A 57038-nucleotide genomic window follows, 5' to 3' on the forward strand; every position below is an offset into this window, starting at 1 on the left:
CCGCCGGCACGCCGGTCGGCCGTGGGCCTCGTGGCGCAGGCGGGCATCGCCTCGTTCATCCAGTGGTACGAGGATCCGGGCTCCACGCCCTGGATCGCCGCCGACATCTTCGCCGCAGCCCCCCGTGAACTGCTGCGCAGCGTCAGCCTGACGCAGACGCTGCAGCTCATCCGGGTGACCGTCGCCGTCACCGAGGAGCGCGTCGCGGGCCGGGCGGAGGACCTGCGCGAGAGCATCCTGCTGTTCTCCCGCGAGGTCGCGTTCGCGTCGGCCGACGTCTACGCGCGGGCCGCAGAGGCCCGCGGGCTCTGGGACGCGCGACTCGAAGCGCTCGTCGTCGACTCGATCCTCACGGGCGAGGCCGACGAGGAGCTGCCGAGCCGTATCGCCGCGCTCGGCTGGCACGGCCACGGAGAGGTCGCCGTGCTCGTGGGTACGACGCCCCCGCAGCTGGATGTCGATCATCTGCGGCGGCTCGCGCGCAAGCTCGGCGTCGACGTGCTCATCGGCGTGCAGGGGTCGCGCCTCGTGCTGGTGATCGGGCGTGCGGTACTGCCCGGACGCGAGCCGGTGAGCGACGAGCTGCCGTTCCCCGAGATCGCACGACGGCTGGAGCCCGGCTTCGGTCCCGGCCACCTCGTCCTCGGTCCCACGGTGCCCGCGCTGGTGGATGCCGGGCTGAGTGCGCGCGCGGCGCTGGCGGGGTTCGCCGTCGCCGGGGCGTGGCGTCACGCCCCGCGACCGGTCGAGGCCGACGATCTGCTGCCCGAGCGTGCGCTGGCCGGCGACGCCATGGCGAAGGCGACCCTGGTCGAGCGCATCTACCGTCCGCTGCAGGCGCACTCCGCCGATCTCGTCACGACGCTCTGGAGCTACCTCGACAACGGGCGCTCCCTCGAGGCGACGGCGCGCGAGCTGTTCGTCCACCCGAACACCGTGCGGTACCGCCTCAAGCGCGTCTCGGACGTCATCGGCTGGGATGCGACCGGGCCGCGAGAGGCGCTCATCCTGCAGACGGCCCTCATCATCGGGTCGATCGGCACCGAGGCGACGCGCCGTCGGGGAAGCGCGGCGCGCCGCCCCTCTCGCACCGACTGACATCCCACCGTCCCGTTGCTGTTATCGATCGGATACAAAGCAATCCGCGTTTGTTGTGACGTGTTCGCCAGCGCGGCGGCGCAGAAGTTGGAAGGATAGGCACGTGATCATCACCGTCTTCCCCGGGCAGGGCTCACAGACCCCCGGGTTCCTCGCTCCGTGGCTCGAGCTCGACGGGGTCCGCGAGCGCGTCGAGCGGTACGCGGAGGAGGCGGACGTCGACCTCCTCGCGGCCGGCACCGAATGGGACGCCGACCGGATCCGTGACACGAGCGTCGCGCAGCCGCTGATCGTCGCGGCGAGCCTGGTCTCGTACGCCGCTCTGCAGGATGCCGCGGCCACCGCGCCCGGCGGTGTCGCCGGCCACTCCGTGGGTGAGATCGCGGCTCTCGTCGCGGCGGGAGTGCTCACGGACGACGACGGCATGCGTCTCGTCGGTCTTCGGGGACGAGCGATGGCCGATGCGGCTGCGCGCGAGCACACCGGGATGAGTGCCGTCCTCGGCGGTGACCGCGACGCGGTCCTCGCTCTCCTCGATGAGCTGGGCCTCACCCCGGCCAACCACAACGGTGCTGGACAGATCGTGGCGGCCGGCGCGCTGGACGCCCTGGCGGAGCTCGCGGCCCACCCGGTCGCGGGAAGCCGCGTCATCGCCCTGCAGGTGGCGGGCGCCTTCCACACCTCCTACATGGCCCCCGCGGTCGAGTCGTTGCGCGCCGCCGCCGCAGAGGTGACGGCATCCGACCCGACCGTCGCCCTCTGGACCAACCGAGACGGTGCGCGGGTCGTGGGAGGTCGTGAGGCTCTCGAGCTGCTCGTCGCACAGGTCTCCTCCCCCGTCCGCTGGGACCTCTGCATGGACGCGTTCTCGGCTGCGGGCGTGACCGGCATCATCGAGCTCGCCCCGGCCGGCACCCTCACGGGTCTCGCGAAGCGAGCCCTGCGCGGCGTGCCGACCGTGGCCGTGAAGACACCCGACGACCTCGCGGCTGCGGCCGCCCTGCTGACAGGAGGCGACGCGTGACCGACGCGCCCACCCGACCCGCCCTCGTCCAGTCGACGGGGCCGGCCCACACGCGCATCTACGCCTACGGCGCGGCGCGCGGCGAGAACGCCGTTCCCAATGACGATCTCGTCGGTCCCATCGACTCCAGCGACGAGTGGATCCGTCAGCGCACCGGCATCGTCACGCGTGTGCGGGCGGATGCCGCCACCACCGCGATCGATCTGGCATCCGACGCAGCGGCCGAAGCGGTCGCCACCGCAGGGATCGACCCCGCGCTCATCGACGCCGTGATCGTCGCGACGATCTCCAACCCGAAGCAGACCCCCTCGGTGTCGGCGATCGTAGCCGACCGGATCGGCGCGAACCCCGCGGCGGCGTACGACCTCAACGCCGCCTGCGCCGGCTTCGCCTACGGCGTCGCGCAGGCCGACGCGCTCATCCGCGCGGGCTCGGCGCACTACGCGGTCGTGGTGGGCGCCGAGAAGCTGAGCGACATCGTCGACCCGACCGACCGGTCCATCTCGTTCCTCCTGGGCGATGGCGCCGGTGCGGCCGTCGTCGGACCGAGCGACTTCCCCGGCATCGGACCGACCGTCTGGGGCTCGGACGGCTCGAAGGCCGAGGCCGTGGGCATGAACCACACCCTCGTCGAGTTCCGCGACGGCCAGTCGCCGTGGCCGACGCTGCGCCAGGAGGGTCCGACGGTCTTCCGCTGGGCCGTCTGGGAGATGGTGAAGGTCGCCCGGCAGGCGCTCGAGGTCGCCGGAGTGCAGGCGTCCGATCTCGCCGCCTTCGTGCCGCACCAGGCCAACATGCGCATCATCGACGAGTTCGCCAAGCAGCTGAAGCTGCCCGAGACGGTCGTCATCGGCCGCGACATCGAGACCACCGGCAACACGTCGGCGGCATCCATCCCGCTCGCCACGCACCGCCTGCTCGTCGAGCACCCGGAGCTGTCGGGCGGACTCGCCCTGCAGATCGGCTTCGGCGCCGGGCTCGTGTTCGGCGCCCAGGTCGTCGTCCTGCCCTGACGGCCCGAGATCCGCGGGCGCGGCGGCCGCCGCACCTAGACTGAACGTCGGCCCCGCAGGGCCGGTGAAACCCCGATAAACAAGGAGAATCCCATGGCATTCAGCAACGACGAGGTCCTCGCAGGGCTCGCCGAACTCATCACGGACGAGACCGGCATCTCGGCGGACGAGGTCGCGCTGGAGAAGTCGTTCACCGACGACCTCGACATCGACTCGATCTCGATGATGACGATCGTCGTCAACGCCGAGGAGAAGTTCGGTGTCACCATCCCCGACGAAGAGGTCAAGAACCTCAAGACCGTCGGCGACGCCGTCACCTTCATCACCACCAACCAGGCCTGACCTCAGGCCTCGCCACCTGCACCCCGGTGGGGGCCTGAGTGCCCCCACCGGAGCAACGAGGAGACCATGAGCATTCCCCGAATCGTCGTCACCGGCATCGGCGCCTCCAGCCCCATCGGTGGGACCGCGCCGGAGAGCTGGTCCGCGCTGCTGGGTGGCGCCTCCGGCGCGCGCACGCTCGAGTACGACTGGGTCGAGCAGTACAACCTTCCCGTCACGTTCGCCGCGCAGGCCGCCGTCCGCCCCGACACGGTGCTGGAACGGCCGATCGCCAAGCGTCTCGACCCGTCCTCGCAGTTCGCGCTCGTCGCGGCCATGGAGGCGTGGGCGGATGCCGGAAGCCCGGAGGTCGACCCGGAACGCCTGGGAGTCGACTTCGCGACCGGGATCGGCGGCCTGTGGACGCTGCTCGACGCGTGGGACACGCTGCGCGAGAAGGGCCCGCGTCGCGTGCTGCCGATGACGGTGCCGATGCTCATGCCGAACGCGGCGGCCGGCAACCTGTCGCTGCACTTCGGTGCGCGTGCGTACGCACGCACGGTCGCGAGCGCCTGCGCATCGAGCACCGAGTCGATCGTGAACGCGATCGAGCACCTACGTGACGGTCTCGCGGATGTCGTGATCGCCGGTGGCACCGAGTCGGTCATCCACCCGGTCACCATCGCGTCGTTCTCGTCGATGCAGGCGCTGTCCAAGCGCAACGACTCCCCCGAGACCGCGTCGCGCCCCGGCAGCATCGATCGCGACGGATTCGTCATGGGCGAGGGCGCGGGCGTCCTGATCCTCGAGACGGAGGAGCACGCCAAGGCGCGCGGAGCGAAGATCTACGCCGCGGTCGTCGGAGGCGGCGTCACGGCCGATTCGTACCACATCACCGCCAACGACCCCGAGGGCACCGGCGCCGCGCGCGCCGTGAACCTCGCGCTCGCGATGGCGGACGCGTCGCCCGACGACGTGACCCACATCAACGCCCACGCCACCTCCACCCCGGTCGGCGATCCGAACGAGTACGTGGCGCTCAAGAGCGTCTTCGGCGACCGGATCGATGAGATCCCCGTGTCGGCGACCAAGGCGTCCACGGGACACCTGCTGGGCGGGACGGGAGCGCTCGAGGCGATCTTCACGATCCTCGCGCTGCGCGACCGTGTCGCACCGCCGACGATCAACCTGACGGAGCAGGACCCCGCGGTCCCCTTCCGCCTGTCGGGCGCGCCGACCCCGCTCGGCGACGGACAGCAGCTCGCGATCAGCAACTCGTTCGGCTTCGGCGGACACAACGCGGTCGCCGCGTTCGCCTCGGTCTGATCCGGCCTCGAGCCGGACGCGAAGACGCCCCCGCATCCTTTCGGATGACGGGGGCGTCTTCGTGTCAGACGAGGATGCGCTGTCTCGGTCTCCGGGAAGCCGTCCGAAGCCGGTACCGGCGCCTCGACTCGTCTGGGCTCAGGGGGTCGGAGCTCAGCCGACCTTGTGGAGCCAGACGACGGGGGCGTCGTCGCTGGCGTGACGGAACGGCTCGAGCTCTTCGTCCCAGGACGAGCCGAGGGCGACCTGAAGCTCGCGCTGCAGGTCGTACGGGTCGCCGGCCGCGATCTCGAGTGCGTAGCGGATGCGGTCCTCGCCGATGACGACGTTGCCCGCGGTGTCGGTCTGGGCGAAGTGGATGCCGAGATCCGGCGTGTGCATCCAGCGACCGCCGTCCGAGCGCGGCGTCGGGTCCTCGCTGACCTCGAAGCGCAGGTGCTCCCAGCCGCGGATCGCGGTGGCGAGAGCGGCGCCGGTGCCGGCGGGGCCTTCCCAGTAGAACTCGGCACGACGGCTGCCGGAGAGCACCGGCTGTTCCGCCCACTCGAAATTGACCGCCCGTCCGAGGGCGCGACCGACAGCCCACTCGAGGTGGGGGCACAGCGCTCGTGGCGCGGAGTGGATGTAGATCACTCCGCGCGCCTGTGGGGTCGACGTGGTCGCCATCGCGATTCTCCGTTTCTTCAGGTACGTCTTCCCCTACGACCTGAGTCCGGATGCATGGCGGCTATGTGGTTGTGCGCCCATTATTGCCGATAACGACGTGGAATCACAACCGTGTCATTGGTAGGGCGGGTGGGACTTGAACCCACGATCGTCGGGTTATGAGCCCGCTGCCTTGACCAGCTTGGCCACCGCCCCCTGTCCCGGGAATTCTAGCGGGGTCGCGGGTCGTCCTTGTCGCGCACCGGCGGCTCCGGCCACACCTTGGCGACGGCGTCGGTGAGGCGCTGGGCGCTCGGCGAGACGCCCTCTCCGCTGCCGCGGGTGATCGGGATCTCCTGGCTGTCGCTGACGATCTGCGGATGGTGCCGTGCGAGTTGGAACACGCCCGTGACGGCGAGGGCGCCGGCCGCGACGAAGCCCACGTACGCGCCCCAGGGGGCGCCCTCGGCCTCGCGGAGCACCGCGAGACCGATCACGATCGCGACGATCGGGTCGATGACGGTGAGGCCCGCGATGACCAGGTCCGGGGGTCCGGACGCGTAGGCGGTCTGCACGAAGTAGGCGCCGATCGCCGTGCCGGCCAGCAGCGCCACGATGCAGACGATCGTCAGCCACTCGAAGTCACCCGAGCGGATGCGGCTGAGCACCACCTTGGCGAGCGTCGCCACGAAGCCGTACATGATGCCGGCGGCGACGATGTAGAACAGCGCTCCCATGCGTGCGCGCAGCCAGACCCACAGGGCGGTGAGCACGATCGCGACGCCCGCCAGGATGAGGAGCACCGTGATGAGCTGCCCGTCGCTGATCGGGGTCTCGGTCGCGTAGAGCGCGGCCACGGTGACGAAGACGAAGATGCCGGCGACGCACAGCCCGATCGCGGAGAGCGAGCGACGCGTGGGGCGCAGGCCGCTGATGCGGGCGTTCAGGAGGGTGGTGATCACCAGTGAGACCGCGCCCACGGGCTGGACGAGGATCAGCGGCGCGAACGTCAGCGCCGACAGCTGGCAGACGATCGCGAGGCCCAGCATCACGGTGCCGGCGACCCACGAGGGACGCCGCAGGAGGTTCCACATCTGTCCGCCCGTGAGGCCGGACGAGCCGTGCGTGGCCGTGAGGCGTTCGACCTTCTGCACGCCGCGGTGCTGATACTGCGCACCGAACGACATGAAGACGGCACCGAGGAGGGCCAGCGGGATGCCGATGAGGATGCCGGGGTCGGCGAAGACGCCGACGAGCTTGTCAGTCACGTCTCCGAGGTCGGTCATCGCGGCATACACCCCTCGACACTAACCGCCGGGTGCGCTCGATAGGCTCAGGACGTGGCTGTTCTTCCGATTCGCATCATGGGCGATCCCGTCCTCCACTCCCCCGCCGATCCCGTCACGGAGGTGACGGAGGAGATCCGAACCCTCGTCGCCGACATGTTCGAGACGATGGATGCCGCCCCCGGCGTCGGGTTGGCGGCCCCGCAGGTCGGGGTGGGCCTGCGCATCTACACCTACAGCTATCAGGACGACGACGGCAATCCCTGGCGCGGAGTGATCATCAACCCGCAGCTGTGGATGCGTCCTCCGGTGCCCGGCGCGCCGGATCCGGACGACGAGTCCGAGGGATGCCTGTCGTTCCCGGGCGAGCGGTTCCCGCTGCGGCGCTCCGACGAGGTGCTCGTGACCGGCGTCGACCTCGACGGCGCGCCCGTGCGCATCGAGGTGGACGGGTGGCGTGCGCGCATCATGCAGCACGAGTTCGATCACCTCGACGGCATCCTCTACATCGACCGTCTCGACGACGGCGACTGGAAGACGGTGCAGAAGATCGCCCGCAAGCGCGGGTGGGGACGTCCCGGCGCGTCGTGGACCCCCGGCGTCGACGACCTCGACGCCTGATCGCCGTTCACCCCTCCCGCGGGAAACGAAAACGGCCCCAGAGTGGAGTCTGGGGCCGTTCGCTCCCCGGCTTGGACTCGAACCAAGAACCTGCCGGTTAACAGCCGGCTGCTCTGCCAATTGAGCTACCGAGGATCAGTCACCCGCGAGCGGGCAACCCGTCCATATTAGCAAAGGTCGGGGCGTGGTCGTGACAACCGACACGCGATCACGACACGAGTCGCACGCCGCCGTCCGGCGTCCACAGCAGGTCGGCCGTGCCGTGGCCGTAGGCCACCGGGCGTCCCCCGCGGAGCACGAGCACATCGGCGTCGATCTCGCGCACGGCTTCCGCGTCGTTGGTCACCATGAGGATCGCCATCCCGCTCTCGTCGCGGCGGCGCAGGAGCGCGTCGCGAACCGCCTGCCGCACCTCGAGGTCGAGGTTGGCGTAGGGGTCATCGCCGATGAACACCCGCGGCTGCAGCACGAGGGCCCGCGCGATCGCGACACGCTGGCGCATGCCCGAGCTGAGCTCATACGGATACCGGGCCGCGGCGCCCAGCGGAAGCTCGAACTCGTCGAGCAGACTGGCCACCCGCACCGCGAGCGCGCGCTGGTTGACGCGTCGGTCGCGACTCGTGATGGGCTCGCCGATGACCTCCCCGACCGTGAGCCGCGCCGGCAGGTCGGCGCCGGCGCGCTGCGGCACGTAGCCCGTGTAGTAGGCGCGCACACGGGCCGCGCGCCCCTTCTTGCGGATCGGGGTGCCGTCGACCCAGGCGTCGCCGCCGACGACCGTGAGCGAGCCGTCATCGGTTCCGGCCAGGAGTGCGGCCAGGCTCGACTTCCCGGCGCCCGTGGCACCCATGACGGCCAGGGCTCGGCCGGCGTCGAGGCGCACGGTGACGCCGTCGACGACGCGCACGCCGCCGCGGGCCACGGACAGGTCGTCACACCGGACCGCGGCGGTGACGGCGTCGAGGGAGGATCGACGAGGCATGGGCTTCATCCTGCCCTCTCCGGCGCCGTCGCGCCAGCGGGGCTCGCGCCGCCGCGCGGCGTCAGGACGCGTTGTCCGTCAGAGCCCGTCGGCGTGCGTCGAGCTCGCGCAGCGCGAGCCGCACGGTGCGACCCTGCTCGGACTCGGCGGGCAGACGTTGGATGGCGCCGAGCATCTCGCTCTTCTCACGATCGAGCGCTCGGATCCGCAGCCGGCGGGCGAGCGCGTGCGTGGATGCCGCGGCCTCCGCCTCCGTGAGAGCGGGGAAGTCGGCGGTGAGCAGTTCGACGGCCAGCGAACGGTACGGCTCTCGGACGGCCTCCACGGCCGTGGAGGCCCAACCGATCCGGGTGCGATCGGTGTGCGAGAGGAGCGCCTGGCGTACGGCATCCAGCGCCGGCACTGTCATCGGCAGCGCGAGGGCCGCATCGAGCTCGCCCCCGTCGACGAGGTGACCGTACTGCAGCACCCCCATCAGGGCGTCCCGCTCCAGCGCCGCGTCGGCCGAGCGCGGCAGCGTGCGCAGGCTCATCCGCAGCGCCGACTCGCCCGGTGCCGAGGCCGAGGCGTCTGCGGACCGTTCACCGCGCGGCGTCGCGTCGGACGGCGTCGCACCGCCGGTCCGTGCGTCGTCGCCGCGTCGCGCCGCCTCGCGGCCCGCCCGCTCGACCTCGCGTCGCACCGCCTCGGTGTCCATCCCGAGGCGGCGCGCGAGCACCCGGGTGTACTCGGGCTGCAGCAAGGGATCGCGCAGCTCCCCCACGACCGGCGCAGCGGCGCGGAGGGCGCCCACGCGTCCCTCCACACTCGACAGATCGAACCCCGCGAGTCGCTGGTCGATGACGAACTCGAACATCGGGACCTTGGTCTCCATGAGCGAGCGGACGGCGGCATCCCCGCGCTCGAGGCGCAGGTCGCACGGGTCGAGCCCCTGCGGGCCCGTCGCGACGTACGTCTGCGCGTTGAACCGCTTCGCGTCGGCGAAGGCCCGCAGTGCGGCCTTCTGGCCCGCCGCATCCGGGTCGAAGGTGAAGACGACCTCCCCGGCGGCCGAGTCGTCTCCCATGACCCGTCGCAGCACGGTGATGTGGTCGGAGCCGAACGCGGTGCCGCACGTGGCGACGGCGGTCGTGACCCCGGCCAGATGGCAGGCCATGACGTCGGTGTAGCCCTCGACGACGACCACGCGGTGCGAGCGCGACACGTCCTTCTTCGCCAGGTCGAGCCCGTAGAGCACCTGCGCCTTCTTGTAGATGGTCGTCTCAGGGGTGTTGAGGTATTTGGGCCCCTTGTCGTCCTCGTACAGCCGTCGCGCGCCGAATCCGATCGTCTGTCCCGTCACGTCGCGGATGGGCCACACGACGCGTCCGCGGAAGCGGTCGTACACGCCGCGCTGGCCCTGCGAGACGAGGCCCGCCGCCGACAGCTCCTCGTCGCTGAATCCCTGCCCGCGCATCGCGTCGCGGAGCTTGTCCCAGCCCTGGGGCGCGTACCCGACGCCGAAATGCGCGGCCGCGCCCGCATCGAACCCCCGCTCGCCGAGGAAGCGGCGCCCGGCATCGGCCTCGGGCGAGGAGAGCTGGCCGCGGAACCACTCGGCGGCCGCCGCGTTGGCCTGGTACAGCCGCGTGCGCCCACTGTTCTCGGGCGCGGCGCCGCCGTCCTCGTAATGCAGGGTGTAGCCGACGCGGGCGGCGAGGCGTTCGACCGCTTCCGTGAAGGACACGTGGTCCATCGCCCGCAGGAACGAGTAGACGTCGCCCGATTCCCCGCACCCGAAGCAGTGGTAGTAGCCGACCTGCGGTCGCACGTGGAAGCTCGGGCTGCGCTCGTCGTGGAACGGGCACAATCCCTTCAGCGACCCCACCCCGGCCGACTTGAGGGCGACCCGCTCACCGATCACATCGCCGATGTTGATGCGGGCCTTCACCTCGTCGACGTCCGACTGTCGGATGCGTGCCATCAGTGCCCCTCGGCGGGCCAGAGTCCGGCGATCGGCTCCGGAAGGGCGAAGCCGCTGGGGGCGATCGTCCGGTCGTCGCCGGAGCGCAGTCCGAGCTCGCGCAGGTCGACGGGACCGATGAGGCGCGCGTGCCACTCGATCGCGAACCGGTCCGTGAGGCTGGAGACCTGGTCAACGACGACGCGCTTGCGCGCGGCATCGGTGGATGCCGCGGCGAAATCCTCCGCGTGCAGGCGGTCCAGGTGCTCGGGGCGCTCCCACAGGGCGCTCGCGAGCCGCTTGAGCACGCGTCGCTGCTCCTTGTAGAGGCCGCGGCGGCCGTCGATCGTGACGACGAAGGCGCCGATGATGCCCTTGAGCACCGCCATCTCCGCCTCGATCACGCGCGGGACGATGACGCGCCCCCGGTAGCGCGTGAGCACCGGAACCGAGTAGTGCTCGCGGGTCGCGGTCGTCGCGGCGCGCGCGAAGCGGCCGATCAGGTCGGAGGTGAGGTTCTTCAGCCCGGCCAGCGCGGCGCGCGACCCGTCGAAGCCGGGAAGCCATTCGGGCATGCGGGTGAGCCGGTAGAGCGCGTCGGCGAGCTCGTCACGGGTGAACCCGAAGCCCACCCATGCCTGGATCGCCGTCAGCAGCGCCTCGTGCTCGCGGGCGTCGGCGAGGCGGGCCGGGTCGAGGTAGCCGTTGAGCACGGCGTCCTCGAAGTCGTGCACCGAGTAGGCGATGTCGTCGGAGAGGTCCATGACCTCCGCCTCGATGCAGCGCACCCTTCCCGGCGCGCCGAGGCGCATCCAGCGGAAGACGGCTTCGTCCTCGGGGTAGACGCCGAACTTCTCCCGGCCGCCGGGATCGGGCACACCGTGCTCCACCGTCCACGGGTACTTGCAGGTGGCGTCGAGGCTGGCGCGGGTCAGATTGAGACCGGCGCTCTGGCCCGCGGCATCCATCACCTTCGGCTCCAGGCGGGAGAGGATGCGCAGCGTCTGCGCGTTGCCCTCGAACCCGCCGATGTCCTCCGCCCAGTCGTTCAGCGCCCGTTCGCCGTTGTGCCCGAACGGAGGGTGCCCGATGTCGTGGCTCAGACACGCCGTGTCGACGACGTCGGGCGACAGCTCGAGGGCGATCGCGAGCTCGCGGCCCACCTGCGCCACCTCGAGCGAGTGCGTGAGACGGTTGCGGGCGAAGTCGGCGGGGCTGGCCGGGCTCAGCACCTGCGTCTTGGAGGCGAGGCGCCGCAGCGCCGCAGAATGCAGCACGCGAGCCCGATCGCGGGCGAAGCCGTCGCGCTGCGAACGGTGCTGTTCCGGGACGAAGCGTTCCGCGTCGTGATCGTCGTAGCCGGACGGGCGGCCGGAGGCGATGCCGACGCCGCTGCCATCACCCGCCACTGGTGTCGACCTCCGCCTCGGCCAGCTCGCGCGTGGCGTCACCACTCATCTCGCGGCTGTGCAGCCACCCGTCGGGCAGGGCGGGCCGCTTCGGCGTACCGGCGCGCCCGCGCTGGCCCTCCGCCGCCGCCCCCGGGTACGGGGCATCGAGATCGAGGGTGGCGATCAGGTCGTCGATCTCGGCGAGAGTCGACACCGTCGCCAGCTGGGCGCGGGTCTCGCCGCCGACGGGATAGCCCTTGAAGTACCAGGCGACGTGCTTGCGGATGTCGCGGCATCCGCGGCCCTCGTCCTCGAAGAACTCGACCAGCAGCTCCGCGTGACGGCGGAACGCGGCTGCGACGAACCCGAGCGTCGCGTCGACGGGCGCACCGGCGGCGGCCCCCGGGCCTCCGAGGCCGCGGGCGAGGTCGCCGAACAGCCACGGGCGGCCGAGGCAGCCGCGGCCGACCACGACGCCGTCGCATCCCGTCTCGGCCATCATGCGCGCGGCGTCGGCCGCCGACCAGATGTCGCCGTTGCCGAGCACCGGGATGGACGTGACGGCCTGCTTGAGGGCGGTGATGGCCGACCAGTCGGCGTGGCCGGAGTAGAACTCCGCGGCGGTGCGGGCGTGCAGCGCGACGGCGGCGACACCGGCATCCTCGGCGATGCGTCCCGCATCGAGGAAGGTGAGGTGGTCTGCATCGATGCCCTTGCGCATCTTCACCGTCAGAGGCACATCGCCGGCGGCGCGCGCGGCGCGGGTGACGATCTCGCGGAAGAGCCCGAGCTTCCAGGGCAGCGCCGCTCCCCCGCCCTTGCGGGTCACCTTGGGAACCGGGCAGCCGAAGTTGAGGTCGATGTGGTCGGCGCGGTCCTCCTCGACGAGCAGGCGCACCGCTGCTTCCGTGGTGGCGGGATCGACGCCGTACAGCTGGATCGAGCGCGGCTTCTCCGACTCGTGGTGGGTGATCAGGCGCATGGTCGTCGCGTTGCGCTCGACGAGCGCGCGCGTCGTGATCATCTCGGAGACGTAGAGGCCGGCGCCATACTCACGGCACAGTCGACGGAATGCCGTGTTGGTGATCCCCGCCATCGGCGCGAGGACGACCGGCGCGTCGAGCGCGATGGGCCCGATGCGCAACGCGGGGCCGGTGGAGACGGAGAGGGACATCCTGTCCATTCTCCCAGACTCCCGCGGTCACGAAGGCGGCGTACGGCCCTATCGTGGAGAACATGGCCGAGACACAGACGGTGGACATCCGCGACATCCCCTACACCGACGCGTCGGGCGTCGAGCACACGCTCTCCGAGTGGGGCGACAAGGCCGTGCTCGTCGTGAACGTCGCCTCCAAGTGCGGGCTCACGCCGCAGTACGAGCAGCTCGAGGAGCTCCAGCGCACCTACGGCGCGCGCGGCCTGCAGGTCGTCGGGTTCCCGTGCAACCAGTTCATGGGGCAGGAGCCCGGCTCGATGGAGGAGATCCTCGAGTACTGCGCGGTCACGTGGGGCGTGAGCTTCCCGATCATGGACAAGGTCCGTGTCAACGGTTCGCACGCGGCACCGCTGTACAAGGCGCTGAAGAAGGCGAAGAACGCCGAGGGCGCGAAGGGTCCGGTCATGTGGAACTTCGAGAAGTTCCTGCTGACCCCCTCGGGTCAGGTGCACCGGTTCCGTCCTCAGACGAAGCCGGACGCGCCCGAGATCATCGCCGCCATCGAGGCGAGCCTGCCCGTCTGATCGTCGCGGGCGGGCGTTTCGACGCGCTGCGCTCGCTCAACGACCGCGTGGCGCCGCCGCCCTCCACCGGTCGTTGAGCGAGTCGCGCAGCGGCGAGTCGAAACGCAGCCGAGTCGAAACGCAGCCGAGTCGAGACGCAGCCGCCTCAGGCGTCCTGCTTCTCCGTCCAGACCTGCCGTGCGATCTGCGCGAACGCGTCGGCCGGCTGTGCGCCGCTGACGCCGTACTTGCCGTCGATCACGAAGAACGGCACGCCCTGGATGCCGTAGGCCTGCGCCTGCGCCTGATCGGCGCGGACATCGGCGAGATGACGGCTCGACTCCAGCGCATCGCGCACCTCGTCGGCATCCAGCCCGATCTCGGACGCGAGCGCCACCAGGTCGTCGACCCGGCCGACGTGCTTGCCCTCGGTGAAGTAGGCCGACATCAGACGCTCCGCCATCTCGTTCTGGCGGCCCTGCGCCTTCGCGAAGTGCAGCAGTTCGTGCGCCTTCACGGTGTTCGTGTGCTGCAGCAGGTCGAAACGGTACTCGAGGCCCGACCCCGCGGCGACCCCCGTCACCTGGTCGAGCATCTCGCGAACCCGCTCGCGCGGCATCCCCTTGTGCCCGGCGAGGAAGTCCAGCTCGTCGCCCTCGAAGTCCACCGGTGTGTCGGGTGAGAGCTCGAAGGAGTGGAAGGTCACCTCGACCTGGGGAGCGTCGGGATCGTCGGCGATCTGAGCCAGCCCGGTCTCGAGGTTGCGCTTGCCGATGTAGCACCACGGGCAGGCGATATCGCTCCACACGTCGATCGTGATCTTCTCCGTCATGCCTGGTGCAACTCCGTTCGCATCGCGGTCTATTCCGCGGAGTCGGCGGTCGGGGCGTCGACGGCGCCGCCGAAGCGGCGGCTGCGGCCGAGGTAGAGCTCGATCGCGCCCCAGAGATCGGTGCGCGAGAAGTCCGGCCACAGGGTGTCGAGGAACACCATCTCGGCGTAGGCGGACTCCCAGAGCAGGAAGTTCGAGGTGCGCTGTTCACCGCTGGAGCGCAGGAACAGGTCGACGTCGGGCATGTCGGGCACGTACAGGTGCCTACGGAGGGTCTTCTCCGTGATGGCCGACGGCTTCAGGCGTCCCGCGGCGATCTGCTCCCCCATCGCCCGCATCGCGTCGACGATCTCGTGGCGGCCGCCGTAGTTGATGCACATCGTGAGCGTGAGGGTGTCGTTGCCCGCGGTCAGCTGCTCGGCGTACTGCAGCTCCTTGATGACCGAACCCCACAGGCGCGGCTTGCGTCCGGCCCAGCGGATGCGCACGCCCCACTCGTTGAGCTGGTCGCGGCGGCGGTGCAACACGTCGCGGTTGTAGCCCATGAGGAAGCGCACCTCCTCGGGCGAGCGGGCCCAGTTCTCGGTCGAGAAGGCGTAGACGCTGAGGTGCTTCACCCCGGCCTGGATCGCGCCGGCGACCACGTCGAGCAGCACCTCCTCGCCTGCGCGGTGCCCCTCGATGCGCGTGAGCCCGCGCCGGTTCGCCCAGCGGCCGTTGCCGTCCATGACGATGGCGACATGGTTCGGCACACCGCCCTTCGGAAAGCCCGGCGGGTGGATGCCGGTCCAGTCGAGGGGACGGTACGGGACCGCATCGCGGTGCGTGTAGGGCTTGGGGCTCACCGGGGGGACTCCACGTGGGACAGGGATCGGATGCCGCGCTCGAGGTGCCACTGCGCGTAGGCCGCGACGAGACCGGAGGCCGACGCCGTGGCGGCGTGCGTCGCGGCATCCACGATGTCCCATTCTCCCGCGATCAGCGCGCGCAGCAGCACGCCCGTCTCGGGGCGCAGCCGTGCGGAGCCAGCCGGGGCACAGTCGCCGCACACCACGCCGCCGAGCTGGGCGACGAACCAGTCGTGCGGACCCACGGCGCCGCAGCGGGCACAGTCAGTGAGCGCCGGCGCCCACCCCGACAGGGACATCGCGCGCAGGAGATACGAATCGAGCACCGAGCGCGCGGCGCGCCCGCCCTGCGAGAGCGTGCGGAGCCCGCCGACGAGCAGGAGGTACTGCTGCGGCGTCGCCTCCGCCTCGTTGAGACGGTCGGCCGTCTCGACCATGGCGTGGGCGGCGGTGTAGCTGTCGTAGTCGGCGACGATCGCGGCGCCGTAGGAGCCGAGCGACTCGGCCTGCTGCACGATGTCGAGCGAGCGCCCCTGGTACAGCTGCACGTCGGCGACCATGAACGGCTCGAGGCGGGCGCCGAACTTCGATGACGTGCGCCGCACACCCTTCGCGACCGCGCGCACCTTGCCGTGGCGACGGCTGAGCATCGTCACGATCCGGTCCGCTTCCCCGAGCTTGTGGGTCCGCAGGACCACGACCTCGTCGCGGTAGGTGGGCACCCCTCGATTATCCCCGTCGGCGCGGACATCGGGCGGTATTGGAGACAATGGACGGGTGACGGAGCAGCTGTTCGTGATCCCCCTCTGGGCCGACCTCCTCGCCGTGGGTCTCGGCGGCGTGCAGGGGGCGCTGTTCTCGTCGGGATTCGTCGGGCAGCGCCGGCTCGACCTGCTGGGCGTCGTCATCGTCGGCACCGTCATGGGCATGGGCGGCGGCATCATCCGTGACCTGCTGCTGAACGTCGAGCCCGCGACGCTGCAGAGCAACTGGTACCTCATCACGGCGGTCGGTGCGGCTCTGGTCGGCATGCTGCTGGCCAACATCTTCGAGCGCCTCAACGGCGTGATCGTCGCGTTGGATGCCGTGGTCATCGGGCTCTTCGGCGCGTTCGGCACCTCGAAGGCGCTGGCGCTGGGACTGCCCGTGGTGCCCGCCGTGTTCGTGGGAGTCTGCGCCGCGGTGGGCGGCGGCATCCTGCGCGACGTCATCATGGGGCTGCCGGTGGCGATCATGCACGTCGGCTCGCTCTACGCGGTCGCCGCGGCGGTCGGCTGCGCCATCCTCGCGTTCGCGCACGCCCTGGGTGCGCCCCTGGTCGCGGCGGCCGTCGCGTGCGTGATCGTGACGACGGTCATCCGGCTGCTCGCCGTGATCTTCGACATCTCGCTGCCCGAGCAGCGCGCCCTGTACCGCCGCAAGGTCGCGGTGGAGACCAGCGCGATCCCGATCATCCGGCCCTAAGGCGTTTCGACTCGCTGCGCTCGCTCAACGACCGGGGTGGTGAGCGTCGCTCAACGACCGGGGTGGGAAGCCTGCCGGTCGTTGAGCGAGGAGCGCAGCGACGAGTCGAAACGCGGCGACCTCAGACCGCGGCCAGCGACGCCGAGCGCTCGCGGGTGCGGATCGCGCGGTTGACGCACGACACGATCGCCTTGAGGGACGCCGTGGAGATGTCGCCGTCGATGCCGACGCCCCACAGCCGCTCGCCGTCGACCTGCAGCTCGACGTACGAGGCGGCCTGCGCGTCGCCGCCGGCGCTGAGCGTGTGCTCGACGTAGTCGTACAGCGTCACCTCGAAGCCCTGCGCACGCACGACCTCGAGGAACGCGGACACCGGGCCGTTGCCGACGCCGTGGGTCGAGAAGGTCTCCTCGCCGTCGCGGAGGGTGACCTCCAGTGACACCTCGCCCGACATGTCGCTCTGCGTCCGGGTGGACAGCAGCTCGAAGCGGCCCCACTTCTCGTCCGCGTCACGGGCCGGCAGGTACTCATCGGTGAAGATGTCCCAGATCTGCGCGCTGGAGACCTCGCCGCCCTCGGCATCCGTCTTGGCCTGCACGACCCCGGAGAACTCGATCTGCAGCTTGCGGGGCAGATCCAGCGCGTGGTCGGTCTTCAGCAGGTACGCGACGCCGCCCTTGCCGGACTGCGAGTTGACGCGGATGACGGCCTCGTACGAGCGGCCCAGGTCCTTCGGGTCGATCGGCAGGTACGGCACCGCCCACTCGATCTCGTCGACGGTGACTCCGGATGCCGCGGCCCGCGCCTCCATGGCCTCGAAGCCCTTCTTGATGGCGTCCTGGTGCGAGCCGCTGAAGGCCGTGAACACGAGGTCGCCCGCCCAGGGGCTGCGCTCGTGGACGGGCAGCTGGTTGCAGTACTCCGCGGTGCGCTTGACCTGGTCGATGTCGCTGAAATCGATCTGCGGGTCGATCCCCTGCGTCAGCATGTTGATGCCCAGGGCCACCAGGTCGACGTTGCCGGTGCGCTCCCCGTTGCCGAACAGGCACCCCTCGATACGGTCGGCGCCCGCCATGTAGCCGAGCTCGGCGGCGGCGATCGCCGTGCCGCGGTCGTTGTGCGGGTGCAGCGACAGGATGACGTTCTCACGGTGCGCGAGGCGGCGGCTCATCCACTCGATCGAGTCGGCGTAGACGTTGGGCGTCGCCATCTCCACGGTCGCGGGCAGGTTGATGATCACCTTGCGCTCGGGCGTCGGCTCGAACACCTCGATGACCTGGTTGCAGATGTCGACGGCGAACTCGAGCTCCGTGCCGGTGTACGACTCGGGCGAGTACTCGTAGTAGACGGCCGTCTCGGGGATGCGCTTCTCGAACTCACGGCACAGGCGCGCCCCGTTCAGCGCGATGTCGATGATGCCCTGCTTGTCGCTGCGGAACACGACCTCGCGCTGCAGCACGCTCGTCGAGTTGTAGAGGTGCACGATCGCCTGCTTGGCGCCCGCGATGGCCTCGTAGGTGCGCTCGATGAGGTGTTCGCGCGCCTGGGTCAGCACCTGGATGGTGACGTCGTCGGGGATCCGGTCCTCTTCGATGAGCTGGCGCACGAAGTCGAAGTCCGTCTGGCTGGCGGAGGGGAAGCCGACCTCGATCTCCTTGTAGCCCATGCCGACGAGCAGCTCGAACATGATGAGCTTGCGCTCGGGGCTCATCGGGTCGATGAGCGCCTGGTTGCCGTCGCGCAGGTCGACGGCGCACCAGCGCGGCGCGGTCGTGATGCGGGCGTCGGGCCACGTGCGATCGGGCAGGTCGACACGGATCTGCTCGTGGAACGGACGGTACTTGTGGATCGGCATGCCGGACGGCTGCTGCGTGTTCTTCATGGGGTTCGCTTCTCTCGTCTGATGAGGGCGGGCCGCCGGCGGCAGGAAATGCCAAGCTCCGCGACGAGGAAGGCCCTAGAACGAGGTCTCGTCGCGGCGGCTAAGAAGGAGGCCGAACGCGCGCATGGAGTCAGAATACACGGCAGCGCCACACGCCGCATCCGCCCGTGCCCACCCCTCGTGCTGAGATCTCCGGTCGGCGCACCGTCTCATGCGTTCGTCTCGGTGCGATCGCGGGAGCTCGCCGCCGCCGCGGACAGGGATGCCTACTGTCGCGACCGTACGCTCAGCTGCAGTGCGCACAGGACGACCAGCACCGCGCCCATGAGCGTGGGGTAGCCGGAGGCCGCGCCGAACCCGATGGCGTTGAACGGATTCAGCCATTCGGCTCCAGAGGACAACCACGCGATCCGCGAGGCGACGGCAAAGGTGACGAGAGCGAGAATGACGAGGCCCGCGACCAGCCCGACGGTAGGCCATCGCCAGCCTACGACGACCGCCGCGCCGCCGACGACCGCGAGTGCAACGAGCGACACCGGTGGAACAGTGAACCCTCCACCGCTGGGGATGTTGGCCGCGATCGAGACGAGGTACAACAGCAGCATGCCGGTGACGATGCCGACCAGAACATGCGCGACGAGGGCCAGGACCGTGCGCGTCGTCGTCGACCGATCCACAGACTTGGAACTCATATACGCCATCATTCCCCTTGAATTCGCATCGACTCAACCCGGGTTGCAGGCGAGGTTGACGTCTGCGGAAAGAGCGGTCGTCGATGAGCCGATCGCGTTCTCCGCGTGCCAGGTCGTGGACCCGTTGTTCTGGCATTGCTTCCGAGGTGACCAGTACACCGAGGTCCCGGGGGTCACGGTCACGGTGTAGAAGTGTCGCTGGTGCCACAACGGCCATGCGAAAGATGACAGGATGCCGTTGACGCTCGTGCTGTTGGGACAACCAGAGCTGAGGCTGTGGGAGTGATCGGACCACGCGTATCCAGAAGCCACATACGGTTTGGATACGCCTGAGGACGACGTGCATCCGGCGGCGAGCGCCTGGTGCACGACCACGCCGTCGCTGTAGTTAACCTGGACCGTCTCACCGACGCGGAGGTTGATGTCGGACGGGACTGGGATAACACCCTTCACCGAAACGGGTGGAGACACCGCGTCGCGCATCAGCGGCGCTCTCGCGGCCGCAGGTGCGCTTTCGTTGCTTCGGTCGACCACTCGCACCGAGGGAGTCGCCGCATCGTCGCCCAGCGGGGCCGAGTCGGAAGCTGAAGCCGATGTCGACCCCGCCGCGAGCATCCCCGAAAGCAAAGTGCACGCAAAAGCGGCCGCGATGCGATTCGAATATCGGTGCATGTCATTCCTCCTCGCCAGCGGTTCGTCATTCGCAATATCGATATCGCGTAATCTCTCCCTGTTTTGTGAGCATATGTCTGTAGCGGTTCCCGCCTCAATCGGCATTTTGAGTGAATTCCCGAATGAGGCATCTCGCCGCTTCGGCGCCCGGTCGCTCCCGCCGCGTTCGAAAACGACCGGTCATCGTGCTGCCAGGGGGCGGCTCAACGTGCGGTTCTTCAATCCGCATCGAGTCCGCTTCAGGGTATGAGGGCCAGAGCGCCGCCCGGGTGGCCTCCGGCGAGCAGGGCCAGTGCCGCGGGCGCCTCGTCGAGGGGGAACGTCCGCGCCACGGGTACGGTCAAGGTTCCCGCATGCGCGGCCGCGACGAGCCCGGCGCGCGCCTCGTCGCGGAAGCGGGCGCTGTCCGGCAGGGCGCCGGCGATCCAGCGGAAGCCGTCCTGCCGGGCGCGCGCGGGATTCACGATCGTCACGATCCGATGCCGGTCGGAGACGACGGCGAGCGAGACGTCGATCGCCTCGTCGGTGCCGACGGCATCCAGCGCCGCGACGATCGGAACGTCGCCCGTGACGGCGGCCAGGCGCTCGGAGAGGCCGGGTCCGTAGACCACCGGCTCGCCGCCGAAGCGGCGCACGCGGTCGAACGAGGTCTCGGCTGCGGTGCCGATGACGTGGATGCCGCGCAGTGCGGCCAGTTGCAGCACGGCCACGCCCACGGCGCCCGAGGCGCCGTGCAGCAGGATCGTCTCCCCCGGCTTCGCCTCCACGACGTGCAGCATCTCGGCGGCGGTCGTGCCGGTGAGCAGGAGGTTCGCGGCCTCCGGGTGGGTCAGCGGCGACGGCTTGTGGAACGCCGTGGCGGCATCCACGGTCAGAGCCGTCGCGTAGCCGCCGGCGATCCGGAACGCGACGACCTCGTCGCCGATCGCGGCGGGCCCCGACCCGATCACCGTGTCGGGGCCGAGAGCGACGATCTCACCCGAGACCTCGTACCCGATCGCGACGGGCCAGGACTGACCGTTGTCGGCGGCGACGTGCTTCGCATCGGCGGGGTTCACACCGGCGGCGTGAACCCGGATCGTGACCTCGCCGGGGCCGGGAGCGGGCACCTCGACATCGGCGAACTCCCACGTCGCGGGCGTTCCGGCCCGGCGGGCGATCCACTGGCGCGCCACGTCAGAACCCCAGCCGTCCGAGCTGCTTGGGATCGCGTTGCCATTCCTTCGCGACGCGCACGTGCAGCTTCAGGAACACCTTCGTGCCGACGAGGGGTTCGATCTGCGCCCGCGCCCGCGCGCCGACGGCCGCCAGTCGCGACCCCTTGTGGCCGATGATGATCGCCTTCTGGCTGTCGCGCTCGACGACGAGGTTCGCGTAGATGTCGGTGAGCTCGCCTTCGTCGCGGCGGGAGATGTCGTCGATGGTCACGGCGATCGAGTGCGGCAGCTCGTCGCGTACGCCCTCCAGCGCCGCCTCGCGGATGATCTCCGCGATCCGGTCCTCGAGGGACTCGTCGGTGACCACTCCCTCCTCATAGAGCGCGGGGCCGGTCGGCATGAGCGTGAGCAGCTCGTCGGCGAGCACGTCGAGCTGTTCGTTCGCGACGGCCGACAGCGGGATCACGGCGTCCCAGTCCTCGCGCAGGCTGTCGACCTCCATGAGACGCTCGGTGATCTCGTCGCGGGAGGCGATGTCGGTCTTGGTGACGATGGCCACCTTCTTCGCCCGCGGGTAGCCGTCGAGGGATGCCGCGATACGGCGGTCGCCGGGGCCGACCTTCTCGGTCGCCGGAACGAGGAAGCCGATGGCGTCGACGTCGCCGAGCACCTGCTCCACGAGGTCGTTCAGGCGCTGTCCGAGCAGCGTGCGCGGCTTGTGGATGCCGGGGGTGTCGACGATCACCAGCTGGCCGGCCGGGCGGTTGACGATGCCGCGGATGGCCCGCCGGGTGGTCTGCGGCTTGTCGGAGGTGATGGCGACCTTCTCGCCCACGAGGGCGTTGGTGAGAGTGGACTTGCCCACATTGGGCCGGCCCACGAAGGTCACGAATCCCGATCGGGTGCGGTCGTCGGCGGGAGGGGTCATCGGCCGGCCTCTTCTCGTTCGGTGCGGCGTTCATCGCCCCAGGCGGCGTCGACGGCCCGGAGCCGGTCCGTGGCTTCGACGAAGACGGTGGCCAGACCCCGACCGCGGCCGCGCGAGGTGCCGCCGGTCAGTCGCAGGCCGGAGTACTCGGCGGTCGCGCCCGGAAGCGGCACCCGTCCGAGGAGCTTGCCGAGCAGACCGCCGATCGAGTCGACGTCGTCATCCTCGAGCTCGAGGCCGAACAGCTCCCCCACCTCGTCGAGGCCGAGGCGTGCGCTCACGCGGTAGCGTCCCGCGCCGAGCTCGACAACCTCGCTCGAGCGCGGGTCGTACTCGTCGGAGATTTCGCCGACCAGCTCCTCGATGAGGTCTTCCAGGGTGACGAGGCCGGAGACGCCGCCGTACTCGTCCACGACGAGGCAGACGTGCACGGCATCCCGCTTCATCTGCTGCAGCAGGGTCTCGGCCTTCATCGATTCCGGCACGAACACGGCGGGGCGCGCGATCTGCGCGACGGGCGCGTCGCGCCACGCCGTCTCGTCGCGGTAGGCGAACTGCACCAGGTCCTTCAGATAGACCACGCCGGTGATGTCGTCGGCCTCGCCGTCCGCGACCGGGACGCGCGAGACGCCCTTGTCGAGGAACAGCTGCATGGCCTCCTGGGTCGTCGCGGCGGCATCCATCGTCACCATGTCGGTTCGCGGGACCATGACCTCCCGCACGAACGTGTCGGTGAACTCGAACACGGAGTGGATGAGTTCGCGGTCGTCCTCCTCGATGAGGTCCTGCGACGCGGCTTCGTCGACCATGCTCAGCAGCTGCTCCTCGCTGGCGAACGAGGTGCCGCGGTGGATGCCGGGCGTCACCCGGTTGCCGACGATGACGAGGAGGTGCGCGAGCGGGCCGAGCACGATGCGTGCGCCGCGTACGAGGGGCGCGCAGGCGTGGAGGAGTCCCCGGGCGTGCTGGCGTCCGACGGCGCGGGGACTGGCGCCCACGAGGACGAACGAGACCACGGTCATCAGGATGGCCGCGGCCAGCATCGCCCACCAGATGCTGTCGAAGGCGAGGGTGAAGGCCACGGTGACCACCACCGCCGCCGTCGTCTCGGCCAGGATCCTGATGAACACGACGGCGTTGCCGTGCGCCTCGGGATCGGCGCCGATGCGCGCCAGCGCCACGCCGTTGCGACCGGTGACGGACATCTCCGCCAGGTCGGCGCGGGAGGTCACTCCGAGCGCGGCATCGAGGGCGGCCATCAAGCCCCCCAGCGCGACGAGGAGGGCGGCGGCGACCAGGAGGAGGATCTCGGTCATGCGCGTCGTCGGCGCTCGGACACGTGGAAGGCCGCGATGAGGTCGCGCTGGAGCCCGAACATCTCGCGCTCCTCCTCCTTCTCGGCGTGGTCGAATCCGAGCAGATGCAGCAGGCCGTGGGTGGTCAGCAGGATGAGCTCGTCCATGGTCGTGTGACCGGCGGCCTGGGCCTGCGTCTCGGCGACCTGCGGGCAGAGCACGATGTCGCCGAGCAGCCCGGGCGGCGTGGGCTGCTCCTGGGTGCCGGGGCGCAGCTCGTCCATCGGGAAGCTGAGCACGTCGGTCGGCCCCGGCTCGTCCATCCACTGCACGTGCAGGGCTTCCATGGCGCCCTCGTCGACGAGCAGGATCGCCACGTCGGCGTCGGGGCTGACGTGCAGCTCCGCGAGGTTGTTCTCGGTGAGGCGCAGCAGCACCGTCTCGTCGATGTCGACGCCGGACTCGTTGGTGATCTCGATGGTCATGCGCGTCCTCGCTGGGTTCCTCGCGGCGGCAGGTGGTCTCGGGGGCCGCCGCCTCGGGTCTGGCCCCGCCGCTCGGCGCGGCTGGCGAACTCGGAGGCCTCGTCGCGTTCGCGTCGCGACGCGAGCCGCTGCTCGTCGTACACGCTGTACGCGTCGACGATGCGTCCGACGAGGCTGTGGCGGACGACGTCCTCGCTGGTCAGCAGCGAGAAATGGATGTCGTCGATGTCCTTCAGCACGCGGGTCACCAGCCGGAGTCCGGAGGCGCCCTGCGGCAGATCGATCTGGGTGATGTCGCCGGTCACGACCATGCGCGTGCCGAAGCCCAGCCGGGTGAGGAACATCTTCATCTGCTCGGGCGTCGTGTTCTGCGCCTCGTCGAGCACGACGAACGAGTTGTTCAGGGTGCGCCCGCGCATGTACGCCAGCGGGGCGACCTCGATCGTCCCCGACGCCATGAGCTTGGGGACGATCTCCGGGTCCATCATCTCGTTGAGCGCGTCGTAGAGCGGTCGCAGGTACGGATCGATCTTGTCGGTCAGCGTGCCCGGGAGGAACCCGAGGCGTTCACCGGCCTCGACGGCCGGTCGCGTCAGGATGATGCGGTCGACCTCCTTGCGCTGCAGCGCCTGGACGGCCTTCGCCATGGCGAGGTAGGTCTTGCCGGTCCCGGCCGGGCCGATGCCGAACACGATGGTGTTCTCGTCGATCGCGTCCACGTACCGCTTCTGACCGAGCGTCTTCGGTCGTATCGTGCGCCCGCGTGAGCTGAGGATCGCCTCGCCCAGCACCTCTGACGGCCGTTCGCCCGTGTCGGCGCGGAGGATCCGCTCCGACGTGCGCACGTCGGAGGGCTCTAGGCCCTGGCCCGCCCGCGCCATGGCGATCAGCTCGTCGACGAGTGCGCGTGCCCGGGCCACGACATCCCGATCCCCACTGAGGGTGATCTCGTTGCCCCGTACGTGCACCTCGACATCCGGGTGCTCACGCTCGACGACCCGCAGCAGGCGATCCTGCGGTCCGAGCAGCTGCACCATCGCGATGCCGTCGGCGAGGATCCGCTCGACGGCCGCGCCCTGTTCGCTGTCGGCGGGTTCAGCCACCGAGGCTCCCTTCGTCGAGTCCACCGGCGAGGACGTGGGCATGCACGTGGAACACCGTCTGCCCCGCGCCGGAGCCGGTGTTGAAGATCAGACGGAAGTCGCCGTCGGCGTGCTCGGCGGCGAGCGTGTGGGCGAGGCCCACCATCTCGCTGAGCAGAGCGGGGTCGGATGCCGCGAGCTCGACCACGTCGCGGTACGCGGCGGACTTGGGGATGACCAGCAGATGCACGGGCGCCTGCGGTGCGATGTCGCGGATCGCGAACACGTTCTCGGTCTCGGCGAGGATCTCGGCCGGGATCTCCCCCTGCAGGATGCGCGTGAAGATGGACGGTTCGCTCATACTCCGAGTGTAGTCAGCGCCCGTCACCAGCGGCCGAGCCGGGCGTTGACGATGGCCAGGGCGGCGGGCCCGGCCGTCGAGGTGCGCAGCACCGTGTCGCCGAGGCGCACGGCGATCGCGCCGGCCCCCGTGAGCTCGGCGATCTCCTCCGCGCTGACGCCGCCTTCCGGGCCGACCACGAGCACGACCTCCGCGACGTCGTCGAGCGCAACGGCGGTGAGCGCGGTGCCGGCGGTCGGCTCCAGCACGAGCACGCGCGCCCGGTCTGCGCGCGCGGCCAGTTCGCGCGTCGTGAGCACGGCGCCGACTGTGGGGGTCCAGGCGCGGTGCGCCTGCTTCGCCGCCTCGCGCACGATGCTCTGCCAGCGGCCGACGCCCTTGACGGCCTTCTCGCCCGTCCAGCGCGAGATGCTGCGTGCCGCCTGCCACGGGACGACCTCGTCGATGCCGAGCTCGGTGGCCGCCTGCACCGCGAGCTCGTCGCGGTCTCCCTTCGCGAGGGCCTGGGCGAGGACGATGCGGGGGGTCGCGGCCGCCTGCTGCGACCGCGACGTCACCGACACCACGACCCGCTTGGGGGCGGATGCGGTCACGACGCCGGTCAGCCAGACGCCCCGGCCGTCGCCGACGGTCACCTCCTCGCCGATGCGCACGCGCCGCACGACGGCGGCGTGATGCGCCTCCGCGCCCGTGATGACGACCTCGTCGCCGGCGTCGGCGTTCGACACGTCGGCACCGTCGACCGATGGCTCATCGACGAGGAAGTGGAGCGCCATGTCAGCCGCGGAACCGGTCGCGGAGCTTGGAGAACATGCCCTGGTGGAACTGCGCCAGCCGGGGGGCGGGAGCCTTGGTCCGCTTGGCGAAGTCCTCGATGAGGGCGCGTTCCTTGGCGTCGAGCTTCGTGGGCGTGACGACCTGCACGCCGACGCGCAGATCGCCGCGCGTGCCGCCGCGCAGCGGCGTGATGCCGCGACCCTTGACGGTGAGCACATCGCCGGACTGCACCCCGGATCGGACCTCCAGGTCGACGTCGCCGTCGAGCGAGGAGATCGTGGTGCGGGTACCCAGGATCGCGTCCGGCATCGACACCTCCAGCGTGGCGAGCAGATCGTCGCCTTCGCGGCTGAAGACCTCGTGGTTCGCGACGGTGACCTCGAGATAGAGGTCGCCGTTGGGTCCGCCCGCGGGACCGACCTCGCCGGACCCGGGCAGCTGCAGGCGCAGGCCGGTCTCCACGCCGCCCGGGATGTCGACCGACACCGTGCGGCGCGCGCGCACCCGGCCCTGCCCCTGGCAGGTGGCGCACGGGTAGGGGATCGTCGTGCCGTAGCCCTGGCACGTGGTGCACGGCTGCGACGTGACCACGTTGCCGAGCAGGCTGCGCACCGTCCGCTGCACCTGGCCGGAGCCGTGGCAGATGTCGCAGGTGGTCGGCTGCGTGCCGGGCTGGCAGCACGAGCCCTGGCAGGTGTCGCAGAGCACTGCGGTGTCGACCTCGATGTCGCGGTGCGTGCCGAAGACCACGTCGGCGAGATCGAGCGTGACGCGCACGAGCGCGTCCTGGCCCCGCTCCCGGCGCGATCGGGGTCGTCCGGTCCGGGCTCCGCCGCCGCCGAAGAAGGTCTCGAAGATGTCGCCGAACCCGCCGAAGCCGGCGCCCGCTCCCCCGCCGAAGGGCGAGCCGTCGCCGCCCATGTCGTAGCGCTGACGCTGCTCGGGGTCGCTGAGCACGTCGTAGGCGTGCGTGACGAGCTTGAACCGCTCGGACGCATCGGCGCCCGGGTTCACGTCGGGGTGCAGCTCGCGCGCCAGACGCCGGTACGCCTTCTTGATCTCCTCGGGGCTCGCGTCACGGGAGACGCCCAGGACTTCGTAGTGGTCGGCCACAATCGCCTTTCCTGCCCTCTCGGGCGCGGGTGGGTGTTCGGGAGCGGATCGCTCAGCGGGACGCGTCGTCCTCGTCGAGGAGCCGGCTCAGATAGTGCGCGACGGCGCGGACCGCCGCGAGGTTGGTGGGATAGTCCATGCGCGTCGGACCGAGCAGGCCCACGCGGGCACGGGTTCCGGTCGTGTCGTAGTCGCTCGTCAGGACCGAGGCCTCCGTCAGACCGAACGCCGCGTTCTCGCGCCCGATGCTCGCGGCGAGACCGTGTTCGTCGGCGACCATCTCCCCCATCAGCCGCAGGAGCGTGACCTGCTCCTCGATGGCCTCCAGGAGCGGATAGATGCTGCCGCGGAAGTCGCTCTCACGTCGGGCGAGGGTCGCGCTGCCGGCCATGACCAACCGATCCTGGCGGAAGTCGTCGAGCTCCTCGCCGACGATCCGGGCGACGACCCGCAGCGCGTCGTCGATGCGGGTTCCGGCGGGCACGGATGCCGCGAGCTCCGCGATCGCGGCGGCGGCGTCTCCGACGGGCTTCCCGGTCACGAGTTGGGCGATCGCGGTCTTCACCTGTGCGGCCGACTGCTCGCTCAGCTCTTCCGCGAGGAAGGCGACCCGCTGCGAGACGCGCCCCGTGTCGGTGACCACGATGACGACCACCCGCGCGCCCCCGAGGTGGACGAACTCGACGTGCGAGACGTTCGCCCGCGCGAACGAGGGGTACTGGACGATCGCGACCTGTCCGGTGAGCTGGGTGAGGGCGCGCACCGTCCGCATCAGCAGATCGTCGAGATCGCCCGGGTCGCTGAGGAAGGACGAGATCGCCGAGCGCTGCGCGCCCGAGAGGGGACGCAGCTCCGCGAGGTGGTCGACGAAGACGCGGTAGCCCTTGTCGGTCGGCACACGCCCCGACGAGGTGTGCGGCGCCGCGATGAGCTCTTCGTCTTCGAGCAGCGCCATGTCGTTTCGGATCGTGGCCGCGGAGACCCCGAACTGGTGTCGTTCGACGATCGCCTTGCTCCCGACCGGCTCGTGCGTGTCGACGTAGTCCTGCACGATCGCGCGGAGGACCTGCAGGCCGCGTTCCGAGACCATCACTCCTCCTCGTTGGCACTCCGGGTTGTCGAGTGCCAATCCTACCGCGTGCGCCGCCTCAGACGGTGAGGGCGCGGACCACGGCGTCGGCGAGAAGGCGTCCCCGCCGCGTGAGCACCACACGACCGCGCACCGCGGCGGCGCCGTCGATGAGGCCGTCGGCGATCAGGGCCGCGATGGCGTGACGGCCCTCGCCGGTGAGATCCGAGACGGCGATCCCCTCCGCGATGCGCGAGCGCAGGAGCACGTCCTCGAGCCGGCGCGCCGCGGCATCCGGGCGCTCGCGCGCCGCCGCGGGCGACTCGTCGGCGGCCAGGCGCTGCGCGTACGCGGCCGGGTGCTTGACGTTCCACCAGCGCAGCCCGTCCACGTGACTGTGCGCCCCCGGGCCGTAGCCCCACCAGTCGGTGCCCCGCCAGTAGGCCAGGTTGTGCCGGGAGCGCTGCTGCGGGCTGCGCGCCCAGTTCGACACCTCGTACCAGTCGTAACCGGCGGCGGCGAAGGCCTCGTCCGCCAGCTCGTACATGTCGGCCTGCAGGTCGTCGTCGGGGGCCGCGACATCGCCGCGGCGGATCTGCCGCGCCAGTTTGGTGCCCTCTTCGATGATGAGCGCGTATGCGGAGATGTGGTCGGGCTCGAGCCCGACGGCCGTCTCGACAGAGCGTCCCCAGTCGTCGAGTGACTCCCCCGGCGCGCCGTAGATGAGGTCGACGCTGACGTCGAGACCGGCGGTGCGCGCCGCCTCGACGGCGGTGCGCACGCCTGCCGGGTCGTGCGTGCGGTCGAGCGCCGCGAGCACGTGCGGCACGGCGGACTGCATGCCGATCGACATCCGCGTCACTCCGGCGGCGGCCAGCTCGCGCGCGAGGGCATCCGTGACGGTGTCGGGGTTGGCCTCGACGGTGACCTCCGCGCCGTCGGCGAGGCCGAAGCCGGTGCGGACGCCGTCGAGCATGCGGGCGAGGTCGCCCCCGGGCAGCAGGGTGGGGGTGCCCCCGCCGAAGAAGACGGTGGATGCCGCCCGCAGCGGCCCCCGCGCGCTCAGCACCTCCCGCGACAGCGCGATCTCGCGCAGGACCTCGTCGGCGTAGGCGTCTTGCCGTGCCCCGCGCAGCTCGCCGGCGGTGTAGGTGTTGAAGTCGCAGTAGCCGCAGCGGACACGGCAGAAGGGCACGTGCAGGTAGACCCCGAAGTCACGATCGGGGTCGATCACGATGTCGGGGGGCAGGGCGCCGTCGGAGGGCGCGGGATCGCCGAGAGGGAGGGCGGATCCCATCAGGCGGGGGTCGTGTACATCGGGGAGATGGCGCGCAGATAGCCCCGGAAGAGCTCGCGGCGGCGGCGCTTGAGCAGAGGCGGGATCAGTCGGTACAGCGCCGAGACGGGGCGGTCGAAGGCGCGCACCGTGAAGCGCACCTCGTCGTTGTCGGCCCACGTCACGACGAAGGACTCCTCACCGCTGACGACCGAGCCGCCCACGGTGCCGAGCGCGAAACCGACCCGACGGGGCTCCTCGATCGCGTAGATGACCCGCAGCTCGCCGTCGGCGCTCATGCGCTTGACGTGACCGTGGACGCGGATCGTGGTGCCCGCGGCCACGTACGGTGTGCCGTCCGCATCGAAGCGCTGGTCGGCCTCGAGGCGGCTCGCGACCGTGGGCGTGCCGTCGATGTCGTAGCCGACGCCCGTGTACATCGGGCCTGCCGCCGGGCGCACATCGCTGATCTGCAGTCCGGCGCCGCGCAGGGCCGACCACGACAGGAGGGCCTCCGCGGACGACTCGAAGCGAGCCTGTCCGCTGCCCAGCAGCAGCGAGTCCTCGGCCGGGACACTGTTCTCCGGCGGGTAGCTCATGAGGTCGTGCGCCTGCGTCGCACCGACCGCGGCGTAGTCGACGGTGTCGTCCTGAAAGCTTCCGCGACGCATGGTCTCCAGCCTAACGGGGGCGTCCTACTTCTTGTCCTTGCCCTCGACGTCGCCCGAGAGGGCGGCGATGAAGGCCTCCTGGGGCACCTCGACGCGACCGACCATCTTCATGCGCTTCTTGCCCTCCTTCTGCTTCTCGAGCAGCTTGCGCTTACGCGTGATGTCGCCGCCGTAGCACTTCGCGAGCACGTCCTTGCGGATGGCGCGGATGTTCTCGCGGGCGATGATGCGGGCGCCGATCGCGGCCTGGATCGGCACCTCGAACTGCTGACGCGGGATGAGCTTGCGCAGACGCTCGGTCATGAGGGTGCCGTAGGCGTAGGCCTTCTCACGGTGCACGATCGAGCTGAAGGCATCCACCTTCTCGCCCTGCAGCAGGATGTCGACCTTCACGAGGTCGGCCTCCTGTGAGCCCGCCGGCTCGTAGTCGAGGCTCGCGTAGCCCTGCGTCTTCGACTTCAGCTGGTCGAAGAAGTCGAACACGATCTCGCCGAGCGGCATGTTGTAGCGCAGCTCGACACGGTCCTCCGAGAGGTAGTCCATGCCCAGCAGCGTTCCGCGGCGCTGCTGACACAGCTCCATCACCGTGCCGACGTAATCCTTGGGCAGCAGGATGCCGACCTTCACGACGGGCTCGGACACCGAGGCCACGCGGCCGTCGGGGTACTCGCTGGGGTTGGTGACCACGACGTGCTCGCCGGTGTCGGTCGTGACCTCATACGTCACCGACGGCGCGGTGGTGATGAGGTCGAGGTCGAACTCGCGCGAGAGGCGCTCGGTGATGATCTCGAGGTGCAGCAGACCGAGGAATCCGCAACGGAAGCCGAAGCCGAGCGCCACCGAGGTCTCCGGCTCGTACTGCAGCGAGGCGTCGGACAGCTTCAGCTTGTCGAGCGCTTCGCGCAGATCCGCGTAGTCGCTGCCGTCGATGGGGTAGACGCCGCTGAACACCATCGGCTTCGGGTCGGTGTATCCGGCCAGGGCCGTCGTCGCCGGCTTGCGATGGTTGGTGATCGTGTCGCCGACCTTCGACTGGCGCACGTCCTTCACGCCGGTGATGAGATAGCCGACCTCGCCGACTCCGAGCCCGCGCGTCGGGACGGGTTCGGGGCTGGACACACCGATCTCCAGCAGGTCGTGCGTCGCGCGCGTCGACATCATCTGGATGCGCTCTCGCGGCTCCAGCTTGCCGTCGACCATGCGCACATAGGTGACGACGCCGCGGTAGGCGTCGTACACGGAGTCGAAGATCATCGCCCGTGCGGGAGCCGACGCGTCGCCGACGGGCGCCGGGATGCGCTCGACGATGCGGTCGAGGAGCTCTTCGACGCCCATGCCGGTCTTGCCCGAGACGCGCAGCACGTCGTCGGGTGAGCCGCCGATGAGGTTGGCGAGCTCCGCGGCGTACTTCTCCGGGTCGGCGGCGGGGAGGTCGATCTTGTTGAGCACGGGGATGATCTGCAGATCGTTCTCGAGCGCGAGATAGAGGTTCGCGAGCGTCTGCGCCTCGATGCCCTGAGCGGCGTCCACCAGGAGGATGGCGCCCTCGCAGGCCGCCAGCGACCGGGAGACCTCGTAGGTGAAGTCGACGTGACCCGGGGTGTCGATCATGTTGAGGGCGAAGGTGCCGTCCGAGGTCGCCCACGGCATCCGCACCGCCTGGGACTTGATCGTGATGCCGCGCTCGCGCTCGATGTCCATGCGGTCGAGGTACTGCGCGCGCATGTCGCGGTCGGACACGACGCCCGTGATCTGCAGCATGCGGTCGGCCAGCGTCGACTTGCCGTGGTCGATGTGGGCGATGATGCAGAAATTGCGGATCAGCTCTGGAGGGGTCGCAGACGGCTCGAGAGGCTTCAGGGCGCGCGGTGACATGTCCCGAGCAGTCTACCGGCGTCGCCGCGTCGCGCCCGCCCGCGGCGGCGGCACCCTATCCGACGGCGACGGCGGCGCGCCAGAGAACCGGCCGATGAGAAAGAGTTAACGCTTCCCGCCCTTGTCCGGGCGGCCCGGCGCCGCCGATGCTCGATCTCAGACCCGATGACACGGGGTGCCGTCGCGTGTTCACCTGCACGCAACCGCCCCGCCCCCCGGCATCCCCATCATGGGTCCGAATCCACACTGACGGACGACCGCTCGGCGGCCGTCGCTTGTTGCATGCGAAACCAGGGAGAACACGTGTCAGATCAGACACCGGACGCACCGCGTCCCACCGCCGACAGGCGGAAGCGACGCTCGGTCGTCGCCGCCATCACAGCCGGAGCCCTCGCCTTCAGCGGTCTGGGGCTCGCCGCCCTTCCGGCGCGAGCCGCCGTCGACACCGGCGCGGCTGTGCTCATCAACGAGGTCTACGGCGGGGGTGGCAACGACGGCGCGACCTACACGCACGACTTCGTCGAGCTCGTCAACGTCTCCTCCTCGGCGGTGAGCCTGGAGGGGTGGTCGCTGCAGTACGCCTCGGCCACCGGCACCACGTGGACCAAGAACACCCTCTCCGGATCGATCCCGGCGGGATCGACCTTCCTCGTGCAGGAGAAGATCGGTGCCGGCGGCACGACCGCCCTGCCCACGCCGGACGCGATCGGCGACCTGGCCATGAGCGGCACCACCGGCAAGGTCGCACTCGTGTCGAGCGCGGCCGCGATCACGGGCCCGACGGATGCCGATGTCGTCGACTACGTCGCCTGGGGCTCGGCCGCCGCGCCCGCCGCCGGCGGATCGCCCGCCCCCGCGACGACGAACGCGACGAGCATCACGCGCGACGCCGCCCACACGAACACCGCCGTCAACGGCGCCGACTTCGTGGCGGCCGACCCCACGCCGCAGAACGCGGCCGGTAACGTCCCGTCGCCCTCGCCGACCGCCTCGCCGACGGCATCACCGAGCCCGAGCCCGACGTCCACGGCTCCCGGCACCGACACCGTGACTCCCATCGCCGCGATCCAGGGCACGGGCGACGCCACGCCCCTCAACGGCCAGACCGTCACCACGGAGGGCGTCGTCACCGCGCACTACCCGGTGGGCGGCTACAACGGCTACGTCATCCAGACGCCCGGCACCGGCGGTGCGATCGATCTGGGCAGCCACACCGCATCCGACGCCGTCTTCGTGTACACCAGGACCGCGTCCGTCGCGAGCGAGGTCGCGCTCGGCGACACCGTGCGGGTGACGGGGACGGCGGGCGAGTTCAACGGACTCACCCAGCTGAGCGTCGAGGCCGGCAAGACGACGAAGATCGCGGATGCCGCGAAGCCGGTGCCGGTCACGCTCACGAGCTGGCCGACGTCGATCGCGCAGCGTGAGAGCCTCGAGTCGATGCTCGTCACCGTCTCGAGCACCTTCACGGTCACCAACACGAACAACACGAACCGCTACGGCGAGGTCGGTCTCGCCGCCGGAACGGGCGTGCTGCGCCAGCCCACCGACGTCGCGCGCCCCGGCTCCGCCGAGGCGGAGGCCGTCGCGGCCGACAACCTCGCGCGCGGCGTCGTCCTCGACGACGGCGGATCGCTCGACTACGCCGCGCGTGCGAACAGCGGCACCGGAGCGCTCCTCAACGGCGACCTGACCCCGGCCTACGTCTCCGTCGACCACCCGGTCGTCGTGGGCGGCACCGCCACCCTCACCGGCTCGTTCGTCCTCGACTACCGCAACAACGCGTGGAAGCTGAACCCGGCATCGTTCCTGCCCGGTGACGGTGTCACGCAGGGTCAGGCCACGTTCAGCAATCCGCGCACGGCGGCGCCGGCCTCCGTCGGCGGCGACCTCAGCGTCGGCTCGTTCAACGTGCTCAACTACTTCACCACGCTGGGCTCGTCGAACGCGGCGTGCCAGCCGTACACCGATCGCGCCGGCGTCGGCACCAACGTCCGCACCGGGTGCGACCTGCGTGGCGCCTGGGGTGCTGCCGACCTCGCGCGCCAGCAGTCCAAGATCGTCTCGGCGATCAACACCCTGGACGCGTCGGTCGTGGGTCTGATGGAGATCGAGAACTCGGCGAAGACCACGCCGAGCACGCCCGACACGGCGGTCTCCACGCTCGTCGACGCACTCAACACCGCGGCGGGCTCCTCGAAGTGGGCATACGTGCCGGCATCCGCGCAGCTGCCCGACGCGTCCGAGCAGGACGTCATCCGCAACGCGATCATCTACCAGCCCGCTCGTGTGGAGCGGGTGGGCGACGCGCTCGCGCTGGGAACGCTGTCGGGCTCCGGCCAGGCGTTCGACAACGCCCGTGAGCCGATCGCGCAGAAGTTCGCACCGGTCGCGGGCGGCGAGCCGTTCCTGTTCGTCGTGAACCACTTCAAGTCGAAGGGCTCGTCCGGCGCGTCGGGCGCGCAGGCCGACCAGAAGGACGGCCAGGGCGCCTGGAACCCGGCGCGCGTCGCGCAGGCGACCGCGCTGCGCGACTGGGTGACGTCGCTCACGAGCACCGGAGACGCCGCCGTCCTCGTCGGCGACTTCAACTCCTACACCCAGGAGGACCCGCTGAAGGTCCTCTACGACGCCGGGTACACGGATGCCGAGTCGGGGCTGGAGCTGGGTCGCTCGACCTACTCCTTCGACGGTCTCTCCGGTTCGCTCGACCACGTGCTCCTCAACGAGGCCGCGTGGAAGCGCGTGACCGGCGGCGACGTCTGGAACATCAACTCCGGTGAGTCGGTGGCGCTCGAGTACAGCCGCTACAACAACCACGGCACGCTGTTCTGGCAGGAGGGGCCCTATCGCTCGAGCGACCACGATCCGTTGAAGGTCGGGCTGTCCGCGGGCGCCGGAGCGCCGACGACGATCGACATCCTCACGATCAACGACTTCCACGGACGCATCGAGGCCGGCACCCAGGGCGAGGCCGGCGCGGCCGTGCTCGCCGGTGCGGTCGCGACGAAGAAGGCGCAGAACCCGAACACGGTTCTCGTGTCTGCGGGAGACAACATCGGTGCGTCGACGTTCACCTCGCTGATCCAGCAGGACTCCCCGACGATCGATGCGCTGAAGGCCTCCGGGCTCGAGGTCTCGGCGGTCGGCAACCACGAGTTCGACCGTGGCTTCGCCGACCTCAGGGACCGTGTCATCCCGCGATTCGGCGGCAACGTCGATCCGTCGGGCGCGACGCCGGAGCAGATCGCGGCGGGTGCGCCTTACGCCCTCGGGGCGAACGTCTACCTGAAGGGCACGAAGACGCCCGCGCTGGCCGAGTACGCGATCAAGACGATCGACGGCGTGCGTGTCGCCTTCATCGGCACCGTCACCACCGACACCGCCACGATGGTCGACCCCGCCGGTATCGCGGACCTCGACTTCGGCGACCAGCTGGAGGCCGCGAACCGGGTGGCGGACGAGATCGCAGACGGCGACCTCGCCGACGTGACGGTGCTGCTGACGCACTCCGGATCGTCGGTGTCGAACCAGTGCGAGGCGGTCGCCACGGACCCCTCGGCCTTCGGCACCCTGATCCGCGGCGCATCCGCCCACATCGACGCCATCGTCTCGGCGCACACGCACCAGACGTACGCGTGCGAGGTGCAGGTGGCATCGACGGGCGGGCTTCGTCCGGTCATCCAGGCCTCGGAGTACGGCAAGGCGCTGGGTCAGCTGACCGTGACGTACGACAAGCGCGCCGACGAGCTCGTGTCGATCTCCCCGACGATCACGACCTTCGCCAGCACGCCGTTCACCCCGGATGCCGAGGTCGCGGCACTCGTCAAGGGATTCAGCGACCAGGCCAACACCATCGGAGCGCAGCCCGTGGGCACGATCACGGGCGACATCCTGCGCGGCGGGACGAAGGGCTCCGACCGTGGAGTGGAGTCGACGATGGGCAACACCGTCGCCGACGTCTACCTGTGGGCGACCAGCACGAACCCGGCGTACGCGGGGAAGAAGGCGCAGATCGCGCTCATGAACCCGGGCGGGCTGCGCGCGGACCTCACCTACGTCGGCGACGGCACGGTGACCTACAAGCAGCTCGCCGACGTGCAGCCCTTCGCGAACACGCTCGTGACGGTGACGCTCACGGGTGCCCAGCTCAAGGACATCCTCACGCGGCAGTGGCAGGCGACGGGTGACCGCCCGAAGCTGCACCTCGGCGTCTCGCAGGGCTTCTCCTACGAGTACACGGAGGACGCGCCGCCGGCCGGTCAGAGCGCATCGCGGTCGGGGCACATCGTCTCGATGTCGCTGAACGGCACGAAGATCACCGACACCGACACCTTCACGGTGGTGACGAACTCGTTCCTCGCCAACGGCGGTGACGGCTTCGCGCCCTTCGCGCAGGGGACGGATCGCACCGACACCGGCCAGGTCGACCTGGCGGCTACGCTCGCGTACGCCGCGGCGGTCGACCCGATCGCCCCGTCGGCGCTCGGCCGGGCGAAGCTCGTGACCGGCACGCCGACACCGGAGCCGTCGCCGACGGGCACTCCGACCGGCTCGCCCACCGCGTCGCCGACCGGCTCGCCGTCGCCGTCTCCGACGACGACGGCGCCGTCGACGGGCGGATCGGGCGTGGGCGTGTCGACGACCGGCCTCGCCGCCGGCGGTCGCATCGAGCGCGGCTCGTCCTTCACCGTGACCCTCACCGGTCTCGGCGCCGGAGAGCAGGTCGCGGCGACGCTGAACAGCCAGCCCATCGTGATCACCGGCATCCCCGCCGCGGACGCGAGCGGACGGGTCACCTTCACGGTGGCCGTGCCGCGGACGCTCGAGACCGGCACGCACCACCTCATCGTGCTGGGCGCCGACGGTCGCGTCGTGTTGAACCTGCCGCTGGAGGTGGTGGGTGAGGGCGTGCTCGCCACGACGGGCGCCGAGCTCCCCTGGGGCCTCGCGCTCGGCGGTGCGTTCCTGCTCGCAGCGGGCATGATGCTCGCGATGACGACACGCCGCCGCCGCGTCGTCGGCTGATCCGCGCGTCCCGGCGGCCCCGGCCCCGCTTCGGCGGGTGTCCGGGGCCGTCGGCGTGCGTGGCCACCGTTTAGGCTGGCCGGGTGAGGACGACCGTGGTGATGGTGCACGGCATCCGCACGTCCGCCACGATGTGGCGCGCGCAGGTGGAGCATCTCGAGGACCGCGGGGTATCCGCGGTCGCCCTCGATCTCCCCGGTCACGGCACGCGGATGGCCGAGGAGTTCACCCTCGACGGCGCCTTCGCGACGATCGACACCGCCGTCCGCGCGGCGGCCGGGCAGGGTCGCGTGCTGCTCGTCGGGCATTCGATGGGCGGACTGCTCTCGATCGCGTACGCCGGCGATGAGACGCGCCCCCCGCTCGACGCCTTCGTGGCGGCCTCGTGCACGGCCATCCCGCGCGGACTCGCGCTGCAGACCTACCGGACGCTCGCGCGCGGCTTCGACCGTCTCCCGGGGCGGGGCGCTCCCATCGCCGAATGGGTTCTCGATCGCACACTGCCCTCGGAGACCCGTGCCGACTTCGGCGCCGGCGGCTACGCCTACGACGCGCAGGACATCGCGCTGCGGAGCCTGTCGGTGCTGGATCTGCTGGCCGCCCTGCGCCGGATCGACGTGCCCACGTGGTTCGTCAACGGGCAGTTCGATCAGCTGCGCGTCAACGAGCGGCTCTTCGCCTCTCTCGTGCCCGGCGCGGAACTGATCGTCGTGCCGCGCACGTCGCACCTGGTCACCGCGATGCGCCCGCGCGTCTTCAACGCCGTGCTCGATCTGGCGCTGGCGACGATGGATGACGCCGGGGAGCCCGCACCATCAAGGTCATGAGGCCGCCCACCACCGACATCACGGCGGAGCCCAGGAACAGCAGCCAGAATCCGCCCACCGCCGCGACGAGTCCCGCGCCGATGAGCGGCCCGAGGAGCTGACCGAGGCTCGCGGCCACGTTGACGAAGCCGAGATCGCGCGCACTGTCCTCCGCGAACGGGAGCAGGTCGGTGCCGAGGGCGAGACCCACCGACATGTACGCGCCGTAGCCGACGCCGAGCAGACCGGCCGCCACGAGCGACATCTCGAACGACGGGAACACCGCGAGCAGGAGTGCCGCGCCGCCCTGCACGAGCGCGGCGCCGACCGTCAGCCCTCGTCTGTTGCCGGTGCGATCCGACACCGCCCCGGCGAGCACCGAGGCGAGCACGACGAACACCGTGTACACGACGATCAGCAGCAGGAGCTCGTCTTGAGCGGCGGCCGGGTCGCGGTGGAGGCCGTACAGCAGGAAGAAGAGCAGCAGCCCCGTGCCGAGTGCGTTGCCGATGTTGGCCACGAGGCGGCCCCACAGCATCCACGCGAAGTCTCGATCACGGAAGGCGGCGAACCGGGCCGACAGCGCGCGGCGCGTGCGCGCGGTCGCCGACGCCGCCGGTGCGGGCGGGTCGGGCAGCAGCAGCGCGCCCGCTCCTCCGGCGAAGAGCAGGATGGCGCCGAGCATGAGGTAGCCCGCGACCACGCCGAGTCCGAGCAGCACGACGACGCCGACGCCGACCACGATGCCGAGCGCCTGCGAAGAGGAGATCGCCGCCGAGGCGGTGCCCCGCTGAGCCGACAGCTGGTCGGCGATCATGGCGGTGAAGGCGGCGGAGGCGACGGCGACGCCGACCGACACCCCCACCCATGCGACCCCGACGCCGAGGGGCCCGGTCGCGAAGGCGATCGCGACCAGCGACCCCGCCCCGAGGAGCACACCGCCCAGTGCCCACGGGCGCCGGCGCCCGAACCTGCCGCGCGTCCGATCGCTCATGCCCCCGGCCAGCGGACCGGCGATGACCCCGGCGAGGCCTCCCGCCGCGAGCACCAGGCCGGAGGAGACGACCCCGGAGATCCAGCCGTCGGCATCACCCGGGGTGTCCAGCTGCAGCGGGATGAGGAGTTGGAGCGGGGTGAGCTGCGCGGTCCAGATCGCGAGCCACGCGAGGGTGAACAGTGCGAACCAGCCCGCGCCCGCGCGGCGGCCGGAGGTCGGGGCGGTCGGGGCGTTCTGGGGGGACCCTGCGCTCACGGGAGGCTCCTTCGTCGGTGCTCCGTCGGATCGGCCGGATCGGGCCCGGTCGATACGATCATGCCCCACGCGCGCGGGTGCGCGGCGCATTGCGGGGTCGCCACGCGGCAACCTGATAGACTCGGTGATTGGCTTGCGTGTGGGTCCCACCCCGCACGCCGCCGGAGGCGTCCCTCTACCGCTACCCCGGCACATCCATCGAAAACCGAACGAAAGAGCCGTCGAACGTGGCGAACATCAAGTCGCAGATCAAGCGCAACAAGACCAACGAGAAGGCGCGCGAGCGCAACAAGGCCGTCAAGAGCGAGCTGAAGACCGAGGTGCGTCGCACCCGCGAGGCCATCGCCGCCGGCGACAAGGCCGCCGCCGAGAAGGCTCTCGCCAAGGCGTCGAAGAAGCTCGACAAGGCCGTGAGCAAGGGCGTCATCCACGAGAACCAGGCCGCGAACCGCAAGTCGTCGATCGCGAAGCAGGTCGCCGCTCTCTGAGCCGCATCCCGTCGCACGAAGGCCCGTCCCGCATCCGGGGCGGGCCTTCGTCGTGTCCGGGTCAGGCGCCGTAGGGGGCGCGCGTCGCGATGATCGTGATCAGGCGCTCGACCGCGAACACGGGGTCGCGCGAGGCGCCCTTGACCTCGGCATCCGCGCGCGCCGCCGCCTGGATGGCGCGCCCCAGGCTGGTCTCGTTCCAGCCGGTCAGGTCGCGGCGGGCGCGGTCGACCTGCCAGTCCTTCATCCCGAGGCGTGCGGCGATGGATGCCGACGACTCGCGCAGGCCGGCGACCCGCGCCATCGTCCGCAGCTTCGAGGCGATCGCGGCCACCAGCGGCACCGGGTCGGCTCCGCTCGCGAGCGCGTGGCGCAGGGCCACGAGCGCCTCGCCGTAGCGGCCGGCGATCGCGGTGTCGGCGACGGTGAACGCCGACGTCTCGACGCGGCCGCCGTAGTAGCGCTCGACGACCTGTTCGGTGATGTCACCGGGCACGTCGGAGATGAGCTGCTGGCAGGCGGCGGCCAGTTCGGTGAGATCGTCGGAGAAGGCGCCGACGAGGGCGCGCAGGGCGATCGGAGCGATCTTCTTGCGCGCGGTCTGGAACTCACCGGCGGCGAAGTCGAACCGGTCGGAATCGCGCTTGACCGCGGGGCAGGCGATCTCCACTCCCCCGCCCGTGCCGGAGCGGATCGCATCGAGCAGCTTCTTGCCGCGGACGCTCGATCCGGTGTGGCGCAGGACGACGGTGGCGCCGTCTTGCGGGGCCTCGATGTAGGCGAGTGCCTCCGTGAGGAAGGCGTCGGAGCACTTCTCCACGCCACCGACCCGCACGAGACGCGGCTCGCCGAACAACGACGGCGAGGTCAGTGTCAGCAGACTGCCGGAGGTGTAGTCGTCGGCGCGGAGGTCGGAGACCTCGAGGCTCGCGTCCTCGGCGCGCAGGAAATCGCGGATGCCGGCGGTCGCCCGCTCCGCGCAGACGTCCTCCGGCCCCGAGACGAGCACGATCGGCGCCGGCTGGGGGCTGCGCCAGGAGATCTGAGGGATCGCCGACGCGGTGCGGGAACCCCCGCGCGCGGCGGGACGACGGGCGGCGGGTGGCATGCCTCCAGCCTATCGACGCCGTCCGACGTCGCGTCGCCCCGCCGCGTGGTCGCGGGCCGCCGCCGTCACGGCGGAGACCTCTCGCGCCAGACGCGGAGGGCCGACTCCTCGCTCCACAGGACGATGAGGCCCTCGGCGTCGGTGCGGTCGATGCGTGCGCCCAGCCCCGAGAGCATCGTGAGGGTCTCCGCGCGCGGATGCCCGTACGTGTTCGCGCCGACCGAGACGATCGCGAGAGCCGGGCGCAGGCGGGCGTAGAACCGGGCATCCTGATCCGCGCTGCCGTGGTGGGAGACCTTGACCACGGCGTAGGACGTCAGCAGCGGTGCACTCGCGGCCAGACGACGCTGCCCGTCCGCCGAGAGATCGCCGAGCATCAGCGTCGTGGGGACCGCGGGACCGGTGACCTCGATGACCACGCTGGCGTCGTTGCCCGCCACCGCGTTGCTCTCCGGCCCCCGCACGCGCCACCGCGCGTCTCCCAGCAGGCCGGTCATCCCCGCGGTGGCACGGACCGGTCGGGCTCCGCCCTCGGCGAGACGTCGGAGCGTGCGCTCGTCGTCGGGGGTTCCGGCCGGTCCGTGCACGACGACGTCGACGCGGCCCACGACGGCCGCGACGCCGCCGTCGTGGTCGTGGTCGAAATGGGTCAGCACGAGCAGCTCTATGCGGTCGACGCCGAGCGTGCGCAGACAGCGCTCCAGCGCTGCCGGGTCGGGACCGGTGTCGACCAGCGCCACGTGCGCCGTCGACCGCACGACGAGCGCGTCGCCCTGACCGACATCGCACGCCGCGATCGTCCAGTCCGACGGGATCCGGGCGCGCTCCCCGATCTCCGCGACCGGTCCCACGCCCAGCGCCACCGCGGCGGTGACCGCCAGCACGAGCAGCGAGGCGATGCGCCAGACCCGGCGCGTCCGCACGAGAAGGAGCCCGACCGCGAGGACCACCACGGCGAGGGCGAGGAGCCCGACCGGACCCTGCGGCCACCACACGGCGCTGCCCGGAAGCTGCGCGACGACGGTGGCCGTCGCGGCGATCCAGGCCGCGGGAAGCCAGGCGAGCACGGCCATCCCCGCTCCGAGGGCGGGGATGCCGGCGCACACGCACGCGGCGAGGCCGAGGACCGTGCCGAGCGGAGCGGCCGGTGCGGCGAGGACGTTCGCGAGCACCCCGTAGAGCGATACCTGCGGCGAGATGAGCACGATGAGCGGGGCGCAGGCGAGCTGCGCGGCCAGCGGCACCGACAGGGCCAGGGCGAGGGGATGCGGCATCCACCGCGCCAACCCGTCTGCCAGCGGGCCGGCCACGACCAGCAGAGCGGCCGTCGCCGTGACGGACAGGGCGAAGCCGAGCGAGCGTGCCAGCCACGGATCCATGATGACGAGCACCGCGACCGAGACGGCGAGCAGAGACAGTCCCGCGCCGGTGCGTCCGAGGAGCACGCAGAGCATCGCCACCGCAGCCATGGTCGCGGCGCGGACGACGCTCGGCTCGGGCGAGACGAGCACGACGAACGCCACCAGTGCGGCGAGGCCCGCCCCGACCCGGATGCCGCGACGGGCGCCGCAGACGGCGGCGCCCCCGAACGCCATCCCCACGACCAGCGCGCAGTTCGCGCCGCTGACGGCAGTCAGGTGCGAGAGCGATGACGCCTTCATCGCGGTGTCCAGCCCCGGGTCGACGGTGGAGGTGTCGCCGACGGCGAGTCCTGCGATGAGTCCACGCCCCGGATCGGCCAGTCCGGCCGTGACCTCGGCGAGGCCGCGGCGGAGCCCCGACGCGACGGACAGCGCTCCTGTCGGCCCCGACAGCAGCGTGGGCACGGACGCGGCGTCGATGACCAGCACCGCCCGGTCGCCCGCCTCCGGTCGCCAGCCCGTGCCCCGCAGTCGCACCCGCGCGCCGAGGTCGAGGCCGGTGGGCACCTCGGTCGTCCGCACGAGGACGGGCGCCGCCGCGGAGATCACGGTGTCGCCGTACTCGAGCCGCTCCAGGATCGCGTCGAAGCGCCACCCGGTCGCGCTGCGCTCGATCTTGCCGACCGCGGTCGCCATCACCGACAGGGCGCGGCCGCCGGTCGTGTCGGCGGCGGCGACGACCGCGCGTGTCGGCTGGGCTGCGGCGACCTGCATCGCCACCGCGCCGCTCGCGGCGAGGGCGACCGCGATCAGTGCGCACGCGGGCGCCGCACGGCCGCGGCGCACCGCGCAGAGCAGTGCGGCCGCGGATGCCGCCCACAGCGCCGTCGCGACGACGCCGGAGACCTCGGCGTGGGCGGTCAGCAGGCCCGCGACGAGCCACGCGGCGGCCGCGACCGGGACCAGCCGGGCGTCGCGTCGCCGGAGGCGGCGTCCGCCGATCGCTCGCTCCGTCCGCGGGCCGACCCTCACACCGTCACCCGATCGCGCAACCCCGCCAGCATCTTCTCGCCGATCCCGGGCACCGAGAGCAGGTCGTCGACGCTCGTGAACCGTCCGTTCTCGGTGCGCCACGCGATGATGCGCTCCGCGATCGCCGGGCCGACGCGGGGCAGCGCGTCGAGAGCGGTGGCATCGGCGGTGTTCAGGTTCACCCGTCCCTCCCCGGTCGCGGCGGCGGCCGGTGGCGCGCTCTCCCCCACGCGCGGGACGTGCAGTTGCTCGCCGTCGCTCAGCGGGCGCGCGAGGTTGATGGCCGCGGCATCCGCGTCGTCGGCCAGTCCGCCGGCGGCGGCCACGACGTCGACCACCCGCGCGCCGTCGTCGAGCCGGTACAGCCCGGGGTGAGCCACCGCGCCGGACACGTGCACGTACACGGGCGGCGGCGTGGGATCCGCAACCGCCACGGGAACCGAGGCGGCGGGCGCCGCGGCCGAGCGCACCAACCCGATGACGACCGCGATCGCCGCGATCGCGAGCACCAGCACGATCGCCGCGCCGGTGCCGAGGCGGCGTCGCCGCACACGGGCCAGGGCGGCGTCGGCGGATGCCGCGGCCATCTTCTCGGGAGAACTCACCCGCCCACGCTCACACCCTCAGCGCGGGGACGACCCCTTCCGGCGGCTGTTCGTGGAGAGCCGCCAGGGTGAGCGTCCTGGGGAGGAGGGGCTCCTCCCCTCGCGGGGTCAGGCCGTCGTGAAGCTGACGACCTTCGGCGCGCGCACGACGACCCGGGCGATCTCGCGGCCGGCGAGGGAGCGCACGACCTTCTCGTCCGCGCGCGCGAGCGCCTCGAGCTCGTCGGACGAGATGCGTGCGGGCACCGTCAGGGTGCCGCGCACCTTGCCGTCGATCTGGACGACCGCGGTCACCGACTCCTCGACCAGGAGGGTGGGGTCGGCCTGGCGCCACGTCGCGAGACCCACGAACGGCTCGTACCCGAGCTGCTCCCACATCTCCTCCGCCGTGTGCGGGGCGAACAGGTCGAGGATCATCGCCACGGCCTCGGCGGCTTCGCGCACGGCCGGATCGGAGGGGCCCGCGGGGCCGTCGATCGTCTTGCGCGTCGCGTTGACGAGCTCCATGAGGCGGGCGACGACGACGTTGAACTTGGTCTGCTCGATCAGCGCCGGGGCATCCGCCCACAGGCGGTGGGTCACGCGGCGCAGGGCCGTGTCGCCCTCAGCCCACACGACGTCCGGGGCGCTCGACACGTCGTGCGCGATGCGCCAGGCGCGGGCGAGGAACTTGGCGGCGCCGGTGGTCGAGACGTCGCTCCAGTCCTTGTCGTCCTCCACGGGGCCCGCGAAGGCGAGCGCGACGCGCAGCGCGTCGGCGCCGTGGGCGTTGAGCTCGTCCTGGAAGAGCACGAGGTTGCCCTTGCTCTTGCTCATCTTGGCGCCGTCGAGGATGACCATGCCCTGGTTGATGAGGTTCGAGAAGGGCTCGGTGAACTCCACCAGGCCCATGTCGAACAGCGCCTTCGTGATGAAGCGGGCATACAGGAGGTGGAGGATCGCGTGCTCCACGCCGCCGATGTAGAAGTCCACCGGACCCCAGCGGTCGGCTTCCTTCGACGAGAACGCCCGTGCGGCGTCCCCCGGCGACAGGAAGCGCAGGAAGTACCACGAGCTGTCGACGAACGTGTCCATCGTGTCGGGGTCGCGGAGGGCCGGCTCGCCCGTCTCGGGGTCGACGGTCTCGACCCAGCCGGTCGCCGCGCCGAGGGGCGAGGAGCCCTTGGGCGTGAGATCCAGACCCTCCATCGCCGGGAGCTCGACGGGGAGCTGATCGTCCGGCACCGGGACGATGCGACCGTCGGCGGTGTGCACCATCGGGATCGGCGTGCCCCAGTAGCGCTGACGCGAGATGAGCCAGTCGCGGAGGCGATAGGTCTTCGCGGCGCGACCGGTGCCGGCGGCCTCGAGCTGCTCGATGGCCCGGGCGATGGCGTTGCGCTTGCTCAGTCCGTCGAGCGGGCCGGAGTTCATCATCCGGCCGTCGCCCGTGAGCGCCACGCCCGTCACGGCGGGATCGATCTCGTCCAGGCCCGGGGCGCCGGGATCGATCGGCACGCCCTCGGCATCCAGCTCGATGACGGGGATCGCGCCGGTGACCGGCGCCGTCGTGTCGACGACCACCTTCACGGGCAGGTCGAACGCGCGCGCGAAGTCGAGGTCGCGCTGGTCGTGGGCGGGCACCGCCATGACGGCGCCGTGGCCGTAGCCGGCGAGCACGTAGTCGGCGGCCCAGATGGGCAGCCGCTCCCCCGTGACCGGGTTGATCGCATACCGCTCCAGGAAGACGCCGGTCTTCGGGCGGTCGGCCGTCTGCCGGTCGATCTCGCTCGTCTTCTGCACGGTGTCGAGGTAGTCCTGGAAGCGCATGCGCGCCTCCGGGGATGCCGAGGCCACCAGCTCCGCGGCCAGGTCGGAGTCGGGGGCGACGACCATGAAGGTGGCGCCGTAGAGGGTGTCGGGGCGCGTCGAGAACACCGTGATCTTCTCGGTGCGACCCTCGATCTCGAAGTCGATGTCGGCGCCGACGGAGCGGCCGATCCAGTTGCGCTGCATCTGCAGCACCTTGTGCGGCCAGAAGCCCTCGAGCTGGTTGAGGTCGTCGAGCAGACGGTCGGCGTATTCGGTGATGCGGAAGAACCACTGCGTGAGCTTCTTCTTCACCACGACGGCGCCGCTGCGCTCGGACGTGCCGTCGGGCAGCACCTGCTCGTTCGCCAGCACCGTCTGGTCCACCGGGTCCCAGTTGACCAGCGCGTCCTTGCGGTACGCGAGCCCCTTCTCGTACAGGCGCTGGAACAGCCACTGGTTCCAGCGGTAGTACTCGGGGTCGGAGGTGTGCAGCACGCGTGACCAGTCGAACGAGACGCCGTACTGCTGCATGCTCGAGCGCTGCTGGGCGATGTTGCCGTAGGTCCAGCCGCGCGGCTCGACACCGCGCTTGATGGCGGCGTTCTCGGCGGGCAGGCCGAAGCTGTCCCAGCCGATGGGGTTGAGCACGTTGTAGCCGCGGTGCCGCCAGAAGCGCGCGACGATGTCGGAGTACAGGTAGTTCTCCGCGTGACCCATGTGCAGATCGCCCGAGGGGTAGGGGAACATCGCGAGCACGTACTTGCGGGGGCGCGTGTCGTCGTCGCCGCCGGCGCGGAACGGGTCCTTCTCGGCCCAGATGCGCTGCCACTTCTCCTGCACGGCGTGCACGTCGTACGGTCCGTTCTCGGCGGCGGTGGCGATGTCTGTGGGGCTGCTCATGGGAAGGGGAAGACCAATCTGAAAGCTGGGGAACGCGCGAGAGGCGTGCTTCCAGGTTAGCGGACCCGCCCTACCATCCCGGCGGGAGGGCGGCGCCGAGCGCACCGAGCGGACCCCGGGCCTTGACGCCCACCTCGGCCACCTCGGCATCGGGGTCGGAGAGCCAGGTGATGCCGCCCCCGGCCCCCACGTAGGCGCCTCCCGGATGCAGCACGATCGAGCGGATGGTCATCGCGAGATCGGCGCGTCCGTCGTCGCCGACCCAACCGAAGCAGCCGGAGTAGAGTCCGCGCGCTCCGGTCTCGAGCCCGTGCAGGATCCGCATCGCCGACAGCTTCGGCGCCCCGGTCATGCTGCCGGCGGGAAAGGTCGCCGCAAGCAGCTGCGCCCACGTCGTCCCCGGCCTGAGCCGTCCCGCGACGGTGCTGACCAACTGGTGCACCGCCGAGTACGACTCCACCTCGAGCAGGCGTTCCGCGCTCACGGTGCCGGGTGTGCACACGCGCTGGAGGTCGTTGCGCATGAGGTCGACGATCATCACGTTCTCCGCGCGCTCCTTGACGCTCTCCGCCAGCTCGCGGGCAAGGGCCGCGTCCTCGGCGCTGTCGCCGCCGCGCGGACGCGTCCCCTTGATCGGGCGCGTGCGGACCATACCGTCGGCCACCTCGAGGAAGCGTTCGGGACTCGCGCTGAGCAGGGCGAACGCACCGCTGCGGATGATGCCGCCGTGGTGCGCGGGCAGGGCCGCGCGAAGGCGCAGATAGGTGTCGACGGGGTCGAGCGGGTCGGATGCGGCGACGTCGAAGCGCGTCGTCAGGCACAGCTGGTAGGCGTCCCCCGCGCGGATCGCCGCCCGGCAGCGTTCGATCAGCGCGCGGTACTCCGAGGGTCGCTGGCGAGCGGATGCCGTGGCGATGCCGCCCCCGGCATCCGTCGGCGGCGGCGCGTCGTGGCGCCGCGGGGCGTCGAGGAGCGCGAGCGCCGCGGCCAGCTCCGCCGGCTCGGCGACCAGCCACATCGCGCGCGCGGCGTGGTCGACGGTGACGAACCAGCGCACGCGCAGCCACGCCTCCTGCGGTCCGTCCCGGTCGTCGACGGTGGCCGGTGCCCCCGCCGCCCGTGCGGCGGCATCGAAGCCCGACCATCCGACCCACCCGCCGCGGAACGGTCCCGGCGGGACGGGATCTCCCGCGCCGCCGTCCGCTGCCAGCACGACGTCGGAAGGACCGATCTCGTCGGGGACGCCGACGCCCATCCAGCTGTACCCGGTCGTCGCGTGCGGCCCGGCATCCAGCCAGAACGCGTGCTCGTGGTCGCCGAGACCGCCGCGGAACAGTGCCGCGGGATCGGTCCAGGCGAGCGGATGTGCGACGAGGCGCGCGGGCATCCTCCCAGGCTAGACGCACGCCGCCGCGCCGACCGGGACCCGCCGCGCGGCATACGCACACCCCGGTGCCGCATAGGCTGGTCGCGTGAACGAGTTCCTCTCGTGGCTGCTCGATGCCGTGCAGAATGTCGACCCCGTGCTGCGCACGGTTCTCGCCGGGATCGCCATCCTGCTGGAGACGAGCGTCCTCGTCGGACTGATCGTCCCCGGCGACACCGTCGTCATCGTCGCCGCGACGGCGGTCGGGTCGGTCGCGGAGGCCGCGGTGCTGATGGTCGTCGTGGTCGTCGGGGCGCTGGTGGGCGAGAGCATCGGCTTCTGGCTGGGTCGGTGGCTCGGCCCGCGCATCCGCTTCTCGCGGCTGGGGCGTCGCATCGGCGAGGACAACTGGACCCGCGCGGAGCTCTACCTGCGTCGCCGCGGCGGCCCCGCCATCTTCCTGTCCCGCTTCCTGCCGGTGCTGCACTCGCTCGTGCCGCTCACGGTCGGGATGAGCGGCTTCTCCTACCGCCGCTTCCTGGCGTGGACCGCGCCGGCCTGTACCGTCTGGGCGGTGGCGTACATCAGCGTCGCGGCGGCGGCGGCGGGCACCTACCGCGAACTCGCCGACCGGCTGCACGTCGCCGGATACCTCTTCGTGGCCGTCATCGCCGTCTTCCTCGTGCTCGCGTACATCGCCAAGCGCGTGATCGTCGCGCGGGAGGCGCGGCACATGCGCCTCGACGACGCGGACACCCGTCCGACCGAGGACATGAAAGACTGAAGCGATGCACGCCGAACCCGCACCGCGTGTCAAGGTGCTCTGGATCGCTCGTCTGGAGTACAGATTCCACGCCTGGCGCGAGCGTCGCTCCCGCGCCCGCGGGCTGCGGCCGAGCGTGTCCGCCTACCCGGGTTACGGCGGCGAGGACTGGGTGCGGGTGCTGGGCCGGGTGCTCATCGTGCCGCCCGTGCGCACACGCCGCCGCACGCGTCATCGCGGCGAAGACATCGGCGTGCGCGGCTGGCGGAGCTTCGCGGCGGTGCCCGTCGGATACGCCCACGTGACGGTCACGATCGACGGTGTGAGCCATGACGTCGTGGCCGACCGCGGCGGCGTGGTCGACACCGTGCTGCCCGCGCGTCTCCAACCGGGATGGCAACCCCTGACGATGACCGTCGAAGGCTCCGAGCCCTTCGAGACGCGCGTGTTCGTCGTCGGCGCCGACGTGCGCTTCGGCGTCATCTCCGACGTCGACGACACCGTGATGGTCACCGCCCTGCCCCGTCCTCTCGTCGCGGCGTGGAACTCCTTCGTCCTGGACGAGCACGCCCGTCAGCCGGTGCCCGGCATGGCGGTGCTCCTCGAACGCCTGGTGCGCGAGAGCCCCGGGGCTCCGGTCGTCTACCTGTCCACCGGCGCATGGAACGTCGCGCCCACCCTGCAGCGCTTCCTGCGACGACACCTCTTCCCGCCGGGTGCGCTGCTGCTGACGGACTGGGGGCCCACGCACGACCGGTGGTTCCGCAGCGGTCGCGCCCACAAAGAGGAGAACCTGCGGCGCCTCGCCCGGGAGTTCCCGCAGGTGTCCTGGGTGCTCATCGGTGACGACGGCCAGCACGACGACGCGCTGTACACGGCCTTCACGAGCGAGAACCCCGAGCGTGTGCGGGCGGTGGCGATCCGCCGGCTGTCCTCCGCCGAGGCGGTCCTCGCCGGAGGCCGGACCGCCGTCGACGATCACTCGGCCGCGGCGGTGCCGTGGGTGACGGGTGACGACGGCGCCGCGCTTCTGGATCGTCTCGCGGAGATCGGCGTGCTCGACGCCGACGGCGTCGGAGGCCCCGCGTAGGCTGGCCGCATGTGCGGTCGTTTCGTCGTGGGCAGTTCCGGGTCCGAGCTGGTCGGCGTCCTCCGGGTGGACGTGATCGGTGACGATCTGCCGGCGCCCTCGTACAACGTCGCACCCACCGATCGTGTCGCGATCGTCCTCGACTCGGCGAAGACCGAGCCGCCCACGCGACGGCTCGAGGCCGCCCGGTGGGGGCTCGTGCCCTCCTGGTCGAAGGATCCCGGCATCGGTGCGAAGGCGATCAACGCGCGCGCCGAGGAGGTCGAGGACAAACCGATCTTCCGTCAGGCGCTGATCGCGCGGCGCGCGATCGTCCCGGCATCCGGGTACTACGAATGGAAGACCGAGGACGGCGTCAAGACGCCGTACTACATCCACCCGGCCGGTGATGAGCCGCTGTTCTTCGCGGGGCTCTACGAGTGGTGGAAGGATCCGGCGAAGGCTCCGGACGATCCCACGCGGTGGATGCTGAGCTTCACGGTGATGACGCGTGGCGCGGTCGGTCAGCTGGGGTCGATCCATGATCGGATGCCGCTGTTCATCGACGCCGACTACGCGGATGTGTGGCTCGACCCGACGACCGAGAACGTCGGCGACCTGCTCGACGCGACGATCGACGCCGCTCCGGCGCTCGTCGACGGGCTGATGATGCGTCAGGTCGGTCGCGAGGTCGGCAACGTGCGCAACAACGGTCCGGAACTGATCGAACCCGTCTCCTGACACGGCGAGGAGCGGGCCTCTCCGCCCGCTCCTCGCGCGGATCGCCGTCGGTCAGACGAACTCGACGGTGGCGTTCTCGTTGTTCAGCACGATGACCGGTGTGATCGCGGAATGTCCCGCGGCGCGGATCTTGTCGGCGTCGAAGCGGAGGAGCGGCGTGCCGGCGCTCACGGCGTCTCCCGTCTTCACGAGGGTCTCGAACCCGTCGCCCTTCATGTCCACGGTGTCGATGCCGATGTGGATCAGCAGTTCGGTGCCGTCGGCCAGAGCCAGTCCGATCGCGTGGCCGGTCGGGAACACCGAGGCGACGGTTCCTGCCGCGGGCGCCACGATCGTGTCGCCCGAGGGGTCGATCGCGAGACCGGGACCCATCGTGCCCTCGGCGAACATGGCGTCGGGCACCTCGGACAGCGGGAGCACGGTGCCGGCGACGGGCTGACGCAGCTGCAGCGTCGCCGCGGGCACGGTCCGCGCCCGCAGTCGCTGTTCGGCGGCGGCGCCCGCCGCCACCGCCGCGCCCCCGACGCCGCCCACGAAGCCCGCCGCCGCGCCGGTCTGGCCCGCATCCGCACCGCGGAAGGCCTCGATGTTGCGGTCGTTGAGGATGTCTTCCATCGCATCCTTGACGAACTGCACGTTGAGGCCGTACACGACCTGCACGGAATGCCCGCCCGGCTTGATGGTGCCCGCAGCACCCGCACGCTTCAGCGCGTGCTCGTCGACCTGAGAGGTGTCGGCGATCTCCATGCGCAGCCGCGTCGCGCAGTTGTCGACGTCGATGATGTTCTGCTTCCCGCCCAGCGCCGCGATGAACTTCTCCGCCGTGCCGTGATAGCCCGTGAGGCTCGTGCCGACGTTGTCGGCATCCTGTTCGTCGAGCTCGTCGCCGCGGCCCGGAGTCTTCAGCTTGAACCGCTTGATCAGGAAGTAGAACGTGAAGAAGTAGATGAAGAACCAGGCGACGCCCAACAGCAGGAGGATCCACGGGTTCTCTGCCATCGGATTCGTCCACTGCAAGAACATGTCGATGAATCCGGCGGAGAAGCCGAAGCCCAGTCGCGTCGGGAGCATCGCCGCGATCATGACGGAGATGCCGGTGAAGACGGCATGGATGAGGTAGAGCCAGGGAGCGACGAACATGAAGGCGAACTCGAGCGGCTCCGTGACGCCGACGAAGAAGGAGGCGATCGCGCCCGAGAGCATGATGCCGTAGGTGACCTTCTTGCGTCGTGAGTCGGCGGTCATATACATCGCCAGGGCGGCGCCCGGAAGACCGAACATCATGATCGGGAAGAACCCCGCCATGTACTGCCCGGTGACGCCGTAGGTCCCGGTGCCGTTGAGGAAGTTGACGAGATCGTTGATACCGGCGACGTCGAACCAGAACACCGAGTTGAGCGCGTGGTGCAGGCCGGTGGGAATCAGCAGCCGGTTCATGAAGCCGTAGAGGCCGGCGCCGAACGGGCCGAGCGTGGAGATCCACTCGCCGAAGGTGACGAGCGCGCCGTAGACGACGGGCCAGACGAACATCAGGACCACGGCCACCACCAGGGAGAGCCCGGCCGTGACGATCGCGACCGAGCGCTTCCCGGAGAAGAACGAGAGCGCATCGGGCAGCTTCGTGTCTTTGAACCTGTTGTAGCACCAGGCGCCGATCAGACCGGCGACGATGCCCACGAACACGTTCTGCACCTTGCCGAACGCCGGATTGACGTTCGCGAGGTCTTCGATGCCGAGCAGCTTCTGCATCGTCGCAGGGGCCAGGAGGGTGGTGATGGTCAACCAGGAGACCAGGCCGGCGAGAGCCGACGTGCCGTCCGTCTTGTTCGCCATGCCGATCGAGACGCCGACGGCGAACAGGAGCGGCATGTTGTCGAGCAGGGCGCCACCGGCGGCGCCGAGGAAGGCGGACACGATGTTCGAGCCGCCGGCGGCAGAACTGATCCAGTAGGAGATGCCGGAGAGGATCGCGGCGACCGGCAGCACCGCGACCGGGAGCATGATCGATCGGCCGAGTCGTTGGAAGAACTTCATCGGTGAACTCCGTCCCTGAGGGAATCGGGTCGCGCGTCGCTGCGGACCACTGAGGGGACGCTACCGCCGATCAATGGTCGCGCACAGCATTCATTCAGCTATTTCCGCTGCGACCTGACCCCTCCGCACGCCCTCCTGCGATCGCGTCGATGACCTCCCCGCGACGCGGAAGCGCGCCGTTGACGCGGAGGCGCACGGCGCGAGCGCGATCGGCGTCGGGAGAATCCATGGCCTGCAGGTGAAGGTGCGGCTCGGTGCTGTTGCCGGAGTTGCCGCAGCGGCCGACGACGTCGCCGGTCCGCACGCGCTGACCTGGGCGCACGACGAGGCTCCCCCGCTGAAGGTGGCACAGCGCCACGATGACGCCGTCCCGGTCGATGAGGACGTGGTTGCCGGCCAGTGCCACCCATCCGCCGCGGACGCGTCGTCGCTGAGTGAGCGCGTAGGCGATCGAGGGCAGACCGCGATGGGCGAGGTGATCGGACTCGGTGTCATGGGCGGCGACGACCACGCCGTCGACGGGCGCCAGCAGAGGGCGTCCGAACCCGGGAAACAGCGACGGCGGCTCCGCGCGCACGAGCGAACGGGCCGTGATCGGCGCCGTGCGCCCCGCGTCGTCGACGGGAACGAAATCGATGGCGTAGGACGTAGCGAAGAGAGTCGTGCCGTGACTCGGCACCCGATCGGCCGGGCTGTTGCGAACGAGCCAGCGACCCGCGAACGGATATGCCAGGTCGACCGCCGCAACCATGCCGTTCCTCTCCGTCATCCGAACGGCTGACCATGCGCGGAAGGCGATGATTCGACGTTCGACCGGGAGTTTTTGGTGGACCTGAGGGGACTCGAACCCCTGACCCCCTGCATGCCATGCAGGTGCGCTACCAGCTGCGCCACAGGCCCATCTTCAGTTGTCTGCCGCTCGCGGCAACCCCTCTACCTTACTACATCTCACGGGGTGCAACGAACACGTGTCACTCCGCGGCGGCCGGCGCCGCGACCTCGATGGGAACGATCGGGCAGTCCTTCCACAGCCGTTCCAGACCGTAGAACACCCGCTCCTGCTCGTGGAAGACGTGCACGACGAGATCGCCGAAGTCCAGGAGGATCCAGCGCGACTCCTGGCGGCCCTCGCGGCGCAGCCGCTTGACGCCCTGTTCGAGCATGGCCTCCTCCACCGCGTCGGCGATCGCCGCGACGTTACGCTCACTCGATCCGGTCGCGAGAAGGAACACATCCACGAGGGGCAGCGGCTCGGACACATCGAACGCGAGGAGATCCTCGGCGCCCTTGCTCTCTGCCGCGGCCGCGGCGATCGCGACCAGGTCGCGGGTGCTGTCGGCGGCGGTCATCGGAAGGCTCCTGTCACGAGTGCGACGATCAGCACGCCGGTCAGGGCGAGGGCGAGCGCGCCGGCGGTGATGACGAGGGCCAGCATGAGCCGGCTCCCCTTCTCCGGCGCCGGCGGCTTGATGATGTCTTCTGCGCTCTTGATCGTGCTGATCGCGGAACTCGCCGCGATCGGGGTGGGTGAGGACGAGGCCGGAAGCTCACCGTCGACGAGGACGGCATCCGTCTCCTTGTTGTCGGCGAGGCCGGGCAGCGTGCCGGTCGAGCCGAAGGACTCGGGCAGCGAGAAGGTGCCGGTGATCAGCACTTCCCCGGTGGCCGTGATGGGCGAGACGAGCGCGCCCGTCTCGGGCGTCTGCGACAGGATGAGCGCGTTGGGGGCCGAGAGTGCCCCCGTCGCGGTGCTGCCGCGGGTGAGGAGCTGATCGAACGACGCGGGCAGCTCCAGATCGACGTTCTCGCCGGCGAGGAGGCCCGACCCGAAGGTCGGCGCGACGATCGGCCGCTCCTGCTCATCGGTCTCGCGAGACTCGGGCGCCTCCGCGAAGGGCTCGCGGGTCACGGCGGGGGTCTCCTCCGCCGATGCGGGAGCCTCGACACCGGAACCCGCCGCGGCATCGTGCGCCTCGGCGGGCGCGGCGGATCCGTCGCCCTCGTCGGTCGCCGTGTCGTCGGCGACGGTCACGGATGCCGTGCGCAGGCGCTCCTGGCGTCGCGAGGCCCGGCGGGTGACGGGCTGGGAGTCGAGGTCGATGTCGGCTGCCGCCGGGGGCGCCTCGGGCACGTCTGCGGGCTCGGCGGCGCGCGGCAACGGCGCGACGACCGCGGGGGCCGGCTCGGCGGCGTGAGCGGCCTTGTCGGCCTCTTCGGGGGTGATCACCGGCGTCGAGGCGGTGTTGCGCATCTCGCGCAGCTGCCGCCGGGTCAGCTGGGGAGTTTCGGGCTGGTCGGGTGTGCTCATGCCTCGCTCCGGTAAAGGTGGTGCTTCGCAATGTATTGGACGACGCCGTCGGGGACGAGGTACCACACGGGGTGTCCCTTCCTGACGCGTGCGCGGCAGTCCGTCGACGAGATCGACAGGGCGGGGATCTCGAGCCGGCTGACGACCTCCTCGGGCAGTCCTTCCGTGGACAGCACGTGTCCCGGCCGCGAGACCGCGACGAAGTGGGCGAGGTCCCAGAGGCCGTCGTGGTCGCGCCATCCGAGGATCTGCGCGATCGCGTCCGCTCCTGTGATGAAGAAGAGCTCGGCGTCGGGGCGTGCGGCCTTGAGGTCGCGAAGCGTGTCGATGGTGAAGGTGGGTCCGCCGCGGTCGATGTCGACGCGGCTGACGGTGAACTGCGGATTGGATGCCGTCGCGATGACGGTCATCAGATAGCGGTGCTCCCCCGCCGTCACGTCTGCCTTCTGCCACGGCATCCCCGTGGGCACGAAGACGACCTCGTCGAGGTCGAAGGACTGCGCGACTTCGCTCGCTGCCACGAGGTGTCCATGGTGGATCGGGTCGAAGGTTCCACCCATGACCCCGATGCGTGGGGCGCGCGTCGAAGTCATCCTGCCGTCCTAGTGGTGGCCGTGTCCCACCTGCGCCTGGTCGACGGGGTGCGCCTTGGCGTAGGCCTCGGCCTTGTGCGAGTGACGGTTGGCGACGTTGCGGTACGACAGCGTCACCAGTCCGAGCGCCAAGAACACGATGAACGCGATCAGGCCGAAGATGAACGTCTCGGCCTGGACGTTGCCGTGGTGCTCCGCCTCCGCCGAGGCGAGGGCGAGGATCGTGGCGAGGGTCATTCGGACTCCTTCGAAAGTCGGGTCTTCCCAGTTTAGGCGGTCAGGCGCGGATCTGCCCGGACCCACGCGCCAGCCACTTGGTGCTGGTGAGCTCGGGAAGGCCCATGGGTCCGCGCGCGTGGAGCTTCTGCGTGGAGATGCCGACTTCCGCTCCGAAGCCGAACTCGCCGCCGTCGGTGAACCGGGTCGAGGCGTTGGCCATGACGACCGCGGAGTCGACCTCGGCCAGGAAGCGCTCGGCGTGCGCGTCGTCCGCCGTCACGATCGACTCGGTGTGGTGCGTCGAGTAGCGGCGGATGTGCTCCAGGGCCTCGTCGAGGTCGTCGACGACGCGCATCGACAGGTCGAGGCTCATGTGCTCCGTCGACCAATCCGCGTCGGTGGCCGCCACGGCATCCGCGACGAGGGCGCGGACCGCGTCGTCGCCGTGGATGGTGACACCGGCATCCTGCAGTGCGGCGGCGACCGGCGGTACGAGCCGGTCGGCGGCGTCGCGGACGACGAGGACCGTCTCGACGGCGTTGCACACGCTGGGCCGCTGCGCCTTTGCGTTGACGACGATCTGCTGGGCCCACTCCAGCGGCGCGGACGAGTCGAGCACGATGTGGACGACGCCCGCTCCCGTCTCGATGACGGGCACCGCCGACTGCGTGACGACGGTCTCGATGAGCTGGGCGCTCCCCCGAGGAACCAGCACGTCCACGAGTCCGCGGGCCTGCATGAGGGCGTGGGCGCCGTCGCGGCCGAACTCGTCGACCGTCTGGATGGCCTCGGGATCGATGCCTCGGTCGGCGAGGGCCGATCTCATGGCCGCGACGAGGGCGGCGTTGGTGGCCAGCGCCGCCGTGCCGCCGCGCAGGACGACGGCGTTGCCCGACCTGAGCGCGAGCGCCGCGATGTCGACGGTGACGTTGGGACGCGCCTCATAGATGGATCCCACCACGCCGAAGGGGACGGAGACCTTCTGCAGGTGCACCCCGTTCGGCAGCGTGCGCTCGTCGAGCACGCGTCCGACGGGATCGGGCAGCTCGGCGACGTCGCGCACCGCGTCGGCCAGGGCCTGCACACGCGAGGCGTCGAGCCGGAGGCGGTCGCGCAGGCCGTCCGTCAGACCGTCGCGGATGCCCCGTTCGAGGTCGTCGGCGTTCGCGGCGACGATGTCCGCCGAGGCGGCCTCGATCGCCGCGGCGATGGCCCGGAGAGCTTCGGCCTTCTCGACGTCGGTCAGCAGTCCGATGCTCCGCGCGGCGTCGTGCGCGCGTTCGATGCGCTCGCGGGCGCCGGCGGCGACAGAGACGGTGGGAGTGGTCATCCGCTCAGTGTATCGAGGCCGACCAGCCGTCTCGGTCGTCCGGCATCGCGCGGATGCCGGGTCACGCCGAGGGGACGGTCGGCATCGGCGTCGTGCCGCTGCGCACCGGGGCGACCGGATTGGGGGCGAACCAGGTGCCGACGTCGGCGCCCGACAGCGCGGACGAGACGAGGTCGGCGCTCGTGACGAGCACGCCCACCCCGGCAGCGGCAGCCAGACGCGCGGCCGAGACCTTCGTCGCCGCACCGCCGGTGCCGACGCTGTTGACGACCACCGAGCCGAACTCGTACCGGCTGAGATCGTCGCCGAAGTCGACGGTGGAGATGGCCTCGGCCCCGGGCTCGGACGGCGGTCGCGTGTACAGCGACTCGATGTCGCTGAGCAGCACCAGCGCGTC

52 protein-coding genes and 3 tRNA genes (2 of these 55 only partly in view) are annotated in these 57038 nt (G+C 70.8%); 14 read left to right on the top strand and 41 right to left on the bottom strand.

Annotation, left to right across the window (positions count from 1 at the left end):
- The 5 genes from AC6CQV_RS06330 to AC6CQV_RS06350 form a co-directional block, all read left to right on the top strand.
- Positions 1 to 1098, top strand: the 3' portion of a protein-coding gene (locus AC6CQV_RS06330) for a PucR family transcriptional regulator (protein ID WP_101306320.1). Its footprint begins 126 nt before the window's first position; only the last 1098 of its 1224 coding nucleotides appear in the window; its start codon lies off the left edge, out of view; it ends in the stop codon at positions 1096 to 1098.
- 103 nt (positions 1099 to 1201) lie between these two features.
- Complete coding sequence (locus AC6CQV_RS06335; protein ID WP_498260546.1) at positions 1202 to 2122, top strand: ACP S-malonyltransferase; 921 nt, start codon at positions 1202 to 1204, stop codon at positions 2120 to 2122.
- Entirely contained in the window at positions 2119 to 3135 is a 1017-nt protein-coding gene (locus tag AC6CQV_RS06340) for a beta-ketoacyl-ACP synthase III (protein ID WP_060958926.1), read from the top strand. The genes AC6CQV_RS06335 and AC6CQV_RS06340 overlap by 4 nt, the downstream gene beginning before the upstream one ends.
- 93 nt (positions 3136 to 3228) lie before the next feature.
- Positions 3229 to 3477, top strand: coding sequence for an acyl carrier protein (locus AC6CQV_RS06345; RefSeq protein ID WP_005049448.1), 249 nt, complete (start codon positions 3229 to 3231; stop codon positions 3475 to 3477).
- Positions 3478 to 3543: 66 nt separating this feature from the next.
- A complete protein-coding gene (locus tag AC6CQV_RS06350; RefSeq protein ID WP_060958927.1) occupies positions 3544 to 4782 on the top strand; it encodes a beta-ketoacyl-[acyl-carrier-protein] synthase family protein in 1239 nt (412 codons plus the stop codon).
- Between the two features lie 153 nt (positions 4783 to 4935).
- On the opposite strand, the gene AC6CQV_RS06355 is transcribed toward AC6CQV_RS06350, so the two are convergent.
- The 3 genes from AC6CQV_RS06355 to AC6CQV_RS06365 form a co-directional block, all read right to left on the bottom strand.
- The gene (locus AC6CQV_RS06355) at positions 4936 to 5448 is read right to left on the bottom strand and encodes a DUF3145 domain-containing protein (RefSeq protein ID WP_101306318.1); all 513 of its coding nucleotides are present in this window, start codon (positions 5446 to 5448) and stop codon (positions 4936 to 4938) included.
- Between the two features lie 118 nt (positions 5449 to 5566).
- Positions 5567 to 5643, bottom strand: a tRNA-Ile gene (locus AC6CQV_RS06360).
- 14 nt (positions 5644 to 5657) lie between these two features.
- The gene (locus AC6CQV_RS06365; RefSeq protein WP_082734091.1) at positions 5658 to 6725 is read right to left on the bottom strand and encodes a DMT family transporter; all 1068 of its coding nucleotides are present in this window, start codon (positions 6723 to 6725) and stop codon (positions 5658 to 5660) included.
- 42 nt (positions 6726 to 6767) lie between these two features.
- On the opposite strand from AC6CQV_RS06365, the gene def reads away from it, so the two are divergent.
- Positions 6768 to 7334, top strand: a complete 567-nt coding sequence (gene def, locus AC6CQV_RS06370; RefSeq protein WP_082734092.1) for a peptide deformylase — start codon at positions 6768 to 6770, stop codon at positions 7332 to 7334.
- Between the two features lie 62 nt (positions 7335 to 7396).
- On the opposite strand, the gene AC6CQV_RS06375 is transcribed toward def, so the two are convergent.
- The 5 genes from AC6CQV_RS06375 to dusB all read right to left on the bottom strand — a co-directional run bounded on the left by AC6CQV_RS06375 (position 7397) and on the right by dusB (position 12823).
- Positions 7397 to 7469, bottom strand: a tRNA-Asn gene (locus AC6CQV_RS06375).
- A gap of 73 nt (positions 7470 to 7542) precedes the next feature.
- Positions 7543 to 8316, bottom strand: coding sequence for an ATP-binding cassette domain-containing protein (locus AC6CQV_RS06380; protein ID WP_498260547.1), 774 nt, complete (start codon positions 8314 to 8316; stop codon positions 7543 to 7545).
- 61 nt (positions 8317 to 8377) lie between these two features.
- Positions 8378 to 10279 carry a DNA primase gene (gene dnaG, locus AC6CQV_RS06385; RefSeq protein WP_498260548.1) on the bottom strand — a complete coding sequence of 634 codons (1902 nt, stop codon included), beginning with the start codon at positions 10277 to 10279 and terminating at the stop codon, positions 8378 to 8380.
- Complete coding sequence (locus AC6CQV_RS06390; protein ID WP_060958932.1) at positions 10279 to 11667, bottom strand: deoxyguanosinetriphosphate triphosphohydrolase; 1389 nt, start codon at positions 11665 to 11667, stop codon at positions 10279 to 10281. Before AC6CQV_RS06390 ends, dnaG begins: the two co-directional genes overlap by 1 nt.
- Positions 11657 to 12823, bottom strand: a complete 1167-nt coding sequence (dusB, locus tag AC6CQV_RS06395; protein ID WP_498260549.1) for a tRNA dihydrouridine synthase DusB — start codon at positions 12821 to 12823, stop codon at positions 11657 to 11659. Before dusB ends, AC6CQV_RS06390 begins: the two co-directional genes overlap by 11 nt.
- A gap of 62 nt (positions 12824 to 12885) precedes the next feature.
- Here dusB and AC6CQV_RS06400 point away from each other — a divergent pair, with 62 nt between their 5' ends.
- On the top strand, positions 12886 to 13389 hold the full coding sequence (locus AC6CQV_RS06400) for a glutathione peroxidase (RefSeq protein ID WP_498260550.1): 504 nt from the start codon (positions 12886 to 12888) through the stop codon (positions 13387 to 13389).
- 145 nt (positions 13390 to 13534) lie between these two features.
- Here AC6CQV_RS06400 and AC6CQV_RS06405 read toward each other — a convergent pair whose 3' ends face one another.
- Genes AC6CQV_RS06405 through recO form a run of 3 tightly spaced genes read right to left on the bottom strand, consistent with a single transcriptional unit; the run spans position 13535 to position 15770 of the window.
- On the bottom strand, positions 13535 to 14200 hold the full coding sequence (locus AC6CQV_RS06405; RefSeq protein ID WP_101306311.1) for a DsbA family oxidoreductase: 666 nt from the start codon (positions 14198 to 14200) through the stop codon (positions 13535 to 13537).
- A 29-nt stretch (positions 14201 to 14229) separates the two neighbouring features.
- Positions 14230 to 15045: an isoprenyl transferase gene (locus tag AC6CQV_RS06410; protein WP_498260551.1), complete on the bottom strand. Its 816-nt coding sequence runs from the start codon at positions 15043 to 15045 to the stop codon at positions 14230 to 14232.
- Positions 15042 to 15770, bottom strand: a complete 729-nt coding sequence (gene recO / locus AC6CQV_RS06415) for a DNA repair protein RecO (protein ID WP_060958936.1) — start codon at positions 15768 to 15770, stop codon at positions 15042 to 15044. Before recO ends, AC6CQV_RS06410 begins: the two co-directional genes overlap by 4 nt.
- A 55-nt stretch (positions 15771 to 15825) precedes the next feature.
- Here recO and AC6CQV_RS06420 point away from each other — a divergent pair, with 55 nt between their 5' ends.
- Positions 15826 to 16512, top strand: coding sequence for a trimeric intracellular cation channel family protein (locus AC6CQV_RS06420; RefSeq protein ID WP_060958937.1), 687 nt, complete (start codon positions 15826 to 15828; stop codon positions 16510 to 16512).
- Positions 16513 to 16633: 121 nt separating this feature from the next.
- Here the strand turns inward: AC6CQV_RS06420 and leuA are convergent, their stop codons facing one another.
- The 15 genes from leuA to lepA all read right to left on the bottom strand — a co-directional run bounded on the left by leuA (position 16634) and on the right by lepA (position 31847).
- A complete protein-coding gene (gene leuA, locus AC6CQV_RS06425; protein WP_498260552.1) occupies positions 16634 to 18394 on the bottom strand; it encodes a 2-isopropylmalate synthase in 1761 nt (586 codons plus the stop codon).
- A gap of 266 nt (positions 18395 to 18660) precedes the next feature.
- Complete coding sequence (locus AC6CQV_RS06430) at positions 18661 to 19086, bottom strand: hypothetical protein (protein WP_498260553.1); 426 nt, start codon at positions 19084 to 19086, stop codon at positions 18661 to 18663.
- Between the two features lie 33 nt (positions 19087 to 19119).
- Positions 19120 to 19758 (bottom strand): hypothetical protein, encoded by a 639-nt coding sequence (locus tag AC6CQV_RS06435; protein WP_498260554.1) that lies wholly within the window; start codon positions 19756 to 19758, stop codon positions 19120 to 19122.
- Positions 19759 to 19997: 239 nt separating this feature from the next.
- Positions 19998 to 20933 carry an NADP-dependent oxidoreductase gene (locus AC6CQV_RS06440; protein WP_498260555.1) on the bottom strand — a complete coding sequence of 312 codons (936 nt, stop codon included), beginning with the start codon at positions 20931 to 20933 and terminating at the stop codon, positions 19998 to 20000.
- Between the two features lies 1 nt (position 20934).
- A complete protein-coding gene (gene era / locus AC6CQV_RS06445) occupies positions 20935 to 21843 on the bottom strand; it encodes a GTPase Era (protein ID WP_060958940.1) in 909 nt (302 codons plus the stop codon).
- Positions 21840 to 23159, bottom strand: a complete 1320-nt coding sequence (locus AC6CQV_RS06450) for a hemolysin family protein (RefSeq protein WP_060958941.1) — start codon at positions 23157 to 23159, stop codon at positions 21840 to 21842. Before AC6CQV_RS06450 ends, era begins: the two co-directional genes overlap by 4 nt.
- The gene (gene ybeY / locus AC6CQV_RS06455) at positions 23156 to 23623 is read right to left on the bottom strand and encodes an rRNA maturation RNase YbeY (protein WP_191008564.1); all 468 of its coding nucleotides are present in this window, start codon (positions 23621 to 23623) and stop codon (positions 23156 to 23158) included. Before ybeY ends, AC6CQV_RS06450 begins: the two co-directional genes overlap by 4 nt.
- Positions 23620 to 24768, bottom strand: coding sequence for a PhoH family protein (locus AC6CQV_RS06460; RefSeq protein ID WP_205282933.1), 1149 nt, complete (start codon positions 24766 to 24768; stop codon positions 23620 to 23622). The genes ybeY and AC6CQV_RS06460 overlap by 4 nt, the downstream gene beginning before the upstream one ends.
- Entirely contained in the window at positions 24719 to 25066 is a 348-nt protein-coding gene (locus AC6CQV_RS06465; protein ID WP_498260556.1) for an HIT domain-containing protein, read from the bottom strand. The genes AC6CQV_RS06460 and AC6CQV_RS06465 overlap by 50 nt, the downstream gene beginning before the upstream one ends.
- Before the next feature lie 23 nt (positions 25067 to 25089).
- Positions 25090 to 25842 carry a 16S rRNA (uracil(1498)-N(3))-methyltransferase gene (locus AC6CQV_RS06470; protein WP_498260557.1) on the bottom strand — a complete coding sequence of 251 codons (753 nt, stop codon included), beginning with the start codon at positions 25840 to 25842 and terminating at the stop codon, positions 25090 to 25092.
- 1 nt (position 25843) lies between these two features.
- Entirely contained in the window at positions 25844 to 26956 is a 1113-nt protein-coding gene (gene dnaJ / locus AC6CQV_RS06475; RefSeq protein WP_060958946.1) for a molecular chaperone DnaJ, read from the bottom strand.
- 52 nt (positions 26957 to 27008) lie between these two features.
- Positions 27009 to 28046, bottom strand: coding sequence for a heat-inducible transcriptional repressor HrcA (gene hrcA / locus AC6CQV_RS06480; protein ID WP_060958947.1), 1038 nt, complete (start codon positions 28044 to 28046; stop codon positions 27009 to 27011).
- Positions 28047 to 28104: 58 nt separating this feature from the next.
- A complete protein-coding gene (gene hemW, locus AC6CQV_RS06485) occupies positions 28105 to 29322 on the bottom strand; it encodes a radical SAM family heme chaperone HemW (protein WP_498260558.1) in 1218 nt (405 codons plus the stop codon).
- Complete coding sequence (locus AC6CQV_RS06490; RefSeq protein ID WP_060958949.1) at positions 29322 to 29972, bottom strand: DUF1990 domain-containing protein; 651 nt, start codon at positions 29970 to 29972, stop codon at positions 29322 to 29324. The genes hemW and AC6CQV_RS06490 overlap by 1 nt, the downstream gene beginning before the upstream one ends.
- A gap of 24 nt (positions 29973 to 29996) precedes the next feature.
- The gene (gene lepA / locus AC6CQV_RS06495; RefSeq protein ID WP_060958950.1) at positions 29997 to 31847 is read right to left on the bottom strand and encodes a translation elongation factor 4; all 1851 of its coding nucleotides are present in this window, start codon (positions 31845 to 31847) and stop codon (positions 29997 to 29999) included.
- A 303-nt stretch (positions 31848 to 32150) separates the two neighbouring features.
- Between lepA and AC6CQV_RS06500 the strand changes: the two genes are divergently transcribed.
- Together AC6CQV_RS06500 and AC6CQV_RS06505 are read left to right on the top strand one after the other, a co-directional pair.
- Positions 32151 to 36875, top strand: a complete 4725-nt coding sequence (locus tag AC6CQV_RS06500; protein WP_498260559.1) for an ExeM/NucH family extracellular endonuclease — start codon at positions 32151 to 32153, stop codon at positions 36873 to 36875.
- Positions 36876 to 36958: 83 nt separating this feature from the next.
- A complete protein-coding gene (locus AC6CQV_RS06505; RefSeq protein WP_498260560.1) occupies positions 36959 to 37702 on the top strand; it encodes an alpha/beta fold hydrolase in 744 nt (247 codons plus the stop codon).
- Here AC6CQV_RS06505 and AC6CQV_RS06510 read toward each other — a convergent pair.
- Entirely contained in the window at positions 37632 to 38933 is a 1302-nt protein-coding gene (locus AC6CQV_RS06510; RefSeq protein ID WP_492490710.1) for an MFS transporter, read from the bottom strand. The genes AC6CQV_RS06505 and AC6CQV_RS06510 overlap by 71 nt on opposite strands.
- A gap of 227 nt (positions 38934 to 39160) precedes the next feature.
- On the opposite strand from AC6CQV_RS06510, the gene rpsT reads away from it, so the two are divergent.
- Positions 39161 to 39421, top strand: a complete 261-nt coding sequence (gene rpsT, locus AC6CQV_RS06515) for a 30S ribosomal protein S20 (RefSeq protein ID WP_036285140.1) — start codon at positions 39161 to 39163, stop codon at positions 39419 to 39421.
- A gap of 61 nt (positions 39422 to 39482) precedes the next feature.
- Here rpsT and holA read toward each other — a convergent pair whose 3' ends face one another.
- The 5 genes from holA to AC6CQV_RS06540 all read right to left on the bottom strand — a co-directional run bounded on the left by holA (position 39483) and on the right by AC6CQV_RS06540 (position 47605).
- Entirely contained in the window at positions 39483 to 40529 is a 1047-nt protein-coding gene (gene holA, locus AC6CQV_RS06520; RefSeq protein ID WP_498260561.1) for a DNA polymerase III subunit delta, read from the bottom strand.
- 65 nt (positions 40530 to 40594) lie between these two features.
- Entirely contained in the window at positions 40595 to 42922 is a 2328-nt protein-coding gene (locus AC6CQV_RS06525) for a ComEC/Rec2 family competence protein (RefSeq protein ID WP_498260562.1), read from the bottom strand.
- Entirely contained in the window at positions 42919 to 43509 is a 591-nt protein-coding gene (locus AC6CQV_RS06530; RefSeq protein WP_061781780.1) for a ComEA family DNA-binding protein, read from the bottom strand. The genes AC6CQV_RS06525 and AC6CQV_RS06530 overlap by 4 nt, the downstream gene beginning before the upstream one ends.
- Before the next feature lie 126 nt (positions 43510 to 43635).
- On the bottom strand, positions 43636 to 46218 hold the full coding sequence (gene leuS / locus AC6CQV_RS06535; RefSeq protein ID WP_101306297.1) for a leucine--tRNA ligase: 2583 nt from the start codon (positions 46216 to 46218) through the stop codon (positions 43636 to 43638).
- A gap of 70 nt (positions 46219 to 46288) precedes the next feature.
- Entirely contained in the window at positions 46289 to 47605 is a 1317-nt protein-coding gene (locus tag AC6CQV_RS06540) for an anthranilate synthase component I family protein (protein WP_498260563.1), read from the bottom strand.
- A gap of 85 nt (positions 47606 to 47690) precedes the next feature.
- On the opposite strand from AC6CQV_RS06540, the gene AC6CQV_RS06545 reads away from it, so the two are divergent.
- The 3 genes from AC6CQV_RS06545 to AC6CQV_RS06555 are packed head-to-tail and all read left to right on the top strand — an operon-like array spanning position 47691 to position 50157.
- A complete protein-coding gene (locus AC6CQV_RS06545) occupies positions 47691 to 48368 on the top strand; it encodes a DedA family protein (RefSeq protein WP_498260564.1) in 678 nt (225 codons plus the stop codon).
- Between the two features lie 4 nt (positions 48369 to 48372).
- Positions 48373 to 49437, top strand: a complete 1065-nt coding sequence (locus tag AC6CQV_RS06550) for an App1 family protein phosphatidate phosphatase (RefSeq protein WP_101306294.1) — start codon at positions 48373 to 48375, stop codon at positions 49435 to 49437.
- A 9-nt stretch (positions 49438 to 49446) separates the two neighbouring features.
- A complete protein-coding gene (locus AC6CQV_RS06555) occupies positions 49447 to 50157 on the top strand; it encodes an SOS response-associated peptidase (RefSeq protein ID WP_498260565.1) in 711 nt (236 codons plus the stop codon).
- A 51-nt stretch (positions 50158 to 50208) separates the two neighbouring features.
- Here the strand turns inward: AC6CQV_RS06555 and nagE are convergent, their stop codons facing one another.
- From nagE to proB, 9 genes are all read right to left on the bottom strand, one after another.
- Positions 50209 to 52191, bottom strand: coding sequence for an N-acetylglucosamine-specific PTS transporter subunit IIBC (gene nagE / locus AC6CQV_RS06560; protein WP_498260566.1), 1983 nt, complete (start codon positions 52189 to 52191; stop codon positions 50209 to 50211).
- A 94-nt stretch (positions 52192 to 52285) separates the two neighbouring features.
- The gene (locus tag AC6CQV_RS06565; RefSeq protein WP_498260567.1) at positions 52286 to 52942 is read right to left on the bottom strand and encodes a M23 family metallopeptidase; all 657 of its coding nucleotides are present in this window, start codon (positions 52940 to 52942) and stop codon (positions 52286 to 52288) included.
- 73 nt (positions 52943 to 53015) lie between these two features.
- Positions 53016 to 53091 (bottom strand) — tRNA-Ala (locus AC6CQV_RS06570).
- 71 nt (positions 53092 to 53162) lie between these two features.
- A complete protein-coding gene (gene rsfS, locus AC6CQV_RS06575) occupies positions 53163 to 53540 on the bottom strand; it encodes a ribosome silencing factor (protein ID WP_060958563.1) in 378 nt (125 codons plus the stop codon).
- Positions 53537 to 54499, bottom strand: a complete 963-nt coding sequence (locus AC6CQV_RS06580; RefSeq protein ID WP_498260568.1) for a hypothetical protein — start codon at positions 54497 to 54499, stop codon at positions 53537 to 53539. Before AC6CQV_RS06580 ends, rsfS begins: the two co-directional genes overlap by 4 nt.
- Positions 54496 to 55092, bottom strand: coding sequence for a nicotinate-nucleotide adenylyltransferase (gene nadD / locus AC6CQV_RS06585; RefSeq protein ID WP_060958561.1), 597 nt, complete (start codon positions 55090 to 55092; stop codon positions 54496 to 54498). Before nadD ends, AC6CQV_RS06580 begins: the two co-directional genes overlap by 4 nt.
- A 9-nt stretch (positions 55093 to 55101) precedes the next feature.
- Positions 55102 to 55329 carry a hypothetical protein gene (locus AC6CQV_RS06590; protein ID WP_060958560.1) on the bottom strand — a complete coding sequence of 76 codons (228 nt, stop codon included), beginning with the start codon at positions 55327 to 55329 and terminating at the stop codon, positions 55102 to 55104.
- 40 nt (positions 55330 to 55369) lie between these two features.
- A complete protein-coding gene (locus AC6CQV_RS06595) occupies positions 55370 to 56641 on the bottom strand; it encodes a glutamate-5-semialdehyde dehydrogenase (RefSeq protein ID WP_498260569.1) in 1272 nt (423 codons plus the stop codon).
- A 61-nt stretch (positions 56642 to 56702) separates the two neighbouring features.
- Positions 56703 to 57038: the 3' end of a glutamate 5-kinase gene (proB, locus tag AC6CQV_RS06600; RefSeq protein ID WP_060958558.1), read on the bottom strand. Its footprint extends 498 nt past the window's final position; only the last 336 of its 834 coding nucleotides appear in the window; its start codon lies off the right edge, out of view; the stop codon is at positions 56703 to 56705.

This window comes from Microbacterium sp. EG9, from assembly GCF_059759475.1.

Bases quoted from the DNA above. Each gene is read 5' to 3' on its own strand.
- dusB (WP_498260549.1), bottom strand. From the start codon at position 12,823: ATGTCCCTCTCCGTCTCCACCGGCCCCGCGTTGCGCATCGGGCCCATC.
- leuA (WP_498260552.1), bottom strand. From the start codon at position 18,394: ATGAAGAACACGCAGCAGCCGTCCGGCATGCCGATCCACAAGTACCGT.
- AC6CQV_RS06530 (WP_061781780.1), bottom strand. From the start codon at position 43,509: ATGGCCGCGGCATCCGCCGACGCCGCCCTGGCCCGTGTGCGGCGACGC.
- AC6CQV_RS06465 (WP_498260556.1), bottom strand. From the start codon at position 25,066: ATGAGCGAACCGTCCATCTTCACGCGCATCCTGCAGGGGGAGATCCCG.
- AC6CQV_RS06555 (WP_498260565.1), top strand. From the start codon at position 49,447: ATGTGCGGTCGTTTCGTCGTGGGCAGTTCCGGGTCCGAGCTGGTCGGC.
- AC6CQV_RS06540 (WP_498260563.1), bottom strand. From the start codon at position 47,605: ATGCCCGCGCGCCTCGTCGCACATCCGCTCGCCTGGACCGATCCCGCG.
- ybeY (WP_191008564.1), bottom strand. From the start codon at position 23,623: ATGACCATCGAGATCACCAACGAGTCCGGCGTCGACATCGACGAGACG.
- AC6CQV_RS06430 (WP_498260553.1), bottom strand. From the start codon at position 19,086: ATGAGTTCCAAGTCTGTGGATCGGTCGACGACGACGCGCACGGTCCTG.
- nagE (WP_498260566.1), bottom strand. From the start codon at position 52,191: ATGAAGTTCTTCCAACGACTCGGCCGATCGATCATGCTCCCGGTCGCG.
- nadD (WP_060958561.1), bottom strand. From the start codon at position 55,092: ATGACTTCGACGCGCGCCCCACGCATCGGGGTCATGGGTGGAACCTTC.
- leuS (WP_101306297.1), bottom strand. From the start codon at position 46,218: ATGAGCAGCCCCACAGACATCGCCACCGCCGCCGAGAACGGACCGTAC.
- AC6CQV_RS06565 (WP_498260567.1), bottom strand. From the start codon at position 52,942: ATGGTTGCGGCGGTCGACCTGGCATATCCGTTCGCGGGTCGCTGGCTC.
- AC6CQV_RS06550 (WP_101306294.1), top strand. From the start codon at position 48,373: ATGCACGCCGAACCCGCACCGCGTGTCAAGGTGCTCTGGATCGCTCGT.
- lepA (WP_060958950.1), bottom strand. From the start codon at position 31,847: ATGTCACCGCGCGCCCTGAAGCCTCTCGAGCCGTCTGCGACCCCTCCA.
- holA (WP_498260561.1), bottom strand. From the start codon at position 40,529: ATGCCACCCGCCGCCCGTCGTCCCGCCGCGCGCGGGGGTTCCCGCACC.
- AC6CQV_RS06405 (WP_101306311.1), bottom strand. From the start codon at position 14,200: ATGACGGAGAAGATCACGATCGACGTGTGGAGCGATATCGCCTGCCCG.
- AC6CQV_RS06435 (WP_498260554.1), bottom strand. From the start codon at position 19,758: ATGCACCGATATTCGAATCGCATCGCGGCCGCTTTTGCGTGCACTTTG.
- AC6CQV_RS06595 (WP_498260569.1), bottom strand. From the start codon at position 56,641: ATGACCACTCCCACCGTCTCTGTCGCCGCCGGCGCCCGCGAGCGCATC.
- AC6CQV_RS06450 (WP_060958941.1), bottom strand. From the start codon at position 23,159: ATGACCGAGATCCTCCTCCTGGTCGCCGCCGCCCTCCTCGTCGCGCTG.
- AC6CQV_RS06345 (WP_005049448.1), top strand. From the start codon at position 3,229: ATGGCATTCAGCAACGACGAGGTCCTCGCAGGGCTCGCCGAACTCATC.
- dnaG (WP_498260548.1), bottom strand. From the start codon at position 10,279: ATGGCACGCATCCGACAGTCGGACGTCGACGAGGTGAAGGCCCGCATC.
- AC6CQV_RS06380 (WP_498260547.1), bottom strand. From the start codon at position 8,316: ATGCCTCGTCGATCCTCCCTCGACGCCGTCACCGCCGCGGTCCGGTGT.
- era (WP_060958940.1), bottom strand. From the start codon at position 21,843: ATGACCCCTCCCGCCGACGACCGCACCCGATCGGGATTCGTGACCTTC.
- AC6CQV_RS06350 (WP_060958927.1), top strand. From the start codon at position 3,544: ATGAGCATTCCCCGAATCGTCGTCACCGGCATCGGCGCCTCCAGCCCC.
- AC6CQV_RS06490 (WP_060958949.1), bottom strand. From the start codon at position 29,972: ATGCGTCGCGGAAGCTTTCAGGACGACACCGTCGACTACGCCGCGGTC.
- rsfS (WP_060958563.1), bottom strand. From the start codon at position 53,540: ATGACCGCCGCCGACAGCACCCGCGACCTGGTCGCGATCGCCGCGGCC.
- AC6CQV_RS06470 (WP_498260557.1), bottom strand. From the start codon at position 25,842: ATGGCGCTCCACTTCCTCGTCGATGAGCCATCGGTCGACGGTGCCGAC.
- AC6CQV_RS06355 (WP_101306318.1), bottom strand. From the start codon at position 5,448: ATGGCGACCACGTCGACCCCACAGGCGCGCGGAGTGATCTACATCCAC.
- AC6CQV_RS06460 (WP_205282933.1), bottom strand. From the start codon at position 24,768: ATGCCCACGTCCTCGCCGGTGGACTCGACGAAGGGAGCCTCGGTGGCT.
- AC6CQV_RS06590 (WP_060958560.1), bottom strand. From the start codon at position 55,329: ATGACCCTCGCCACGATCCTCGCCCTCGCCTCGGCGGAGGCGGAGCAC.
- AC6CQV_RS06580 (WP_498260568.1), bottom strand. From the start codon at position 54,499: ATGAGCACACCCGACCAGCCCGAAACTCCCCAGCTGACCCGGCGGCAG.
- AC6CQV_RS06400 (WP_498260550.1), top strand. From the start codon at position 12,886: ATGGCCGAGACACAGACGGTGGACATCCGCGACATCCCCTACACCGAC.
- hemW (WP_498260558.1), bottom strand. From the start codon at position 29,322: ATGGGATCCGCCCTCCCTCTCGGCGATCCCGCGCCCTCCGACGGCGCC.
- hrcA (WP_060958947.1), bottom strand. From the start codon at position 28,046: ATGGTCTCGGAACGCGGCCTGCAGGTCCTCCGCGCGATCGTGCAGGAC.